51 protein-coding genes and 1 pseudogene (2 of these 52 only partly in view) are annotated in these 55,939 nt (G+C 72.2%); 24 read left to right on the top strand and 28 right to left on the bottom strand.

Annotation, left to right across the window (positions count from 1 at the left end):
• A protein-coding gene (locus tag ACVWWH_RS14365) for an ABC transporter substrate-binding protein (protein WP_457317018.1) crosses the window boundary here: on the top strand, positions 1–1,040 show its 3' portion. It extends 112 nt beyond the left edge of the window; 1,040 of the gene's 1,152 nt are visible here — the last part of the coding sequence; its start codon lies off the left edge, out of view; its stop codon occupies positions 1,038–1,040.
• Between the two features lie 166 nt (positions 1,041–1,206).
• Here the strand turns inward: ACVWWH_RS14365 and ACVWWH_RS14360 are convergent, their stop codons facing one another.
• The 5 genes from ACVWWH_RS14360 to ACVWWH_RS14340 form a co-directional block, all read right to left on the bottom strand.
• A complete protein-coding gene (locus ACVWWH_RS14360; RefSeq protein WP_457317017.1) occupies positions 1,207–2,004 on the bottom strand; it encodes an ABC transporter ATP-binding protein in 798 nt (265 codons plus the stop codon).
• Positions 2,001–3,131 (bottom strand): ABC transporter ATP-binding protein, encoded by a 1,131-nt coding sequence (locus ACVWWH_RS14355; RefSeq protein WP_066496885.1) that lies wholly within the window; start codon positions 3,129–3,131, stop codon positions 2,001–2,003. Before ACVWWH_RS14355 ends, ACVWWH_RS14360 begins: the two co-directional genes overlap by 4 nt.
• On the bottom strand, positions 3,128–4,096 hold the full coding sequence (locus tag ACVWWH_RS14350) for a branched-chain amino acid ABC transporter permease (protein ID WP_457317016.1): 969 nt from the start codon (positions 4,094–4,096) through the stop codon (positions 3,128–3,130). The genes ACVWWH_RS14355 and ACVWWH_RS14350 overlap by 4 nt, the downstream gene beginning before the upstream one ends.
• Positions 4,097–4,106: 10 nt before the next feature.
• On the bottom strand, positions 4,107–5,441 hold the full coding sequence (locus ACVWWH_RS14345; protein WP_457317015.1) for a branched-chain amino acid ABC transporter permease: 1,335 nt from the start codon (positions 5,439–5,441) through the stop codon (positions 4,107–4,109).
• Between the two features lie 308 nt (positions 5,442–5,749).
• On the bottom strand, positions 5,750–6,046 hold the full coding sequence (locus ACVWWH_RS14340) for a GroES family chaperonin (RefSeq protein WP_218030611.1): 297 nt from the start codon (positions 6,044–6,046) through the stop codon (positions 5,750–5,752).
• Positions 6,047–6,212: 166 nt separating this feature from the next.
• Here ACVWWH_RS14340 and ACVWWH_RS14335 point away from each other — a divergent pair, with 166 nt between their 5' ends.
• On the top strand, positions 6,213–7,115 hold the full coding sequence (locus tag ACVWWH_RS14335; protein ID WP_457317014.1) for a Bax inhibitor-1/YccA family protein: 903 nt from the start codon (positions 6,213–6,215) through the stop codon (positions 7,113–7,115).
• Positions 7,116–7,211: 96 nt separating this feature from the next.
• On the opposite strand, the gene galK is transcribed toward ACVWWH_RS14335, so the two are convergent.
• From galK to ACVWWH_RS14320, 3 genes are read right to left on the bottom strand one after another with little or no spacing between them, the layout of a single operon-like run.
• Positions 7,212–8,381 (bottom strand): galactokinase, encoded by a 1,170-nt coding sequence (gene galK, locus ACVWWH_RS14330; protein WP_457317013.1) that lies wholly within the window; start codon positions 8,379–8,381, stop codon positions 7,212–7,214.
• Positions 8,378–9,526, bottom strand: coding sequence for a galactose-1-phosphate uridylyltransferase (gene galT, locus ACVWWH_RS14325; protein ID WP_457317012.1), 1,149 nt, complete (start codon positions 9,524–9,526; stop codon positions 8,378–8,380). Before galT ends, galK begins: the two co-directional genes overlap by 4 nt.
• Entirely contained in the window at positions 9,523–10,320 is a 798-nt protein-coding gene (locus ACVWWH_RS14320) for a DeoR/GlpR family DNA-binding transcription regulator (protein WP_066496893.1), read from the bottom strand. Before ACVWWH_RS14320 ends, galT begins: the two co-directional genes overlap by 4 nt.
• Positions 10,321–10,466: 146 nt before the next feature.
• Between ACVWWH_RS14320 and ACVWWH_RS14315 the strand changes: the two genes are divergently transcribed.
• The 4 genes from ACVWWH_RS14315 to ACVWWH_RS14300 are packed head-to-tail and all read left to right on the top strand — an operon-like array spanning position 10,467 to position 14,572.
• The gene (locus tag ACVWWH_RS14315) at positions 10,467–11,453 is read left to right on the top strand and encodes an aldose 1-epimerase family protein (RefSeq protein ID WP_457317011.1); all 987 of its coding nucleotides are present in this window, start codon (positions 10,467–10,469) and stop codon (positions 11,451–11,453) included.
• 42 nt (positions 11,454–11,495) lie between these two features.
• The gene (locus ACVWWH_RS14310; RefSeq protein ID WP_457317010.1) at positions 11,496–12,665 is read left to right on the top strand and encodes an AI-2E family transporter; all 1,170 of its coding nucleotides are present in this window, start codon (positions 11,496–11,498) and stop codon (positions 12,663–12,665) included.
• A 21-nt stretch (positions 12,666–12,686) separates the two neighbouring features.
• On the top strand, positions 12,687–13,940 hold the full coding sequence (gene ilvA / locus ACVWWH_RS14305; protein WP_066496899.1) for a threonine ammonia-lyase: 1,254 nt from the start codon (positions 12,687–12,689) through the stop codon (positions 13,938–13,940).
• Positions 13,941–13,972: 32 nt separating this feature from the next.
• A complete protein-coding gene (locus ACVWWH_RS14300; RefSeq protein WP_229710710.1) occupies positions 13,973–14,572 on the top strand; it encodes a rhomboid family intramembrane serine protease in 600 nt (199 codons plus the stop codon).
• Positions 14,573–14,659: 87 nt separating this feature from the next.
• On the opposite strand, the gene greA is transcribed toward ACVWWH_RS14300, so the two are convergent.
• Positions 14,660–15,157, bottom strand: coding sequence for a transcription elongation factor GreA (gene greA, locus ACVWWH_RS14295; protein WP_066496901.1), 498 nt, complete (start codon positions 15,155–15,157; stop codon positions 14,660–14,662).
• A gap of 172 nt (positions 15,158–15,329) precedes the next feature.
• Entirely contained in the window at positions 15,330–15,746 is a 417-nt protein-coding gene (locus ACVWWH_RS14290; protein WP_066502124.1) for a DUF4307 domain-containing protein, read from the bottom strand.
• A gap of 18 nt (positions 15,747–15,764) precedes the next feature.
• Between ACVWWH_RS14290 and mca the strand changes: the two genes are divergently transcribed.
• The 3 genes from mca (at position 15,765) to ACVWWH_RS14275 (ending at position 18,534) form a co-directional block, all read left to right on the top strand.
• On the top strand, positions 15,765–16,670 hold the full coding sequence (mca, locus tag ACVWWH_RS14285; protein WP_457317009.1) for a mycothiol conjugate amidase Mca: 906 nt from the start codon (positions 15,765–15,767) through the stop codon (positions 16,668–16,670).
• Between the two features lie 4 nt (positions 16,671–16,674).
• A complete protein-coding gene (locus ACVWWH_RS14280; protein WP_457317008.1) occupies positions 16,675–16,983 on the top strand; it encodes a hypothetical protein in 309 nt (102 codons plus the stop codon).
• A gap of 147 nt (positions 16,984–17,130) precedes the next feature.
• Positions 17,131–18,534, top strand: coding sequence for an MFS transporter (locus ACVWWH_RS14275; protein ID WP_457317007.1), 1,404 nt, complete (start codon positions 17,131–17,133; stop codon positions 18,532–18,534).
• On the opposite strand, the gene ACVWWH_RS14270 is transcribed toward ACVWWH_RS14275, so the two are convergent.
• Complete coding sequence (locus ACVWWH_RS14270) at positions 18,524–20,719, bottom strand: bifunctional polysaccharide deacetylase/glycosyltransferase family 2 protein (RefSeq protein WP_457317006.1); 2,196 nt, start codon at positions 20,717–20,719, stop codon at positions 18,524–18,526. The two genes, ACVWWH_RS14275 and ACVWWH_RS14270, sit on opposite strands and share 11 nt — an antisense overlap.
• The gene (locus ACVWWH_RS14265; protein WP_457317005.1) at positions 20,716–21,240 is read right to left on the bottom strand and encodes a hypothetical protein; all 525 of its coding nucleotides are present in this window, start codon (positions 21,238–21,240) and stop codon (positions 20,716–20,718) included. The genes ACVWWH_RS14270 and ACVWWH_RS14265 overlap by 4 nt, the downstream gene beginning before the upstream one ends.
• Before the next feature lie 104 nt (positions 21,241–21,344).
• Here ACVWWH_RS14265 and ACVWWH_RS14260 point away from each other — a divergent pair, with 104 nt between their 5' ends.
• A complete protein-coding gene (locus tag ACVWWH_RS14260) occupies positions 21,345–23,450 on the top strand; it encodes a thioredoxin domain-containing protein (protein ID WP_457317004.1) in 2,106 nt (701 codons plus the stop codon).
• 70 nt (positions 23,451–23,520) lie between these two features.
• On the opposite strand, the gene trhA is transcribed toward ACVWWH_RS14260, so the two are convergent.
• Positions 23,521–24,204 (bottom strand): PAQR family membrane homeostasis protein TrhA, encoded by a 684-nt coding sequence (gene trhA / locus ACVWWH_RS14255; protein WP_066496910.1) that lies wholly within the window; start codon positions 24,202–24,204, stop codon positions 23,521–23,523.
• Between the two features lie 126 nt (positions 24,205–24,330).
• Here trhA and ACVWWH_RS14250 point away from each other — a divergent pair, with 126 nt between their 5' ends.
• Complete coding sequence (locus ACVWWH_RS14250; RefSeq protein ID WP_457317003.1) at positions 24,331–25,092, top strand: isoprenyl transferase; 762 nt, start codon at positions 24,331–24,333, stop codon at positions 25,090–25,092.
• Here ACVWWH_RS14250 and ACVWWH_RS14245 read toward each other — a convergent pair.
• The 3 genes and pseudogenes from ACVWWH_RS14245 to ACVWWH_RS14235 all read right to left on the bottom strand — a co-directional run bounded on the left by ACVWWH_RS14245 (position 25,089) and on the right by ACVWWH_RS14235 (position 28,430).
• Positions 25,089–25,850, bottom strand: coding sequence for an aspartate/glutamate racemase family protein (locus tag ACVWWH_RS14245; RefSeq protein ID WP_066496912.1), 762 nt, complete (start codon positions 25,848–25,850; stop codon positions 25,089–25,091). The two genes, ACVWWH_RS14250 and ACVWWH_RS14245, sit on opposite strands and share 4 nt — an antisense overlap.
• Positions 25,851–25,943: 93 nt before the next feature.
• Positions 25,944–27,527 (bottom strand): annotated as a pseudogene (locus tag ACVWWH_RS14240) (NCS1 family nucleobase:cation symporter-1).
• A gap of 249 nt (positions 27,528–27,776) precedes the next feature.
• A complete protein-coding gene (locus ACVWWH_RS14235; protein WP_457317002.1) occupies positions 27,777–28,430 on the bottom strand; it encodes a GntR family transcriptional regulator in 654 nt (217 codons plus the stop codon).
• 276 nt (positions 28,431–28,706) lie between these two features.
• Here ACVWWH_RS14235 and ACVWWH_RS14230 point away from each other — a divergent pair, with 276 nt between their 5' ends.
• Complete coding sequence (locus ACVWWH_RS14230) at positions 28,707–30,053, top strand: PhoH family protein (protein ID WP_457317036.1); 1,347 nt, start codon at positions 28,707–28,709, stop codon at positions 30,051–30,053.
• Between the two features lie 52 nt (positions 30,054–30,105).
• Here the strand turns inward: ACVWWH_RS14230 and ACVWWH_RS14225 are convergent, their stop codons facing one another.
• Complete coding sequence (locus tag ACVWWH_RS14225; RefSeq protein WP_457317001.1) at positions 30,106–30,777, bottom strand: GNAT family N-acetyltransferase; 672 nt, start codon at positions 30,775–30,777, stop codon at positions 30,106–30,108.
• Between the two features lie 57 nt (positions 30,778–30,834).
• On the opposite strand from ACVWWH_RS14225, the gene ACVWWH_RS14220 reads away from it, so the two are divergent.
• Positions 30,835–31,347 carry a prepilin peptidase gene (locus ACVWWH_RS14220; protein ID WP_457317000.1) on the top strand — a complete coding sequence of 171 codons (513 nt, stop codon included), beginning with the start codon at positions 30,835–30,837 and terminating at the stop codon, positions 31,345–31,347.
• Positions 31,348–31,354: 7 nt separating this feature from the next.
• Here ACVWWH_RS14220 and ACVWWH_RS14215 read toward each other — a convergent pair whose 3' ends face one another.
• From ACVWWH_RS14215 to ACVWWH_RS14200, 4 genes are all read right to left on the bottom strand, one after another.
• The gene (locus ACVWWH_RS14215; protein WP_066496921.1) at positions 31,355–31,825 is read right to left on the bottom strand and encodes an NUDIX hydrolase; all 471 of its coding nucleotides are present in this window, start codon (positions 31,823–31,825) and stop codon (positions 31,355–31,357) included.
• Between the two features lie 181 nt (positions 31,826–32,006).
• On the bottom strand, positions 32,007–33,440 hold the full coding sequence (locus tag ACVWWH_RS14210; protein WP_084249376.1) for a class II fumarate hydratase: 1,434 nt from the start codon (positions 33,438–33,440) through the stop codon (positions 32,007–32,009).
• Positions 33,441–33,521: 81 nt separating this feature from the next.
• Entirely contained in the window at positions 33,522–34,100 is a 579-nt protein-coding gene (locus tag ACVWWH_RS14205; RefSeq protein WP_457317035.1) for a carbonic anhydrase, read from the bottom strand.
• Between the two features lie 103 nt (positions 34,101–34,203).
• Positions 34,204–34,830, bottom strand: coding sequence for a DUF4245 domain-containing protein (locus ACVWWH_RS14200; protein ID WP_169803055.1), 627 nt, complete (start codon positions 34,828–34,830; stop codon positions 34,204–34,206).
• A 132-nt stretch (positions 34,831–34,962) separates the two neighbouring features.
• On the opposite strand from ACVWWH_RS14200, the gene glpX reads away from it, so the two are divergent.
• A complete protein-coding gene (glpX, locus tag ACVWWH_RS14195; protein ID WP_371326652.1) occupies positions 34,963–36,000 on the top strand; it encodes a class II fructose-bisphosphatase in 1,038 nt (345 codons plus the stop codon).
• Between the two features lie 76 nt (positions 36,001–36,076).
• Positions 36,077–37,165, top strand: coding sequence for a lipid II:glycine glycyltransferase FemX (locus ACVWWH_RS14190; RefSeq protein WP_457316999.1), 1,089 nt, complete (start codon positions 36,077–36,079; stop codon positions 37,163–37,165).
• Between the two features lie 58 nt (positions 37,166–37,223).
• Here the strand turns inward: ACVWWH_RS14190 and manA are convergent, their stop codons facing one another.
• From manA to ACVWWH_RS14170, 4 genes are all read right to left on the bottom strand, one after another.
• Positions 37,224–38,489, bottom strand: coding sequence for a mannose-6-phosphate isomerase, class I (gene manA / locus ACVWWH_RS14185; protein ID WP_066496934.1), 1,266 nt, complete (start codon positions 38,487–38,489; stop codon positions 37,224–37,226).
• A 134-nt stretch (positions 38,490–38,623) separates the two neighbouring features.
• Entirely contained in the window at positions 38,624–40,234 is a 1,611-nt protein-coding gene (locus ACVWWH_RS14180; protein WP_457316998.1) for an LCP family protein, read from the bottom strand.
• A 22-nt stretch (positions 40,235–40,256) separates the two neighbouring features.
• Entirely contained in the window at positions 40,257–40,820 is a 564-nt protein-coding gene (gene purE / locus ACVWWH_RS14175) for a 5-(carboxyamino)imidazole ribonucleotide mutase (RefSeq protein ID WP_457316997.1), read from the bottom strand.
• The gene (locus ACVWWH_RS14170; RefSeq protein WP_084249377.1) at positions 40,817–42,019 is read right to left on the bottom strand and encodes a 5-(carboxyamino)imidazole ribonucleotide synthase; all 1,203 of its coding nucleotides are present in this window, start codon (positions 42,017–42,019) and stop codon (positions 40,817–40,819) included. Before ACVWWH_RS14170 ends, purE begins: the two co-directional genes overlap by 4 nt.
• Before the next feature lie 207 nt (positions 42,020–42,226).
• Between ACVWWH_RS14170 and ACVWWH_RS14165 the strand changes: the two genes are divergently transcribed.
• Positions 42,227–42,820, top strand: coding sequence for a GtrA family protein (locus ACVWWH_RS14165; protein ID WP_066496938.1), 594 nt, complete (start codon positions 42,227–42,229; stop codon positions 42,818–42,820).
• Between the two features lie 11 nt (positions 42,821–42,831).
• On the opposite strand, the gene ACVWWH_RS14160 is transcribed toward ACVWWH_RS14165, so the two are convergent.
• The gene (locus ACVWWH_RS14160) at positions 42,832–43,560 is read right to left on the bottom strand and encodes a TIGR03089 family protein (protein WP_457316996.1); all 729 of its coding nucleotides are present in this window, start codon (positions 43,558–43,560) and stop codon (positions 42,832–42,834) included.
• Between the two features lie 283 nt (positions 43,561–43,843).
• Here ACVWWH_RS14160 and ACVWWH_RS14155 point away from each other — a divergent pair, with 283 nt between their 5' ends.
• The 3 genes from ACVWWH_RS14155 to ACVWWH_RS14145 are packed head-to-tail and all read left to right on the top strand — an operon-like array spanning position 43,844 to position 49,528.
• A complete protein-coding gene (locus tag ACVWWH_RS14155; protein WP_084249379.1) occupies positions 43,844–44,395 on the top strand; it encodes a WhiB family transcriptional regulator in 552 nt (183 codons plus the stop codon).
• Positions 44,341–47,943 carry a glycosyltransferase gene (locus ACVWWH_RS14150; protein WP_457317034.1) on the top strand — a complete coding sequence of 1,201 codons (3,603 nt, stop codon included), beginning with the start codon at positions 44,341–44,343 and terminating at the stop codon, positions 47,941–47,943. Before ACVWWH_RS14155 ends, ACVWWH_RS14150 begins: the two co-directional genes overlap by 55 nt.
• Positions 47,924–49,528 carry a DUF5719 family protein gene (locus ACVWWH_RS14145; RefSeq protein ID WP_457316995.1) on the top strand — a complete coding sequence of 535 codons (1,605 nt, stop codon included), beginning with the start codon at positions 47,924–47,926 and terminating at the stop codon, positions 49,526–49,528. The genes ACVWWH_RS14150 and ACVWWH_RS14145 overlap by 20 nt, the downstream gene beginning before the upstream one ends.
• Positions 49,529–49,547: 19 nt before the next feature.
• Here the strand turns inward: ACVWWH_RS14145 and ACVWWH_RS14140 are convergent, their stop codons facing one another.
• Entirely contained in the window at positions 49,548–50,072 is a 525-nt protein-coding gene (locus ACVWWH_RS14140) for a metallopeptidase family protein (protein WP_066496940.1), read from the bottom strand.
• Positions 50,073–50,192: 120 nt separating this feature from the next.
• Between ACVWWH_RS14140 and ACVWWH_RS14135 the strand changes: the two genes are divergently transcribed.
• The 5 genes from ACVWWH_RS14135 (at position 50,193) to ACVWWH_RS14115 (ending at position 55,144) form a co-directional block, all read left to right on the top strand.
• A complete protein-coding gene (locus ACVWWH_RS14135; RefSeq protein ID WP_457316994.1) occupies positions 50,193–50,633 on the top strand; it encodes a DUF3499 domain-containing protein in 441 nt (146 codons plus the stop codon).
• A gap of 91 nt (positions 50,634–50,724) precedes the next feature.
• On the top strand, positions 50,725–50,919 hold the full coding sequence (locus ACVWWH_RS14130) for a Trm112 family protein (protein ID WP_066496943.1): 195 nt from the start codon (positions 50,725–50,727) through the stop codon (positions 50,917–50,919).
• Positions 50,916–52,409, top strand: coding sequence for an adenosylhomocysteinase (ahcY, locus tag ACVWWH_RS14125; RefSeq protein WP_066496944.1), 1,494 nt, complete (start codon positions 50,916–50,918; stop codon positions 52,407–52,409). The genes ACVWWH_RS14130 and ahcY overlap by 4 nt, the downstream gene beginning before the upstream one ends.
• A gap of 144 nt (positions 52,410–52,553) precedes the next feature.
• Positions 52,554–53,783 carry an Ig-like domain-containing protein gene (locus ACVWWH_RS14120; protein WP_457316993.1) on the top strand — a complete coding sequence of 410 codons (1,230 nt, stop codon included), beginning with the start codon at positions 52,554–52,556 and terminating at the stop codon, positions 53,781–53,783.
• A 128-nt stretch (positions 53,784–53,911) separates the two neighbouring features.
• On the top strand, positions 53,912–55,144 hold the full coding sequence (locus tag ACVWWH_RS14115) for a TIGR01906 family membrane protein (RefSeq protein ID WP_457317033.1): 1,233 nt from the start codon (positions 53,912–53,914) through the stop codon (positions 55,142–55,144).
• Here the strand turns inward: ACVWWH_RS14115 and ACVWWH_RS14110 are convergent.
• Positions 55,132–55,939 carry the final stretch of an AMP-dependent synthetase/ligase gene (locus ACVWWH_RS14110; protein ID WP_457316992.1) on the bottom strand. 1,079 nt of this gene lie beyond the right edge of the window, so the window shows 808 of its 1,887 coding nt (coding positions 1,080–1,887); its start codon lies beyond the right edge, outside the window; the stop codon is at positions 55,132–55,134. The two genes, ACVWWH_RS14115 and ACVWWH_RS14110, sit on opposite strands and share 13 nt — an antisense overlap.

Below are 55,939 nucleotides of genomic sequence, written 5' to 3'. Positions count from 1 at the left end.
CCGTGAAGCAGATCAATGACGCCGGCGGCGTCCTCGGCCACCCGGTCGAGATCACCCACCGCGACTCCGGCGACACGACCACGGACATCGCGACCCAGTCGGTGACGAACCTCCTCGGGCAGGGCGTGTCCGCGATCATCGGCGCGGCGTCCTCGGGCGTGTCCAAGACGGTGATCAACCAGATCACCGGTGCTGGCGTGGTGCAGTTCTCGCCTGCCAACACGTCGCCGGACTTCAGCACCTGGAACGCGCACGGGCTCTACTGGCGCACTGCGCCCTCGGACGTGCTCCAGGGCCGCGTGCTCGGCAACTACATGGCCTCCTGCGGCGCCCAGACGCTCGGCATGATCGTCCTGAACGACGCCTACGGCACCGGCCTGCGGGACAACGTCCAGAAGGCCTTCGAGGCCGCCGGCGGCAAGGTCGTGGACCAGGAGCTGTTCAACGAGGGCGACTCGCAGTTCAGCTCGCAGGTGGACAAGGTCGTGGCGGCCAAGCCGGACGCGATCGCGGTGATCTCCTTCGACCAGGCCAAGCAGATCATCCCGCTGCTGACGGCCAAGGGTGTCAAGCCGACGCAGATGTTCTTCGTCGACGGCAACACCTCGGACTACAGCAAGGACCTCAAGCCGGGCACGCTCAAGGGCGCCCAGGGCACCACCCCGGGGACCTTCGCGAAGGACGACTTCAAGAAGCAGCTCGCCACGGTCGACTCCGGTCTGAAGGACTACAACTACGCCGGTGAGTCCTGGGACGCCGTGAACCTGATCGCACTCGCGGCCGAGGAGGCCAAGAGCACCAAGGGCACGGACATCGCGGCGCACCTCCAGGACGTCTCCGAGGGCGGTCAGAAGTGCTACGACTTCGCCAGCTGCGTGACGCTCCTGCGCCAGGGCAAGGACATCGACTACGACGGCAAGTCCGGCCCGGTCTCCTTCGCCAAGAACGGTGACCCCCAGGAGGCCTACATCGGCATCTACCAGTTCGATGACAACAACAAGCCGCAGCCGGTCCGCGAGGAGTTCGGCAAGCTGAGCTGACCGGCCTCTGACGGTCAGCACGGCTCAGGGCCCCGGTCCCCGCGAGGGTGACCGGGGCCTCTGCACGCCTCGGGGCTGCTCCGACCGGTGGCGCCGCGGTGAGCACAGACGACGGCGCCGCCCCACCCGCGGAGGGTGGGGCGGCGCCGTCGTGAGCGGGTGCCTCCTACGCCTGGCCGGCCACCTTCCCTTCGCCCTCGACGGTGTCGGCGAGGGTGCCGAGGTAGAGCTGGATGACCTTCGGATCCTTGAGCAGCTCGCGGCCGGTGCCCGTGTAGGCGTCGCGGCCCTGGTCCAGGACGTAGCCCCGGTCGCAGATCTGCAGGCACCGCCGGGCGTTCTGCTCGACCATGATGACGGAGACGCCGGCCCGGTTGATCTCGTGCACGCGCAGGAACGTCTCATCCTGCTTGACGGGGGAGAGGCCGGCGGAGGGCTCGTCGAGGAGGAGCACCGCCGGGTCCATCATGAGGGCCCGGCCCATCGCCACCATCTGCCGCTCGCCGCCCGAGAGCGAGCCGGCCCGCTGCGCCCGGCGCTTCCCGAGCTCGGGGAACAGCTCTGTCACGAAGTCCCACCGCTCCTTGAAGGCCTTGGGCCGCTGGAACATGCCCATCTGCATGTTCTCCTCGATCGTGAGCGTCGTGAAGACGTTGTTGTTCTGCGGCACGAACCCCAGGCCGCGGCTCACGAGCTTGTTCGCCTTGAGCCCGGTCAGGTCCTGCCCGCGGACCACGACGGAGCCGGAGTGGACCTTCACGAGGCCGAACATGGCCTTGAGCAGGGTGGACTTCCCTGCGCCGTTCGGGCCGATGATGCCGATCAGCTCGCCCTTGCGGGCCTCGATGCTGCAGCCGTTGAGGATGTTGACCCCGGGCAGGTAGCCGGCCACGAGCTTCGTGACGGTCACGACGGCCTCGCCGGCCGGTGCGGCGCCTGCCGCGGGCGCGCTGTGCTCGCTCACTTCTGCTCCTCCTTGCCGGCGTCCTCAGTGGCCTCGGTGGCGCCGTGGGGCGCCCGACCGGCGGCCTCGTCCGGTGCCTCGGCCTCGTCCAGCCCCTCGCCCGGCGCGGCGCGGTGCTTGGCGGGGTGGCTGACGGTGATGGTCTCGGCCTCGGAGAGGACCGACTCCTCGGAGATGATCCCGGCGTCGGCGGTGCCGACCACCGACTCCTCGTCCGCAGCCAGCTCCTCCTCGAGCTCCTTCAGGCCGCCGGCGGCTCCGAGGTCCACGTCGTGGTGGGCGCCCAGGTAGGCGTCGATCACGGCCTGGTCCTTCATGACGTCGGCGGGTGGGCCCTCGGCCACCACCTTCCCCTCGGCCATGACCACGACCCAGTCGGCGATGTGGCGGACCATGTGCATGTCGTGCTCGACGAACAGCACGGTCATGCCCTCGGCCTTGAGGTTCTTGATGTGGTCGAGGAGGCTCTGGGTCAGGGCCGGGTTGACGCCGGCCATGGGCTCGTCGAGCATGACGAGCTTGGGGTTGACCATGAGCGCCCGGGCCATCTCGAGGAGCTTGCGCTGGCCTCCGGAGAGGGAGGCCGCGTAGTCGTCGCGCTTGGTGTCGAGCTTGAACTTGGCCAGCAGCTCCTCGGCCTTGCCAGTGATGTCCTTCTCGCGGCTGCCCCAGATCCCACGGAACAGGGCGTTGCGGAGCTTCTCGCCCGGCTGCTCCGAGGCGCCGAGACGCATGTTCTCGATGACGGTCAGCTTGCCCATGACCTTGGTGAGCTGGAAGGTGCGCACCATGCCGAGCCTGGCCACCTTGTAGGAGGCCATCCCGGCGAGGTCGCGCCCCTCGAACTGCCACTTGCCCGACTGGGGGGTGTCGAAGCCCGTGAGGAGGTTGAAGAGGGTCGTCTTGCCCGCACCGTTGGGGCCGATCAGGGCGGTGATCTTGTGCCGGGGGATCTCGAGGTGCTCGACGTCGACGGCATTGATGCCGCCGAAGCGGCGGCTCACGTTGTCGGCGACGACGATCGGGTCGCGCTTGCGGCATCCGGGCGCCGCGGGCCCTTCGGCGATGGGGCGGCTGTCCGTCATGTAGTCGACGGTCCCGCCGGAGGTGGTCTGTGCCTCGCTCATGAGAATGCGAGCTCCTTCTTGTTGCCGAACACGCCCTGCGGCCGGAAGATCATCAGCAGCATGAGGGCGACGCCGACGAGGATGTAGCGCAGCTGGCCTGCCTGGGTGGGGCTGAGGAACGGCAGGACGCCGATCTGGATCAGCCCGAAGAGCACGTTCTGGGTCAGGGAGAGCACGACCCAGAAGATCATGGCGCCCACGATCGGCCCGAGCACCGTGGCCATGCCGCCGAGGAGGAGGCACGTCCACAGGAAGAACGTGAACTCGGTCCCGTAGTTCGCCGGCTGCACGACGTCGCGGGGGAGGGTGAAGACGAGGCCCGCGAGCGCGCCGAGGATGCCGCCGATCACGAGGGCCTGCATCTTGTACGAGTAGACGTTCTTGCCGAGCGAGCGCACGGCCATCTCGTCCTCCCGGATGCCCTTGAGGACGCGGCCCCAGGGGCTGCGCATGAGCAGCCAGACGCCGATCCCGAAGATGACCACGAGGCCCCAGCCGAAGACCCGGTAGAAGAAGTCGGGGCTGCTGTACCCGAGGTAGGTGCCCGGGGGGAAGGGGTTCAGCCGCAGGAAGTCCTGCCGGAAGCCGGCCAGGCCGTTGGCGGAGCCGGTGACGTCCGTGAGGGTGTTGGTGGTGACGATGTAGCGGATGATCTCCGCCGCGGCGATCGTCACGATGGCGAGGTAGTCCGCCCGCAGCCGCAGGGTCGGGATGCCGAGGATGAGCGCGAACACGACCGAGGCCACGACGGCCACGATGAGCGCGAGCCAGAACGGGAACTGCAGATGGATGGTGGTCATGGCGAACGCGTAGGCGCCGACCGCGATGAAGCCGGCCTGGCCGAAGTTGAGCAGCCCGGAGTAGCCGAAGTGCACGGCGAGGCCGAGCGCGGCGAGGGCGTAGGCCGCCGTCGTGGGGCTGACGAGCTCGCCGAAAGCCTCGAGAAGAATCTGTCCGAAATCCATGGTGGCCTCCTCAGCCCACTCGCTCACGCCGGCCCAGGATGCCCTGCGGCCGGAACAGGAGGACGAGGATCATGACGACCAGCGCCCCGACGTACTTCAGGTCCGAGGTGAGGCCGAAGACCGTGGTGAGTTCGACGAAGATGCCCACCACGATCGACCCCACGAGCGCGCCGAACACGGTCCCGAGGCCTCCGAGGGTCACCCCCGCGAAGATCATGAGCAGCAGCTGCTGGCCCATGTTGAACGAGACCCCTGGGCGGTAGTACGCCCAGAGGATCCCGCCGAGCGCCGCAAGGAAGCCGCCCGTGACCCACACGAGCCGGATGACGCGGTCCACGTCGATCCCGCTCGCCGCAGCGAGGGCGGGGTTGTCCGCGACCGCGCGCGTCGCCTTCCCGAGCCGGGTCCGCAGGAGCGCGAAGGCGATCAGGAGGATCACGACGATGGAGATCAGCAGGGACCAGAGGTTGTTGGGCGAGATCGAGACCACGCCCAGGTCGATGTCTGTGGACTGCGAGCCCGGAAGCTGCTGGGTCGCGCCCCCGAAGAAGAACAGGATGACGTAGCGGGACGCCAGGGCGAGGCCGATGCTGACGATCATCATGGGGACGAGGCCGGTTCCGCGCCGGCGCAGGGGCTTCCAGAGGAACGCGTCCTGGGCGTAGCCGAAGGCGATCCCCGAGGCGAGGCCGGCGAGGATGGCGAGCCAGAAGGGCACGCCCACGGCGCTCGTCGAGAACACGACGACCGCGCCGAGCGTCACCATCTCGCCGTGGGCGAAGTTGGTCAGGCCTGTCGTGCCGAAGATGAGCGAGAGGCCTACGGCCGAGAGCGCGAGCAGCAGGCCGAAGCTCAGGCCCGCGACGAGGCGGTTGGCGAGGTTCGTGAAGAAGCTCTCCTGGTGCACCTGGATGCCCGCGCCGAACGCGAAGATGGTGCTCGCGTTGGACGTCTGGCTGAACGTCACCGTCCGCGGGTTCTCCTGCCCGTCCGCGAGCTTGACGCCCTGGGGCAGCGTCGACTCGTCGAGCGTGACCTTGTAGCTGCCCTGGGTCGGCACCGAGATGCTCCACGCGCCGGAGGCCGAGGAGGTGGTGCTGCCGGTGAAGCCGTTCCCCTCCGCCGTGATCTTGACGCCTTGGAGAGGCTGGCCGGCATTGCGCAGGAAGCCCGAGATGCTGTTCTGGAACTGGGACTGGCTGGGGCCCGGGCTGGGCGAGGTCGTCGCCTCGGCGGCCGGGGCCACGGTCAGGAGCGCTGCGAGGATGGCGCCGATCAGGGCGCCCGCCGCCGCCAGCACGCGCCGAGCGCGTAACCGGGGGACGGCCGAGGCTGTGCGTCTCACGTAGGGCCTCCGTCTGTACGGGTGCGGCTGGGGGATGCCAGCCGGTGATTGGTGCAGCGGGCACGGATCCTCCCGCCGAGCGCACGGCCCTGCATGTGACGAACCTCACCCGCTGGACGTCATGTTACCCGCGGGCACGGCAGCGATCGGCCGCGGAAGGGGGCCCCAGAGGTCGCGATCCGGTAACAACTATGAAGCTGTGGGCCACCACGCCTTTAGGAGAGCTTGGGATTCAGGCCCGCGTCGGAGATCGCGCTGCGGACTGTCCCCGCGTGCGGGGCTCTGAGGAGAAAGGTGCGGGGCCCTGATCAGAGATAGAGGCCGAGATCCCGCGCAGGCTCGCCGCTCTCGGCCACGGCATGGAGGTCACGCTCGCGCAGCAGCACGTAGTCCTTGGCGCCGACCTCGACCTCGGCGCGGTCCTCGGGATCGAAGAGCACGTGGTCCCCGACGGCAACCTGGCGGACGCTGGGCCCGGCGGCGACGACCTCGGCCCAGGCAAGCCGCTTGCCGAGCATGGCGGTCGCCGGGATGACGATGCCCGACGCCGAGCGCCGCTCGCTCGCCTCCTTGTCCAGCTCCACCAGGATGCGGTCGTGGAGCATGCGCAGGGGGAGACGGGGCTGCGGGGCTGAGGTCACGTCATTCGGCACCGCAACAGTGTAGCCGCGGGAACTTCTGCGGCCTCCCGGGCGTGCTCTCCAGTAGTGACTCCGCAGCACCCGCGGGGCCGCCACGACGCCGCACCAGCAGTATGGACAAGGAGCCGACATGGCATTTGGGGGCAACCCGGTCTTCCGGGGGAAGAACTACAGGGGCGCCATTGCCACCGCCGCGCCCGCACAGGCCGCGCCCCAGGGCCACAGCCCGTACGCCCAGGGCCCGTATGGCCAGAACCCGTACGGGCAGGCGGGGTACCCGCAGCAGCCCATGACACCCGAGCAGCTCGACAAGCTCTACCGCGCCCCGTCCGCGGGGCCGGCCGAGACCGGGCGCATGACGTACGACGACGTGATCGTCCGCACGCTCGCATGCCTCGGTTTCGTCGTGGTCGGGGCCGCGGTCACCCTGGCCGTCCCGGGGAGCGCCGCGCTGGGCCTCATGGTCCTCGGCGCGCTCGGGGGCTTCGTCCTCGCACTCGTCAACTCGTTCAAGCGGGAACCGGTGGCCGGGCTGATCCTGGCCTACGCAGGCCTCGAGGGCCTCTTCCTCGGCGGGATCACCCGCATCATCGACGCGGTGGCGCCCGGGGTGGGGCTGCAGGCGGTCATCGGCACGATCGTCGTCGCCGCCGTGACCCTGGCCCTGTACAAGAGCGGCAAGGTGCGGGCCACTCCGCGCCTGGCGAAGTTCCTCCTGATCGCCCTCGTGAGCTACCTCGCGTTCAGCCTCGTGAACCTCGTCATCATGCTCGTCGACCCGGGCCTCGGTGCGTGGGGCCTGCGCAGCAGCGTGCACATCTTCGGCATCCCGCTCGGCGTGTTCGTGGGACTGTTCGCTGTCGTGCTCGCGGCGATCTCGCTCATCTTCGACTTCAACAGCATCGAGCAGGGCGTCCGTGCCGGGGCTCCCCGCCGGTTCGCCTGGACCGCGGCGTTCGGACTGACCGTGACCCTCGTGTGGCTCTACACCGAGCTGCTCAGGCTCCTGGCGATCCTCAACAGCAACGACTGAGGCGCCCAGAGCTGAGGCGCTGGGAGCACCAGGAGCCCCCGGGACCGACGGTCCCGGGGGCTCCTGCGCTGCTGGGGGCGTGCTGCGCGCATCGGGTCAGAGGACCCGCCGCGCCCCCTCGGCCGGGACCACCGTGAAGAGGTCAGGGGCCGTGAACCCCGCGCGCCGGAACGCGGCGGAGACCGCGTCCCGGACGGCCTCCTCGGCAGCGCGCGGGATCAGCGCGATCGCCGAGCCTCCGAAGCCGCCGCCGGTCATGCGGGCCCCCAGGGCTCCGGCCGAGCGCGCGGCCTCCACGGCCAGGTCGAGCTCGGGGCAGGAGATCTCGAAGTCGTCGCGCATCGAGGCGTGGCTCGCGTCCAGCAGGGGGCCGATCGCCGCCGGTCCCTCGGTCCGGAGCACCTCCACCGTGGCCAGGACCCGCTCGTCCTCGGTCACCACGTGCCGCACGCGTCGGAAGGTCACGGGGTCGAGGAGCCCACGTGCCTCTGCCAGGTCCTCGGAGGAGACGTCCCGCAGCGCCTCGACGCCCAGGACCTCTGCCCCGAGCTCGCACGAGGCCCGGCGCTCGGCGTAGCCGCCGCCGGCATGGGAGTGCGCCACCTTCGTGTCGACCACGAGGACCGCCAGGCCGGCTGCGTCCGCGTCGAACGGGATGAGCTCGACCCCCTGGTCGCGGCAGTCGAGGAACACCGCGTGCCCCGCCGTCCCGCGCAGCGAGGCCGACTGGTCGAGGATTCCCGTGGGCGCGCCGACGAACGCGTTCTCCGCCCGCTGGGTCACGAGCACGAGGTCCTGCGGCGTCAGGTCGGCCCCGGCGAGCTCGGACAGCGCCGTGGCCACCGCGCACTCGATGGCGTGCGAGGAGGACAGGCCCGAGCCCGCCGGGACGGTCGAGTCGAGCGCGAGGTCGAACCCGGGCAGGCGCACGCCGTGCTCGGCGAGGGCCCACGCGACGCCGGCCGGGTACACGCTCCATCCGGGGGCCCCGTCCCGGGAGAGCGCGTCCAGGTCGAGCTCGACGACGCCGCCGCCGTGGGTGGACAGGAGCCTGACGAGCCGGTCCGGTCGCGCCCGCACCGCCACATGGGCGGCGAGGTCGATCGCGAACGGCAGGGCGAACCCCTCGTTGTAGTCGGTGTGCTCCCCGATGAGGTTGACCCTGCCCGGTGCCCGCCACACGCCGTCGGGCTCGCCGCCGAAGGCCTCCGAGAACGCGCGGTGGGCGGGTGCGGCGGCCTGCTGCGGGGAGAGGGGGCTGCTCATGCGGGGGCCTTTCCGGTGGCTGCGCGGACGGCGGGCGCCCCGGAGAGGGCGTCCCGCAGCCGGGCAGCGACCTGCTCGGGGGTGGTGTCGTTGATGAAGGCCCCCATGGCGGCCTCGGACCCGGCCAGGAACTTCAGCTTGTCCGCCGCGCGGCGCGGGGAGGTGAGCTGGAGGTGGAACCGCGACGCCGGCCGGAGTGCGGCCTCCAGCGGTGCCTGGTGCCAGGCGGCGATGTAGGGGGTCGGTGTGGGGTAGAGCGCGTCGAGGCCCCGCAGGAGCGTGAGGTAGGCGTCGGCGAGCTCGTCCTTCTCCTCGCCGGCGAGCGCGGAGAAGTCGGCGACATGACGGTGCGGGACGAGGTGGACCTCGAGCGGCCAGCGCGCGGCGAAGGGCACGTACGCCGTGAAGTGGGCGCCTTCGAGGACCACCCGCTCGCCCGCCGCGCGCTCGCGGTCCAGGAGGGTGCCGAGCAGGGTGGCGCGGCCGCCCGCCTCGTCGTAGAACCGGCGGGCGGCGGCGCCGAGCTGGGCGGCCCGCGGGGTGACGTAGGGGTAGGCGTAGATCTGGCCGTGGGGGTGGTGCAGGGTCACGCCGATCTCCGCCCCCCGGTTCTCGAACGGGAAGACCTGGCGGACGCCGGGCAGCGCGCTCAGGGCCGCGGTCCGGTGGGCCCATGCCTCGACCACGGTGCGGGCCCTCTCGTAGGGCAGCTGGGCGAAGGACCCGGTGTGGCTCGCCGTGAAGGACACGACCTCGCAGCGGCCGACGGCGGGCACCGTGTGCCCCCACGGCAGCGTCGGGGAGACCACCGCGGTGTCCGGTCCGAGCGAGGGGAAGCGGTTCTCGAACACCACCACGTCGTAGTCCGGGTCCGGGATCTCGGAAGCGTTGGACGCGGTGGTGGGGCACAGCGGGCATGCCTCGGCGGGCGGCAGGTGGGTCCGGGACTGCCGGTGGGCCGCGACGGCCACCCAGTCGCCGGAGAGCTCGTCGTAGCGCAGCTCCCCGGGGGCGGCACGGTGCGTGAGGCCGCGCCGGTCGGCCACCGGCGTCCGCGGCGGGGTGCCCGGGTCGTCGAAATACAGCAGCTCGCGGCCGTCGGACAGGCGTGTCGGCGTGATCCTCGGGGCATGGGGTGCAGTCACTGCGCTCCCTTCGTGGGTCGGGCGTCATCGACGGCCGCGACGATGAGGTCGGGGACGTGCTGGCGGAGTTCGTCGAGGGCCGCGGTGGAGAGCCCGTCGTCGGTGATGAGGGTGTCGACCGCGCTCAGGGGAAGGATCTGCGCGAGGCCCACGAGGCCGTACTTGCTGTGGTCCGCGAGGACCACGAGCCGGGCGGCGGCCTCCGCGGCCGCGCGGTTCGCCTCCGCCTCGAGCATGTTCGGGGTGGTCAGGCCGGCACGGGGGTGCAGTCCGTGCACACCCATGAAGCACACCTCGACGTGGAGCTGGCGGAGGGTCGAGGTGGCCAGGGGCCCGACGAGGGCCTCCGACGGCGTCCGTTCCCCGCCGGTGAGGATGGTCCGCACCCCGCCGGCGGCGCCGAGTGCCTCGACCACCTTGATCGAATTGGTCGCGACCGTGAGGTCCGGGATGCCCACGAGCAGGCGCGCGAAGGCGAAGGTCGTGGTGCCTGCGGTGACGAAGATGGTCGCGCCCGGCCGGACGAGCTCGACGGCCTGCTGCGCGATGGCGCTCTTGGCGTCGGGGCGGTGCTCGCTCTTGATCTCGAACCCGAGCTCGGTGAAGCCCACCTCCGTGGGCCGGGCGGCACCGCCGTGTACCCGCCGGGCAAGGCCCTGCTGCTCGAGGTGCTCGATGTCCCGCCGGATCGTCATCTCGGAGACGCCCAGGGCGGCCGCAAGCTCGGTGACCCGGACGGCCTCCCGCCGCTCGAGCTCGGCGATGATGTGTGCATGGCGTTCCGCAGCCAGCATAGGTCCCCCCGCCTCGGCTCCCGTGACCGGGCGCCGACTAACAGAAACAATAGCTTTCTAACAAAAGATAACATTCTGACGCCCGGCTGGGAAGACCCTGCGGGCGACCCGGGCGGAGCGTCCCCGGCGCCGCTAGCGTGGTCCCCATGACACCTTCACCGACCGCCCGCCGTGCCGCCACGGGGCGGCAGCATGAACTCCGGCGCGGGGGCGCCGTCGCCGTCGTCACCGAGCTCGCCGCCGGCCTGCGGTCGTACGCCCGCAACGGTGTGGCCCTCACCGAGACCTACGGCGACGGGCAGATCCCCCCGGGCGCCACCGGCATCACGCTCGCGCCGTGGGCGAACCGGATCGAGGACGGGCGGTGGACCCTCGACGGCAAGGTCCAGCAGCTGGACATCACCGAGCCCAAGTTCGGGCACGCGAGCCACGGGCTCCTGCGCAACACCGGCTACAGCGTCCTCGAGCAGACGGAGTCCGCCGTCGCCCTCGAGGCCGTCGTGTTCCCGCAGCACGGGTACCCGTTCCTCCTCCGCCACCGGGTCGACTACGCGCTCGGGAGCGACGGCGGCCTCAGCGTCACCCAGACCCTCGCCAACGACTCGGCCGCGTCCGCGCCCTACGTGCTCGGCGCCCACCCCTACCTCCGGATCGGCGACGTCCCCACCGAGGAGCTCACGCTCACCGTCTCGGGCCGCACGCGGCTCATCGCGGACCAGCGCCTCATTCCCCGCTCGTCCGAGCCCGTCTCCGGCGGCACCGACCTCCGCGGGGGCCGGCCGGTCTCCTCCCTCGCGCTCGACTCCGGCTACACCGACCTCGCCTTCGAGGACGCGGCGGACGACACCCCGGGAGGCCCCCGGGAGGCCCACGCACCCCGGGTGGCCCGCGCACCCCGGGTGGCCCGCGCAACGCTCGCTGCGGCCGACGGGCGCAGGGTATGGATGTGGCAGGAGCAGACCTGCCCCTACACCCATGTCTTCGTCACCGACACCTTCCCGGGACGGCCCGCAGCGGTGGCGCTCGAGCCGATGAGCGGGGCCGCGAACGCCTTCAACAGCGGCGCCGGGCTGGGCTGGCTGGAGCCCGGCGCGTCCGCCTCCATCCGCTGGGGGATCGGCTCCGAGCTCTAGGGGAGCGCGGGGGCGCCGGGAGGGCTCTGGCAGGATGGGGCCATGGAGCCCACACCCCCAGGACCCCGCCCCGCGCCCGCCCGGCCCACCCGGCCGGTGAGCGACGCAGACCTGCCGTTCGCGCTGCGGGTCGCGGCCGCCTGGTCCTGGCGCACGGCGATCATCCTCGTGGTCGCCTGGGCCATCGCGTGGGCGCTCGCGCAGCTGAGCTTCCTCGTGATCCCCGTCCTCGTCGCGGCGCTCCTCGCCGGGCTGCTCAGCCCGGTCGTCGGCTGGCTCCGGCGCGCCCGCGTCCCCAAGGGCCTCGCGGTCGCGATCACCGAGGTCGGCTTCATTGCGGCCGTCGCGGGCCTGCTGACCCTCGTGGGACGGCAGATCTCGATCGGCTTCGCGCAGCTGTGGGACGAGGCGCTGGCCGGGCTGGCCGAGGTCCAGAAGTGGCTCGCCGAGGGGCCGCTGCAGCTCACCGCCGATCAGCTCGAGGCCTACACCAAGGACGCCCAGCGCCTCCTCCAGACGAATCAGGGCACCCTCGTCAGCGGCGTGCTCAGTGTGGGGTCCTCTGCCGGCCACTTCCTCGCGGGCGCCCTCATCACCCTGTTCGTCCTCGTCTTCTTCCTGCTCGAGGGGGAGCGCATCTGGCGCTTCCTCGTGGGCCTCCTGCCCCGGCAGGCACGCCCGGCCGCCGACGGCGCCGGACGCCGGGGCTGGACCTCGCTCGTGAGCTACGTGCGGGTCCAGGTGCTCGTCGCCGCGGTCGACGCGGTGGGCATCTCAGTGGGCGCGGCGATCCTGGGCGTGCCCCTCGCGCTGCCGCTCGGGATCCTCGTCTTCGTCGCATCCTTCATCCCGGTGGTCGGCGCGCTCGTGAGCGGCGCGGTGGCCGTGCTCCTTGCGCTCGTCGCGAACGGACTCGTCAACGCCGTCATCATGCTCGTCATCGTCGTGGCCGTCCAGCAGATCGAGTCGCACGTGCTCCAGCCCCTCATCATGGGCCGCGCCGTGTCCCTCCATCCCGTGGCGGTGATCCTCGCGGTCGCCGCCGGCTCGTACATCGCCGGCATCCCCGGGGCGCTCTTCGCCGTGCCCACCCTCGCCGTCACGAACTCCGCGGTCCGCTACATCGCGGCCCGAGGGTGGGAGAACTCGTGGGAAACTGGAGATGCGCCGGCCCCCGCGGAAGACGCCGGACCGGTTCCGCCATCTTCGTGAAACCCCCAAGGAGCACTGAGCATGAAGACCCTCCCGACTCTCGCTGTGACGCTCGACGACGTTGTTGCCGCACAGGAGCTGCTCGAGGGCATTATTGCCAAGACCCCGATCGAGCAGTCCAGGGCGCTGGGCCAGCAGATCGGCGGCGAGGTCTTCTTCAAGTGCGAGAACCTCCAGCGCGCGGGCTCGTTCAAGGTCCGCGGCGCCTACGTGCGCATGGCGAGGCTGAGCGAGGAGGAGAAGCGCCGCGGCGTGGTGGCCGCCTCCGCCGGGAACCACGCCCAGGGCGTCGCCTCCGCCGCCAAGCGGCTCGGCATCCGCGCGCGCATCTACATGCCGCTCGGCGTCGCCCTGCCCAAGCTCCAGGCGACCCGCAGCCACGGCGCCGAGGTGGTCCTCCACGGCCACAACGTCGATGAGGCGCTCGCCGAGGCGAAGCGCTTCGCGGACGAGACGGGCGCCGTGTTCGTCCACCCCTTCGACAACGCGGACGTCGTCTCCGGCCAGGGCACGATCGGCCTCGAGATCCTCGAGCAGGTTCCGGACGTGGACACCGTCCTGATGGGCGTCGGCGGCGGCGGCCTGCTCGCCGGCGTCACCGTGGCCCTGAAGGCCAAGGCCGCCGAGCTCGGACGCGAGATCCGGGTGATCGGCGTGCAGGCCGAGAACGCCGCGGCCTATCCGCCCTCGCTCGCCGCGGACGCCGTGGTGCCGCTGCCCAAGGTCGCGACCATGGCAGACGGCATCGCTGTCGGCCTTCCCGGCCAGATCCCGTTCAGCATCATCCGGGAGCTCGTGGACGACGTCGTCACCGTGAGCGAGGACTCGCTGGCCCGTGCGCTGATCTTCCTGCTCGAGCGGGCCAAGCTCGTCGTCGAGCCGGCCGGCGCGGTGGGCGTGGCCGCCCTCATGGACGGCAAGCTCGCCGAGCTGGGCATCGACCCGAAGAAGACGGTCGTGATCCTCTCGGGCGGCAACATCGACCCCATGCTCATGCTCAAGGTCATCCAGCGCGGCCTCTCCGCCGCCGGGCGCTTCCTCACGGTCCGCATGATGCTCGACGACCGGCCCGGCTCGCTCGCCACCATCTCGCGCATCATCGCCGAGAACGATGCGAACGTCACCGGCGTGGACCACACCCGGGTCGGCGGCTCGATCGCGATGGGAGACGTGGCGATCACCATCGACATGGAGACCAAGGGCCACGAGCACTCCGACCAGGTCCTCCGGGCCCTGCGCGCCGAGGGGTTCCAGCCGATCGTCATGCACGTCTGAGGCCACGCGGGCGTGGCGGGAGGGAGCGCGGGGTGGACGCACGCCTCGCGGTGAGGGCACGGGCCGGACTCGCGACCATGACGGCCGTGACCGCCCTCCTCTACGCGATCCAGTGCGTCAACATGGCCACGTTCGGCCTGCTCACCCGCTGGTTCGGCATCCGGCCCCGTGACGTGAGCAGCCTGCCGGACATCGTCACCTCGCCCCTCGTGCACGACCCGACCGGCTGGGGGCACCTCGCGGCCAACACGCTGCCGCTGTTCGTCTTCGGGTTCCTCGCCTTCCTCGCAGGGATCAGGCAGTTCCTCACCGCGGTCGGCCTGTCCTGGCTCGCCTCCGGAACCGGCGTGTGGATGTTCGGCGGGAACCTCCTCGGGGCCCCGTCCATCACCGTCGGGGCCTCCGGGGTGATCTTCGGCCTGTTCGGGTTCCTGCTCGTGCGCGGGTTCTTCAACCGCAGCTGGTGGCAGATCCTCCTCGCCCTCGTGCTCTTCGCCGCGTACGGCAGCGTGCTCCTGGGCATCCTGCCCACCGTGGGCAGGGGCATCTCGTGGCAGGCGCACCTGTTCGGCCTTGCGGGCGGCGTGGCCGCGGCCGTCATCCTTCGGCCCCGGGGCCGGGTGGCGGTCTGAATCGCCCCGGTTCCCGCACGACGACGGCGCCGCCCCCCTCGCGAGGGGAGCGGCGCCGTCGTGCGTGATGGCTGGGGGTGTGGCGGATCAGCCGTTGTACGGCGTGGCCGAGATGATCTCGACCTTGATCTCCTTGCCGTTCGGGGCGGTGTAGGACAGCTTGTCGCCCTGCTTGTGGCCCACGATCGCGGCGCCGAGCGGGGACTTCTCGCTGAACACGTCCATGTCCGTGCCGCCGTCGGCGATCTCGCGCGAGCCGAGGAGGAAGCGCTCCTCCTCGCCCGCGATCTTGGCGACCACGATCATGCCGGGCTCGACGACGCCGTCGTCCGCGGGCTTCTCGCCCACGTGGGCGCTGCGCAGCAGCTCGGTCAGCTGGCGGATGCGGGCTTCGATCTTGCCCTGCTCCTCCTTGGCCGCGTGGTAGCCGCCGTTCTCCTTGAGGTCGCCCTCCTGGCGGGCAGCCTCGATCCTCTCGACGATCTCATGACGGCCGGGCCCCGAGAGGTGGTCCAGCTCGGCCTTGAGACGGTCGTACGCCTCCTGGGTGAGCCAGGCGCCGCCCTGATGGGTCGTGGTGGACATGTCGTCTCCTTGTAGCGTCTTGCCAAAGCAAATACCCCGCGGCGGCTCAGCGAACCCTCTCAAGGAACGATGCCTCGGGAGCGCTGTCTCGACCACCGGCGGGGCAATGGGTATTAGACCAGTCTAGTGATACGGGGTCCCAATCCCAAGCTGGCCTGCGGGGCGTGTCCTCCTAGGCCCCCTTGAGCCAGCAGGAGTCCACGACGCCGGACACCGCCGCCGTCTCGGTCCGCAGCGGGACGCGCTGCAGGCTCGTGGTGGTCCCGGACCGGCCGGCGTCCGGGCCGATGACGACCTCCTTGAAGCCCACCACGGCGTAGGTGTCGGACAGCGCGTGGACGGCGCAGACCGCGGTGGCGGAGGCGTCCTTGCTCACCTGGAAGTCGATCTCCGCGTGCCACGGGTCCGGGGTCGAGAAGCCGATGTCATTCGAGCTCACCCCGGCGCGCACGCTCGAGGTGTAGGTCAGCCAGGCGGCCGCCGCGATGCCCACCACGAGGGCCACGATGATGACGAGCCGTGCCCTCTGCTTCGTGAATCCGCGCCGGGGGGCGCCGTAGCGGGCAGCGAGAGCGGGGGAGTCGGTCACCTGACTATTCTAGGAGACGTGTCAGAGACCCATGCCGCCCTGCGCCTCCTCGCCGTGCACGCCCACCCCGACGACGAATCGAGCAAGGGCGCCCCGATGATGGCGAAGTACCTCGCCGAGGGGCACGAGGTCATGGTCGTCTCGTGCACCGACGGATCCCGGGGGGACATCCAGAACCCGCACATCCTCGATGCCCCGCACCCTCGGCGCGACATGGCCGGCGCCCGGCGCCTGGAGATGGCCGCCGCGCGCGAGATCCTCGGCGTGGACCACCGCTGGCTCGGCTTCATCGACTCGGGCCTGCCCGAGGGCGACCCGCTGCCGCCGCTTCCCTGGGGCTCCTTCGCGACGCTGCCCATCGACCAGGCCTCCGCGCCGCTCGTGCGGCTCATCCGCGAATTCCGCCCCCACGTGGTCGTCGCCTACGACGAGAACGGCGGCTACCCCCACCCGGACCACATCATGGCCCACCGTGTGGCCGTCGAGGCCTTCCGCGCGGCGGGGAAGGACGGCGCCTACCCGGACGCCGGCGAACCCTGGGCACCCTCGAAGCTCTACTACGACGTCTCCTTCAACCCGGACAAGGTCCGTCGCATCCACGACGCGCTCGTCTCCGCCGGGCTCACATCGCCCTACGCAGACTGGATCGCCCGTGCCTCCGAGAACGACGCCGAGGGCCACCGCCCCTGGACCTCGCGGCACCGCGTGACCACCCACGTCGAGTGCGCCGAGTACTTCGAGGTCCGGGACCGTGCGCTCCTCGCCCACGCCACCCAGATCGACCCCGACGGCTGGTTCTTCGCGGTCCCGCTCGAGCTGCGCCAGCGCGAGTGGCCCTGGGAGGACTACGCCCTCATCGAGTCCGCCGTCGGCTTCCCCGAGGAGGGGACGACCGAGGGGGACCTCTTCGCCGGGCTACGATAGAGCGGTGCAGAATCTCCTCGTTGCCCTCACCCAGACACCGGCTCCGTCGCCCGAGAGCTCACTGCGGCCGGGGCTGAGCGAGGACATGATCACCCCCGGAAACTGGGGGTTCGCGGCCACCGCCTTCGTCGTCATCCTCACGATCTTCCTCATCATCGACATGGTGCGCCGCCTCCGTCGGATCCGCTACCGCGCCCAGGTCGAGGAGGCCCGCCGCGCCGACGGCGAACCCGGGGCCGCCGGCGATGAGTCCGGGCAGGAGGGCACTGGCCCCGAGGCGCCCCGGCCCGGCCGTGCCACCGGCCGCCCCTGACGTCTCCCTGAACGTCCATGGCAACGCGTGGCAACGTGTTGCCGGGCCACGTCCCGCGGTTTAGTCTCACTCTGCCCTCGGTATGACCGGGGCCACAGGCCACGGAGTCCCGCGTCCCGGGACTCCGACAGGGAGGGGGAGGCACCGATGGACCAGACAACCATCCGCAGGCTGTCCGATGAGGCGACCCAGCTGCTGATGAACCGGGCAGGGACGGTGTCCAGCCGTCGCGGCGGCTGGATGATGATCGCGACGATCCTCATCGAGGCGTGGGACCTGTATGCCCTCTCCTTCGTGCTCGTCTTCATCAAGACCGAGTACCACCCCACCGCGTTCGAACTCGGCTGGCTGACGGCCGGCGTGCAGGGCGGGGCGCTGATCGGCGCGGTCCTCGGCGGTGTGGTGGCCGACCGTCTGGGGCGCAAGCGAGTCTTCATCCTCACGATGGTCCTGTTCATCGTGCTCGCGATCGCGCAGGGGTTCTCCCAGAACGTCTGGGACCTGATCATCCTGCGCATCCTCATCGGCATCCCGCTCGGGTCCGACATCTCCAACGGCTACGCCTACATCATGGAGTCCATGTCCAAGGGCGCGCGGGACCGCATGGGCAGCCGCTGGCAGGGCATGTTCGGCCTCGGCGAGGTGCTCTCGATCGTGGTCATCACCATCATGTACGTCACCGGGATCGACCACGCCATCCTGTGGCGCGTGGCCCTCGCGATCGGCGCGATCCCCGCCTTCATCCTGCTGCTGGCACGGCTCGACCTGCCCGAGACCCCGCTCTCGCTCATCCACCAGGGCAGGTTCGCCAAGGCCAAGGAAGTCTCGCTGCGCCTCTTCGACGAGCCGCTCGACATGCTCCCGAACGAGGACGCGAAGCTCGAGCGGCCCAAGGTCGGCGACTTCCTGCAGGTCATCTGGGCCGACCGCACCAAGCGGCGCGCCACGATCTTCGCCTGGATCTCCAACGCGTGCCAGGGCGCCGAGTTCACCGCCTTCGGCTTCTACCTCCCCGTCATCCTCGTGACCGCCGGCGTCGGCGTCGCCTCGAACGCCAACATGACGGGAACGAACATCGTCACCGCGGCGATCTACGTCCTGGCCACGATCTCGGGCTTCCTCGCGCCGGTGATGATCCAGCGCACCGGCCACCGCGGGGTGGCCATGTGGGGCTTCGGCCTGGCGTTCATCGGCCTGGCGGTGGGCGCCTTCGCGCTGGGCGCCAAGGTCGAATGGCTGATCGTCCTGGGCGCGGCGGTCCTCATGTGGGGGCACTACTGGGACGCCTCCAACGGCATGACCATCGCCTCGATGGTGGCGCCCGCGCGGTTCAAGGCGACCGCCTCGGGGTTCGGCTACGTGTTCGTGAAGGCCGCCTCGTTCTTCGGCGCCTTCGTGTTCCCGTTCATGACCTCCGCCTGGGGCCCGGTGGGGGCGACCCTGGCCGTCTCCGTCCTGTCCCTCATCGGGTTCCTGGCCGCAAAGTTCATCCTCCCGGAGGTCTACAACTACGTCGAGTCCGAGGAGGTCCGCGCGGCGGTCACCGACTGACCGGCCCCTGCGTCGGAGCCGGCACGTTCAGGCTGCCGTAGCGCTCCATGCGGTGCCACTTCAGGTGCAGGCCGGCGAGCGCCGTGAACACCGACTGGATGACCACGAGGTACATGAGCTGGCGGTACACCACCTGCTGCAGCGGCAGCGTCCACAGGGGGGCCAGCTTCTCGCGGTCCAGGCGGAACGCGTAGGCCGCCATCGCGAGCTGGGCGCCCATGAAGGCCAGCCACAGCACCGCGATCCGCACGGGGTCGAGGAACACCAGCCCGTACAGCGCGAACACGTCCACGATCGGCGCGAAGAGCGGCAGGAGGACCTGCAGCACCAGGAGGTAGCCGAGCCCGCGGCGCCCCAGCTTGCCTGCGGCCCCGCCCTGCAGCACCGCGCCGCGATGCTTCCACATCGCCTGCAGGGTCCCGTAGCACCAGCGGTACCGCTGCTTCCAGAGCGCGCCGAGGGTTGCCGGCGCCTCGGTCCAGGCCCGCGCGCTGTCCTTGTACACGACCCGCCAGCCATCGCGGCACAGCGCCATGGTCAGGTCGGTGTCCTCCGCGAGCGTGTCGCTGCTGACGCCGCCGAGACGCAGGAGCACGTCGCGCCGGAACGCGCCGATCGCGCCCGGCACGGTCGGCATGCACTCGGCGAGGTCGAACAGCCTCCGGTCGAGGTTGAAGCCCACGACGTACTCGATGTGCTGCCACGCGCCGAGGACCCCGCCCCGGTTGGCGACCTTCGTGTTGCCCGAGACCGCGCCGACCCGGGGGTCGGCCAGCGGCTGCACGAGGTCATGGACCGTGCCCGGTTCGAAGACGGTGTCGCCGTCGACCATGACGACGATCTCGTGCGAGGCGGCGCGCAGACCCGTGTTGAGCGCCGAGGGCTTGCCGCCGTTCTCCTGGCGCACCACGATCACTCCGGGGAGCGCGAGGGCTTCGACGATGTCGGCGGTGCCGTCGGTGGAGCCGTCGTCCACGACGATGATCTCCACGGGGTGCTCGGACGCGGCGATGGATCTGACGGCCGCCTCGATCCCCGCCGATTCGTTGTAGGCGGGGACGATCACCGTGACCGGCTCTGTGACCTCGGGCAGCAGCGGGACGTCCCGCCGGCGTCGCCCGCGCCGCGCGAGGCGGTGGTGGCGGGACGCCACCGCCACGACCAGGACGGCCCGCACCAGCGTGACGACGCCGCTTGCGGCGAGCAGCCACGAGATCACGGCCACGACCGTCCCGCTGGCCTGGATCCCGCCCACGAACGCCTCGCCGATGAGCTGCTCGGAGGGCGGCGCGGTCCGCATGGTCGTCAGGCCGAGGGCGTCGCCCACGCTGGTGACGCGGTCGCCCTGCGCGGCAGCCCGGTCGAGGACCTGGTCAAGAGCGGCCACCGTCTGGCTGCGGTCGCCGCCGCCGTCGTGCATGAGGAGGACCTGGCCCTGGCCACCCGTCGGCACGGCGTTCTTCACGATCTGCGGCACGCCGGGCCGTGACCAGTCCTCGCTGTCGAGGGTGCTCAGCACCGTGAGGTAGCCGTCCGACGCGCTCGAGAGCATGGCGGACCATGCCTGGGTCGTGACGGCGTCGTTCTCCGAGCTGTACGGAGGACGCAGGAGCGTGGCGGTCTTGCCCGTGATCCCGGCGACGGCGCGCTGGGCGCCCTGCACCTCGAGCTGGCGCCGCCACTCGGGGATCTGGCCGAGGTCCGCGTGGGTGAGCGTGTGGATTCCGACCTCGTGCCCCTCGGCGATCATGCGGCGGATGAGGTCGGGGTGGTCGATCGCCGCCGTGCCGACCACGAAGAAGGTCGCGTGGACGTGGTGGGCCTTCAGGACGTCTAGGATGCGGGGCGTCCAGGTCGGGTCGGGACCGTCGTCGAAGGTGAGGGCCAGCGTGTGCTCGGGGGGCCGGGCGGTGCGGACGGCGGATGACCTTGCGTCGACGACCGGGCCCCCGTGGAGCACCGAGGCGGGCACGCCGTCGCAGCCCGTCGCGGCGGGCACGGAGTCGTCCCCGATCCCGGCCAGATGCTGGGTGTACCCCTGGACGGCCAGGGCCAGCGCGAGTCCGACCAGGAGCGCGGCGAGCACGATCCAGTGCGTGCGGACCCGGCCCGGCTTCCGGCTCGCCGCGGCGCGGACGCGCGGGGGCTTCCGGCTTCCCCTCACCGGGGTGTGGGTGCCGGTCACGGGTGCGCGGGCGGGGTAGCGCGGCGCGTCTGCCCGGGCGCGGCGGGGTTGCCGGGACCCGACGGCTGTGTGGCCACGGCACTCGGCGCCGGAGCCACGGCTGCAGCGGTCGGAGCCGGGGCAGGCTGCGCTGCCGCCGCAGCGCCGCCCGCGGCGGCCGTGGCCGCGGGGACGGGCGCGATCTGGGCCGCCGGAACGGGGTTGCCGCCGGGAGCAGGCTGGGCGCCGCCGCCCGCCGCCGGAGTGCCGCCCTGGGACGCGGGCGCACTGGGCGACGGCGCCGCGGGAGCCGGGGAGGCCGCCGGCGCCGGGGCGGGCAGGAACGGGGCCGCTGCGTTGGGGCTGCCTCCGAGGAGGGCGAGTCCGACCACGCCCAGGTACGCCACCACGAGGATCAGCGCCACGGCGCCCATGACCCGCATGAGCCGGAGCTTGCGGCCCGTCGAGTCCACGAAGATCGGGCGGGGGACCCTCTGGGTGGACGCGCGGCTGCTGGGGATGCTGCTGGGGGGATTGTCCATCGGTAGGACAGTGTAGGCGGTACCCCACCGGGATGGCATCCCGAGGCCGTCACGCGCCGCCCCCCGGGGTACCGGGCGCCGACGGGGTCGGGCAGACTCGGAGCATGAGCAACCGCCTCGCCGGGCAGGCTTCGGCCTACCTGCGCCAGCACGCCGAGAACCCCGTCCACTGGCAGCCGTTCGGAGACGACGCCTTCGCGGAGGCCGCCCGCCGGAACGTCCCGGTCTTCCTCTCGATCGGCTACGCCGCCTGCCACTGGTGCCACGTGATGGCCCACGAGTCCTTCGAGGACCCGGCCGCGGCCGAGCAGCTCAACGCCGGCTTCGTGTGCGTCAAGGTGGACCGCGAGGAACGCCCCGACGTCGACTCCGTGTACATGGCCGCGTGCCAGGCGATGACCGGCCAGGGCGGGTGGCCCCTGAGCGTCTTCACCCTCCCCGACGGGCGCGCCTTCTACGCCGGGACCTACTTCCCGCCGGCCCCCCGCCCCGGCCAGCCGAGCTTCCGGCAGGTCCTCACCGCGGTCGCGGAGGCCTGGCGGGACCGGCGCGAGGCCGTGGAGCGCCAGGCAGGCGCCCTCGCGGACGCCCTGGGCGGCCTGTTCTCCGACCAGCTGCTCGGCATCGGCGCGGACAGCGGGCACGACGGCGCGGCGCTGGCTTCCGCGGTGGGGGACGCCGTAGCCGCGCTGGCCCGGACGGAGGACCGCTCCCACGGCGGTTTCGGCGCCGCCCCCAAGTTCCCGCCCTCGCCCGTGCTCGAGTTCCTCGTCCGGCACGCCGCAGGCACCGCCCCCACCGCCGAGGACGCCCGGGGACTCGCGGGCCGCACGCTCGCAGCGATGTGCCGCTCGGCGCTCTTCGACGTGCTCGGGGGCGGGTTCGCGCGCTACTCCGTGACCGCGGACTGGTCGCTGCCGCACTACGAGAAGATGCTCTACGACAACGCCCAGCTCCTGCGGGTCCTGGCCCACTGGGTGCGGCTGGGCGGCTCGGACGAGTTCCCCGCGGACGAGGCGCGGGAGGCCGCCTCGCTCACCGCCGACTGGATGGTGCGCGAGCTCGGTCTGCCCGACGGCGGCTTCGCGTCCTCCCTCGACGCCGACTCCGAGCGGAACGGCCACCGCGTCGAGGGCGGCTACTACGTCTGGACGCGTCGGGAGCTCACCGACGCGGTGGAGGACCCGGACGACGGCGGCCGGCTGGCTTCCCTCTTCGGCCTGCCCCTCGGCGAGCACGCCTCCGCGGCCGCACCGCTGCACGTGGGCCGGGCCCTCACCGCGGAGGAGCACGCCCGCCTCGCACGCCACCGGGACGCCCTGCACGCGGCCCGCACGCTCCGCACGCCGCCCGACCGGGACGAGAAGGTGGTCGCAGGCTGGAACGGCCTCGCGGTCGCGGCGCTCGCGGACGCGGCGTGGGCGCTGGGCCGCCCTGGGCTGATCGGGCCGGCGCGCGCGGCGGCCACGCTCCTCCAGGGCACGCACTGGGACGGCGCGCGGCTCCTGCGCGTCTCGCACGGGGGGACGGCGGGAGGGATCGAGGGGCTCCTCGCCGACTATGCGGGCTGCGCCGAGGGCGCCCTCGCGCTGTACGCGGCGACCGGGGAGGAGCAGTGGTACGCGTGGGCCGAGGACCTCCTCGCCGTGGCCGAGGACCGCTTCATCGCCGACGGCCTCCTCTCCGACGCCGCCGCCACCGGCCCTGCTGCGCAGAGCGCGGCCGGCGTCCGGGCGGCGCTCGCGGGGGCCCGGAGCCTCGATCCCCACGATGCCGAGGCGCCCAGCGGCGCCTCGCTTCTGGCCGGGGCCATGCTCTCCCACGCCGCCTACAGCGGCTCGGCCGGGCACCGTGCTGTCGCGGAGTCGATCGTGGGCGGCCTGCCGCGTCTGATGGCGCAGGGGCCGCGCTCGGCGGGATGGCTCCTGGCCGTGGCCGAGGCCCTGCTCGCCGGCCCTGCCGAGGTGGCGATCGTCGGCGGTGCGGGGGAGGAACGCGGTCGTCTGCAGGCCGAGGCTCTCGCCTCGCCCGCTCCCGGAACCGTGGTGGCGGTGGGCGAGCCCGGCGTCCCGTCCCGGGTGCCGCTCCTGGCCGACCGGCCCGCGGCGCCCGACGGCGGCCCCCTCGCCTACGTCTGCCTGGACTTCGCGTGCCGGCTGCCGGTGGGCACGCCGTGCGGGCTCCACCAGGAGCTGGCGGCACCGCGCTGAGGCCCCCGGAGCGCGGGCGCCCGCAGTACGGGCCCCCGGAGCATGGGCGCCCGCAGGACGGGGCGCTGGGCTACCCGCCGGTGATGATCGGGGCCCCCGTCACGGCCAGCACGATCGCGACGTAGTGGACCGCGAACGCGGCGACCGTGAACGCGTGGAAGAACTCGTGGAAGCCGAAGTGGTGGTAGGAGAAGTTCGGGCGGCGGATCCCGTAGAAGACCGCGCCGGCGATGTAGAGCGCGCCGCCGATGCAGATGAGGATCGCCGCCGGGACGCTCGCGGCGAAGAACTCGGGCAGGAACAGCAGTGCCGCGCAGCCGAGCGCCACGTAGATGGGCACGTACAGCCAGCGCGGGGCGCCGACCCACAGGGTGCGGAACGCGACGCCGGCCAGGGCGCCCGCCCAGATGAGGGTCAGCAGCAACACTGCCGTGGGCCGGGGGAGGAGGACCCAGGAGAGCGGTGTGTAGGTGCCCGCGATCACGAGCATGATGTTCGTGTGGTCGAGCCGCTTGAGCAGCGCCTTGGTCCGCGGTGCCCAGTTGCCGAGGTGGTAGACGGCGCTCACCGAGAAGAGGAGCAGCCCGGTGACGGCGTAGACCGCGGAGGCGATCTTGCGGTCGGCGCCGGGGGCGAGGGCCACCAGGACGATCCCCGCGGCGAGGGCGAGCGGGGCCGTCGCGGCGTGGATCCAGCCGCGCCACGAGGGCTTGAGGGACAGGAGCTCTGCGCGGACGTCCGCGGGGTGCTGCATGGGGCCGAGTCTAACTTACGGTCCAGTAGGTTACCGGCCGGTAGCATCACATTCTGCTGCGGTAGCCTAGAGGGGCAGCAGCGTGGGCGCCCGGGACCGGGCACGGATTCGACGGGCGGGAGGGCCATGGAACTGCCCGGCTTCCTCTACGGCTTCTACGAGCGCCACCTCCAGCGCTCGCTGAGCCCGGACAGTGTTCCCGGCCACATCGGCGTCATGGTGGACGGCAACCGGCGCTGGGCCCGCCAGTTCAATGCCCCCACGAGCCAGGGGCACCGCGCCGGCGCGGACAAGATCCACGAGTTCCTCGTCTGGTGCCGCGAGCTCGGCGTGCGCGTCGTGACCCTCTACATGCTCTCGACCGACAACCTCAACCGCTCGAGCGACGAGCTCGCCGAGCTGACGGAGATCATCGCCGACACCCTCGACCGGCTCGACGAGGACCCCTCCGTGTCCGTGCATGCCATGGGCGCCCCCGAGATCCTCCCCGACCACCTCGCAGAGCGCCTCGCGCGCCTCACCGCGAAGCCCAGCCCCTCCGAGCCGCTGCACGTCAACGTCGCGGTGGGCTACGGCGGCCGGCGGGAGATCGTCGACGCGGTGCGCGACCTGCTGCGCGACGCCCTCGCCCGGGGCGAGGACATCGCCGAGCTGGCGGAGCGCCTCGACGTCGACGACATCTCCCGCTTCCTCTACACCGCGGGCCAGCCGGACCCCGACCTCGTGATCCGCACCTCGGGCGAGCAGCGGCTCTCGGGCTTCCTCATGTGGCAGAGCGCCTACAGCGAGTTCTACTTCTGCGAGGCCCTCTGGCCGGCCTTCCGCAAGGTCGACTTCCTGCGGGCCCTGCGCGACTACGCGGGGCGGCAGCGCCGCTTCGGCGCCTAGCCGGGGATTCCCACACCGGGCGCCTGGGCCGGGGCGTGGACCGGGATCGGCCAGCCGAGGACGGCCTTCGGCCGAGGCCTCGCGAACGTGCGGACCTTCGACGTCGTGAGCCCGAGCCGGACGAGGGACTCCGCAGCCGCGATGGCGGCAGCAACGCCGTCGACCACGGGAACGCCGCAGCGCTCGCGGATCCGCCCTTCGAGCTCGGCCATCCCGCCGCACCCGAGCACGATCACCTCGGCCTTGTCCTCCCGGACCGCCCACTCGGCCTCGGCGACGATCGCTTCGATGGCCCGCTCCGGATCCTCCTCGAGCTCGAGCACCGCCATGCCCGAGGCGCGGACGGACGCGCAGCGGGCGTCGAGGCCGGCGAGCTTGAGCCGGTCCTCGATGAGGGGCACGGCCCGGTCGAGGGTCGTGACGACGGAGTACTTGTGGCCGAGGTACATCGCCGTGGCCGCGGCGGCCTCCGTGATGTCGACGACCGGGACGTCCAGGAGCTCCTGCAGCCCCTCCCGCCCGTGCTCGCCGTACCCGGCCTGGATGACGGCGTCGAACTCGCCCTCGTACCGCGTCACGGCATCCATCACCGCGACGGCCGCGAGGTAGCTCTCGAAGTTCCCCTCGCAGGACTCCGCGCCGAAGCGCGGCGTGACGCCGATGATCTCGGTGCCCGGCAGCGCGGCGCGGCGTGCTTGGGCCGCGATGGCGTCGGTCATGGACTGGGTGGTGTTGACGTTGGCGACCAGGATGCGCATGGGGTGTCCTTCGGTGGGGTTTCCTGCTGGTGGGGCGCGGGACGGACGACGACGGCGGGTGGGGCTCGCCGTCGTCGTCCGTCCCGAGGGGCTTCAGGCTGCTGCCGGCTCGGGCTGGGCGTCGGCCTTGATCTGCGGCCGGACCCGCTCGAAGGCAGCGAAGGCGACGAAGCCGATGCCGCAGCCGATGAACCACGAGTAGTCGGAGATCCACTGGGCCTGGCCGATGACGGTCGGGATGATGACCGAGGCGATCGACGGGACGCCGGCCGCGACCGTGGCCCACACGGCGTTCGGGTTGAAGCCGTTGACGAACCAGTAGCGGCCCTTCGGGCTCATGGTGTACATCTCCTCGACCCACACCCGCTGGCGGCTGACCACGAAGTAGCCGGCGATGAGGATGCCGAACAGGGGGCCGATCAGGGCGCCGAGGATGCCGAGGGAGTACTGGATGGCCGTGGCGTTCGAGTACCAGTTCCACGGGGTGAGGACCACGGAGCCGACGGCGGCGATCATGCCGCCCGTGCGCCAGGAGATCTTCTGCGGGTTGACGTGGGAGAAGTCGAACGCGGGGGAGATGAAGTTGGCCACGATGTTGATGCCGACGGTCGCGATGACGAACGTCAGGCCGCCGAGGATGGTGGCGAACGGCGCGTCGATCCGGCTGACCGTCTCGATCGGGTCCGTGATGAGCGTGCCGAAGACCGGCACCGTGGCGGACGCGGTGATGACGGTGAGGAGCGAGAAGAAGAGGAAGTTGATCGGCAGGCCGAGCATGTTGCCCTTCTTCACGGACTTGAACGACTTGGCGTAGCGGGAGAAGTCGCCGAAGTTCAGCATTGGGCCGGAGAAGTAGCTCACCACGAGGGCGATGGCCGAGAGCATGACGGGGATGGAGGCGCCGAAGTCGAGGGGCTTGCCTGCAGAGAGGTTCAGGGAGACGTGGTCCCAGCCGGCGTTGGCCACGAGGTAGACGGCCAGGAGGATCATCACCACGTAGACGGCCGGACCGGCCCAGTCGACGAAGCGCTTGATGGCCTCCATGCCGCGTCAGAACACGAGGCCCTGGGCGACCCAGAGGACGGCGTAGGCGACGTAACCGAGCGGCGAGAGACCGAGGAAGCCGTGCGCGTTGACGGCCAGCGGGGCGAGCTGCGGCCAGAACTTGAGCATGACGATGACGAGCGACTGCGACGCGAGGTACGTCTGGACGCCGTACCAGGCGATGGCGATCAGGCCGCGGATGACCGCCGGGATGTTCGCGCCGCGGACGCCGAAGATCGAGCGGTTGATGACGGGGTACGGCACGCCCGTGGCCTGACTCGGCTTGGCGACGAGGTTGCAGAAGAACTGGACGATGAGGATGCCGACCACGAGGGAGATGAGCACCTGCCACGAGGCCAGGCCGAGGGCGAAGAGGCTGCCCGCGGTGACGTAGCCGCCGACGCTGTGCACGTCGGACATCCAGAAGGCGAAGATGTTGTAGGAGCCCCACCTCTGGTGCGTGAGCGGGTCGAGGTCCTTGTTCGACAGCCGCGGGTCGCGGCCGGGGAACGGGGCCGACTCTGTCACCGTCGGCAGCACCAGCGGGTGCTCTGCGGCGACGTCGGCTGCGACGTCATTGATGGTCGTCACGGTCGTCAGCGACGGGACGACGGCGTCCTGATTGCTGTTCATGGTGTTCTTTCGGATCAGTGGTGGCGGCGGAGCCGCAGGATCCGCTGGCCCTTTGCGCTGGAAGGCTCAGCTGGTGGACGTTGTGCCGGCGGTCGAGGAGGCCGTGTTGTGTGACCTACCTCTCATCCCCTGCGCTCCACAATAGCTCTGGTATACCAAAGTTGGCAAGAGGGCATTTGAAAGGGCGCCGGGAGGGCATTCCTCGCCGAGAGCGGCCTCCATGGAATACCAAGACCCGTGGGAGGGGTGTCAGGAGCCCGAGGGCCGGGGCGCACCCAGGCCCACGTGCGTGCGCAGGAGGACCGCGTACGCGGCGGCGTCCCCGCGGTCGAGGAACGTGATCAGGCGACGATGGTCGGAGAGGAACCGGGGCAGGTTGCCCTCGCCCTGGCGGACGATCGCGTGCGCGAGCCGCTCGAGCCGCGGGCTGATCTGCCCATAGAACGCGCCGGTGAGCGCGTTGCCGGAGGCGGCAGCGACGGCGGCGTGGAACGCATGGTCCGCACGGGCGAACGCGAGCGGGTCCCGCGCGTCGACCGCGCGCTGCTGGTCCTCGAGGAGTCGGGCAAGCTCCTGCGTGCCCGCGGCGTCCCTCCGCGGCCCGTCGGCGACGGCCCGCACGGACTCGGACTCCAGCATGACCCGGGCCTCGAGGAGCTGGCGGATCGCGGCGTCGTCCTCCCCAGTCACCACGGCGCCCTTCTTCGGGCACAGCCGCAGCAGCCCCTCGGAGGAAAGCCGCAGGAAGGCCTCCCGGACCGGCGTGCGGCCCATCCCCAGCACTGCGGACTGCTCGCCCTCGGTGATGAGCGCTCCCGGCGCGAGCGCTCCGGAGACGATGGCGTCGGCGAGGGCTGCGTGGGCGCGCTCGGCGGCCGCATGGGGCTGCTCGGTCCCGGCCACGCCTCCAGCCTACGCGTGCATCTCTTGATGGATGCATCAGCCCGGCGGTCGCGGAGCGGGATTTGCCGGACACTCCCCGCGCGTTCATCCGCAGGACATGTGGTGCGGCGTACATTGGCGCCATCGGAGGCATCCGCCTCCGGTACGGGGAGGCCGAATGTGGGCGCTGCACTGCAGCAGTCCAGGGAGGCCGGTTCCGGCCTCGCGGCCGAGCCGGACGGAACTGGAGAACGCCGGGGAGACCCGGGGGCTGGAGTCGACGTGACGACCACTGGAATGCTGCCCGAAGAGACCACCGCCGCAGACGCCCCCGCAGGGGACACGCGGAGGACCTACGTCCTGGACACGTCCGTGCTGCTGTCGGATCCGCGGGCGCTCCTGCGCTTCGCCGAGCACGAGGTGGTGATCCCCGTCGTCGTGATCACCGAGCTCGAGGGCAAGCGCCACGACCCCGAACTGGGCTACTTCGCCCGCAAGGCCCTGCGCCTGCTGGACGACCTGCGCATCCGGCACGGCAGCCTCAGCCGCCCCGTCCCGCTCGCGGCGGACGGCGCGGCCGAGGGCGGGACCCTCACCGTGGAGCTCAACCACATCTCCGCCGACGTGCTCCCCGCAGGCTTCCGCAGCGGCGAGAACGACTCCCGCATCCTCGCCGTGGCCAAGAACCTCGCCAACGAGGGCCGCTCCGTGACGCTCGTGTCCAAGGACCTCCCGATGCGGGTCAAGGCCTCGGCGATGGGCCTCGACGCCGACGAGTACCGCAATGAGCAGATCGTCGACTCCGGCTGGACCGGGGTGGCCGAGGTCGACGCCGACGAGGAGCAGATCGGCGCGCTCTACGGGCACGAGCCGGTCTTCATCCCCGAGGCCGCCGAGATGCCGGTCAACACCGGCCTCGTGGTGCTCTCCCACCGGGGCTCCGCCCTCGGACGGGTGGGCGCCGACAAGCAGGTGCGGCTCGTGCGCGGCGACCGCGAGGTCTTCGGTCTCCACGGGCGCTCGGCCGAGCAGCGCCTCGCGATCGACCTGCTCATGGACCCCGGCGTGGGCATCGTCTCGCTCGGCGGCAAGGCCGGCACCGGCAAGTCCGCGCTCGCCCTGTGCGCGGGCCTCGAGGCCGTCATGGAGCGAGGCGAGCACAAGAAGGTGGTCGTGTTCCGCCCGCTCTTCGCCGTCGGCGGCCAGGAGCTCGGCTACCTGCCCGGCACCGAGGCCGAGAAGATGAACCCTTGGGGCCAGGCCGTCTTCGACACCCTCGGCGCGCTCGTGGGCAAGGAGGTCCTCGACCACGTCATGGACGCCGGCCTGATCGAGGTGCTCCCGCTCACCCACATCCGCGGCCGCTCGCTGCACGACTCGTTCGTGATCGTGGACGAGGCCCAGTCCCTCGAGAAGAACGTGCTCCTGACCGTGATGAGCCGCATCGGGCAGAACTCGAAGATCGTGCTCACGCACGACGTCGCCCAGCGGGACAACCTCCGCGTGGGGCGGCACGACGGGATCGCCGCCGTGGTCGAGACCCTCAAGGGGCACCCCCTGTTCGGCCACGTGACCCTCACCCGCTCGGAGCGCTCGCCCATCGCCGCGCTCGTCACCGAGCTGCTCGAGGGGGCCGAGATCTAGCCTCAGCGCACGGCCCGGCCGGCAGCAGCCGGCGACCGGCCGCCGTCGTCCTTCAGCCCCGCTCCGGGATGCCGAGGACGGCGGCGGCCGGTCCATGCCCGTGCACCTCCAGGCGCCAGCCGGGGCGGCGGAAGGCCGCCTTCGCGAGGCGGAACCGGAGTTCGCGTTCGACGACGCCGGGGGCGCCTTCGCAGCGCGCCTCGCCGTTGGGCTCGTACCCGAGGGAGCGGCTCACCCCGATCGAGGGCGCATTCCAGTCGTAGGCGCCCGTCTGCGCGGCCTCCGCGCCGAGGCAGTCGAACGCCCACAGCAGCACGGCCGCGCGCATCTCGGTCCCGAGCCCGAGGCCGCGGGCCGAGCGGCGCAGCCACGAGCCGGTGGCGACCGTGCGCAGGGCGGCGAAGTCCGTGGCCCCGACGTCCTGGGACCCCAGGAACTCGCCCTCCCGCGACCAGACGCCGAACATGACCGTCCAGGCCGCGGGGTGGGAGCGCAGGCGCGACTCCCAGATCCAGCGGGCGCTGTTGGCCGCGATGTCGGGCGACTCGTCCCACGCGTTCGACAGCGCCGAGCGGCCTGACGGGGCCAGGGCAGGATCGGTGAGGCCGCCGCGGGCAGCCTCGACGTAGTGCGGGATGTCCTCGTCGCGGAGAGGGCGGAGCTCGAGCCGAGGGGTGAGCAGGCGGAGACGGAGTATGGGCCAGACGTCCTCGAGCGTCATCATCCCGCCACGCTAGCCCACGTGCGGCGGAGGGGGCGCCCGCGGCGCTAGGGTCCACCTGTGACCCACCGACTTCCCGAGCTGTGGCAGGACAGCCCCGTCGCGTTCTGGCTCGTCATCGCGTGCCTGGGCTACTACCTCTGGATGGCCGCGCGGCTGGCCGTGATCGACATCCGCAGCCACCTGCTCCCGAACCGGATCGTGCTGCCGAGCTACTGGGCCGCGGTCCCGCTGACCGTCGCCGCCGTGGTCGCGGCCGGGGGAGCCGACGTCGGGGCGGCCCTGCGCGTGCTCGGCGGCGGCGCCGCGCTGTGGCTCGTGTACTTCGTGCTGCGGGTCGTCTACCCGGCCGGCATGGGGTTCGGTGACGTCAAGCTCGCCGGGGTCCTCGGCCTGTACCTGGGCTTCCTGAGCTGGGAGCACCTGTTCTGGGGCACCGCGGCGGCGTTCCTGCTCGGCGGCCTGTACGGCCTCGGCCTCATCGTGACGCGCAGGGGCACCGCGAAGTCCGCGATCCCGTTCGGACCGTTCATGCTCGCGGGCACCGCGATCGCGCTCGTGCTGCCCGCCTGAGCCGCCCTCAGCCGACGAAGTGCGCGCGGCGCTCCGGGTCGAGGGCCCAGCCGATGGCGCGGGCGTGCAGCGGCGGGATGTCTGGGAGGCCGTCGCGGGAGAACCAGCCGACCTCGAGGTTCTCATCGTCGTTCACCCGCGCCTCGCCGCCGGTGTACGCGCACGCCATCACGACGTCGAGGTACTGGGCGTGGTCCCCATTGGGGTAGACCACCGGGGCCGTGATGCCGACGCCGGCGAGGTGGGTGACCGCCACGTGGACGCCGGTCTCCTCCAGCACCTCGCGCACCGCCGTCGCGGCGGGCTCCTCGCCGGGCTCGACGATGCCCGCGGGAACTGTCCAGCGCCCATTGTCGGCGCGCCGGACGAGGAGGAGGCGGCCGGCGTCGTCCGTCACGACGGCCTTGACCCCCGGCAGCCAGAGGGGATGGTCCCCGACCAGGTCACGCAGGGCGAGGATGAAGTCAGGCGTGGGCACGGGTCCCAGACTACCCGGGCGGCCGGAGCGTCCCGCCGCCGGCGGGCCCCCCGCGCCCCCCCCCAGACATTCTGAAGGTCACCTCCTGGGGGTCGATGTCAGGACAAAGACCCACAGGAGGTGACCTTCAGGAGGTGGCTCTCAGGAGGTGACCTTCAGGAGGTGACTCCCAGAGTGGGGGCTACTTGTTGGGGCCCGTCATCGTCGTGACGTCGAGCGCCGCGTCGAGCTGCTCCTCGGTGAGCTCGCCCCGCTCGACATAGCCGAGCGCCACGGTCGCCTCGCGGATCGTCAGGCCCTCCTTGACGGCCTTCTTGGCGATCGCCGCGGCGTTCTCGTAGCCGATGAACTTGTTCAGCGGCGTGACGATCGAGGGCGAGGCCTCGGCGAGGAAGCGCGCGCGCTCGACGTTCGCCTGGATGCCGTCCACCATCTTGTCCGCCATGACGCGGGCCGTGTTCGCCAGCAGGCGGATCGACTCGAGCAGGTTCGCGGCCATGACCGGGATGCCGACGTTGAGCTCGAACGCGCCGTTGGTCGAGGACAGGGCGATCGTGGTGTCGTTGCCGATCACCTGGGCGGCGACCATGATCGCGGCCTCGCAGATCACGGGGTTGACCTTGCCCGGCATGATCGACGAGCCCGGCTGGAGGTCGGGGATCGCGATCTCGCCGAGGCCGGTGTTCGGGCCCGAGCCCATCCAGCGCAGGTCGTTGGCGATCTTCATGATCGAGTAGGCGATGTTGCGCAGCTGGCCCGAGGCCTCGATGAGGCCGTCGCGGTTCGCCTGGGCCTCGAAGTGGTTGCGCGCCTCGGTGATCGGCAGCGCCGTGTCCGCCGCGAGGAGCTCGATCACGCGCTGCGGGAAGCCGGCGGGCGTGTTGATGCCGGTGCCGACGGCGGTCCCGCCGAGGGGCACCTCGGCGACGCGGGGGAGGGAGGCCTCGATGCGCTCGATCCCGTAGCGGACCTGGGCCTCGTAGCCGCCGAACTCCTGGCCGAGCGTCACGGGGGTGGCGTCCATGAGGTGCGTGCGGCCGGACTTCACGACGTCCTTGAACTCCGCGGCCTTGCGGCTCAGCGAGGCGGCGAGGTGCGTGAGCGCGGGGACGAGGTCGTTGAGGAGGGCGTTGGTCGCCGCGACGTGCACCGAGGTGGGGAAGACGTCATTGGAGGACTGGGAGGCGTTGACGTGGTCGTTCGGGTGGACGACCTTGTCGCTGCCCGCCTCCTTGAGCGCGCGCGTGGCGAGCTCGGCGATCACCTCGTTCATGTTCATGTTGCTCGAGGTGCCAGATCCGGTCTGGAACACGTCGATCGGGAAGTGCGCGTCGAACTCGCCCGCGGCAACGCGGTCGGCGGCGCCGGCGATCGCGTCGGCGAGGTCGGCATCGATGACGCCGAGGTCCTCGTTGGCGCGCGCGGCGGCCTTCTTCACGCGCGCGAGGGCCTCGATGTGCTTGCGCTCGAGCGTCTTGCCCGAGATGGGGAAGTTCTCGACGGCGCGCTGCGTCTGGGCGCGGTAGAGGGCCGAGGCGGGAACGCGCACCTCGCCCATCGTGTCGTGCTCGATCCGGTATTCCGTGGCAGGGGCCTGCACTGCAGAGTCAGTCATGGCTCCCAGATTAGACCCGGTCGCAGGGCACCCCCGAACCGGGAGCGCCCTGCGACGGACATGGTCCGTGGGGGAGCGGACCTAGACGTTCCCGAAGCCGGAGACGAGCTCGGCCTTGCCCTCCGCCAGGTGGTAGCAGACGCCGAGCACGGCGGTGCGGCCCTCCTCGATGGCGGTGGCGATGGTCTGGGACGTGTCGAGGAGCCGCTTGCCGGTCTGGCGGACGTGCTCGACGACGGTGTTGTCGACGTCGGTGATCCCGTTGCGCTGGGCCGTGAGGACGGACGGCATGATGCGCTCGACGAGGTCGCGGACGAACCCGCCGGGCATCGTGCCGGTCTCGTACGCCTGGACGCTGGCCGTGACGGCGCCGCAGGAGTCGTGGCCGAGGACCACGATGAGCGGGACGTTGAGCGGGTCGACCGCGTACTCGAGCGAGCCGAGGATCGTCTCGTCGATGACGTGGCCCGCGGAGCGGACGACGAACGCGTCCCCGAGGCCGAGATCGAAGATGATCTCCGCCGCGAGCCGCGAGTCCGAGCAGCCGAAGATCACGCAGATGGGATTCTGCGACGCGACGAGCTCATGGCGTCGGGCCGAGTCCTGGTTGGGGTGGATGCTCGCGCCATCCACGAAGCGCTGGTTTCCGTCGCGCAGCATCTGCCACGCCTGGGCGGGAGAGAGAGTCTGGGTCACGGGCCCTACTCTACGCCCGGCGCCCTGCCCGTCCCGGGCGGCGGCGCCGCGGGGGAGCCCGGCCGGGCTAGGAACGGGCCGACGCGGCGACGGCGCCGGCCACGGCGTCGAACTCGCCGAACGCCGCCGAGCCGCTGACGATCACCGTGGTGCCGGCGATGGTCGCGACATAGCTCTTCTCGGTGCCCGGCTTGTCGTACAGGGTCCAGGCGACCCCACCGACGTCCCGCGTCCCGGTGGTCGGCGCCTTGTGCACCTGGTCGGCGAGCCACGTCGGGTTCGCGGAGGCCGTCTGCTCGACCGAGACGAACTGCTGGCCGGGGGTGAGGTAGCCGAGGTCCCAGTGCGAGACGCCGTCCGAGGTGCCGGAGACCCAGCGGGCGTAGTTGGGGGAATAGCCCGCGGGCAGCTGGGGGACGACCGGGCTGAAGCCGGCCACCGGCTTGGCGTTCGCCGCGACGGCCGCGACGTCGACGGCCGGACGGTAGGTGTCCGTCTTCTGCCCGGCGCTCAGCAGCACCACCGGGACGATCGCCAGCAGGCTCACCAGGAGCGCCATGATCATCCCGATCACCGAGGCGTTGGCGCGCTTGGCCGCCGCCGGGGTCAGGACGGGCTTGACGGCGGGCGCGTCCTCGGGGCCGGCGGTGGCCTGGGCGTCGTGCGTCTCGGGGGCATGATCGGTGCTGCTCACCCCTCCATGGTCCCGCATGCGGCGCGGTGCTCGCGAATGCCAATGCGTCGGCGGTGGTCGACATCCTTTCGGGGCCGTGGGGCCCGGACGACTAGGATGAAGGAACACGCCCGCTCGAAGAAGAGGTCCTCAGTGTCCACTGCGTCCCAAGACACCCAGTACTCGACCCTTTCCAGCTCGCTCCACGTGGGAGCCGACGAGCCGGACCGCAACCTCGCGCTCGAGCTCGTCCGGGTGACCGAGGCCGCTGCGATCGCCGGTGGCCACTGGGTCGGCTTCGGCGACAAGAACAAGGCCGACGGGGCGGCCGTCGACGCGATGCGCTCGTTCCTCGAGACCGTGCACTTCAACGGCGTCGTCGTCATCGGCGAGGGCGAGAAGGACGAGGCGCCGATGCTGTTCAACGGCGAGCGCGTCGGCGACGGCACGGGCCCCGAGGTGGACGTCGCCGTCGACCCGATCGACGGCACGCGCCTGACCGCCCTCGGCATCAACAACGCCCTCGCGGTCCTCGCCGTGGCCGAGCGCGGCACGATGTTCGATCCCTCGGCGGTCTTCTACATGGAGAAGCTCGTCACGGGCCCGGAGGCCGCGGACCTCGTGGACCTGCGCCTGCCGGTCAAGCAGAACCTGCACCTCATCGCCAAGGCCAAGGGCGTCAAGGTCAACCAGATCAACGTGTGCGTCCTCGACCGCGACCGCCACAAGCCCCTCGTCGAGGAGATCCGCGCCGCCGGCGCCCGGACCAAGTTCATCATGGACGGCGACGTGGCCGGTGCGATCGCCGCGGCCCGGGAGGGCACCGGGGTGGACGCGCTCATGGGCATCGGCGGCACGCCCGAGGGCATCGTCGCGGCCTGCGCCATCAAGGCCCTCGGCGGTGTGATCCAGGGCCGCCTCTGGCCCACGAGCGACGAGGAGAAGCAGAAGGCGCTCGACGCCGGGCACGACCTCGACCGCGTCCTCACCACGGGCGACCTCGTCACGAGCGACAACTGCTACTTCGCCGCCACGGGCATCACCGACGGCGACCTCCTCCGCGGCGTGCGCTACCGCAAGGACCGCGTCAAGACGCAGTCGATCGTGATGCGCTCCAAGTCGGGGACCGTGCGCTTCGTCGACGCCGAGCACCACGCCAGCAAGTGGGAGAACTGGGCTCGCCGGGCCTGAGCCGCGGCTAGACTGGGGCGCGGCCGCGCCCCAGTCGGCGCGTCGCCAGCACCCTGACGCCCGACCCAGGAGGATCATGAGCCCCGAGAGCCAGCAGGCCGCCCGCGAGCTGACCGTCAGTCCCTGCAGGGACCGCGCCACGTGGGACGCACTGGTGAACGGCCACGGAGGGCACCCCCTCCAGCTGTGGGGCTGGGGCGAGGTCAAGGCGGCCCACCACTGGCGCACAGAGCGGCTCCTCGTGCGGGACGGCGAGACCGTGGTGGGCGGCGCCCAGGTGCTGTACCGGTCCCTGCCGTGGCCGCTGAAGTCCCTCGCGTACCTCTCCCGCGGCCCCGTCTGCGCGCCCGAGGACGCCGGGCGCGTGCTGGCCGCCGTCGCCTCGGCAGTCCGGGCGGCGCACGGCTCCGTGGCCCTCGTCGCCGAACCGGACTGGGACGCCGGCTCGGCGGGGGAGCGCGAGCTGGAGGCGGCCGGCTTCCGCCGCACGGAGGGCACCATCCTCATTCCGCGCACCCTCATCCTCGACCTCGGGCGCAGCGAGGACGAGCTCATGGCGGACATGTCCCGCACCACGCGCGCCAACGTGCGCAAGAACCTCCGCGGCGACCTGGAGTTCCGCAAGGTCGCGACCGAGGAGGAGCTCGGGCAGGTGCTCGCGATCTACCGCGAGACCGCGGAGCGCGCCGGATTCGGCATCCACGAGGACGGCTACTACCGGGACATCTGGCGCTTCCTCGGCGACGACTCGCCGATCGTGGCCGCGTTCGACGGCGACCGCGTGGTCGCCTTCGTGTGGATCGCGCGCAGCGCGCGCACAGCCTTCGAGCTCTACGGCGGCGTCAACGCGGCCGGGCAGAAGGCCCGCGCGAACTACGGCGTCAAGTGGGCGGCCTTCATGGCGATGAAGGAGGACGGCTGCGCCCGCTACGACCTCAACGGCCTGCTCAACGACGGCATCTCCGACTTCAAGAAGCAGTTCGCCCAGCACGAGAACCTGCTCGCCGGGACGTGGGAGCTGCCGCTCTCGCCGTTCTACCCCGTGTACGCGACGGGCATGCCGCTCGCCCGCAGGACGCTCGCGCAGGGCCGCCGTGCGGCGAAGACCGCCGTGCGGCGGGTCAGGGGCGCCGCGGGCCGGGCCCGCCAGCTCGCCCGGCGCTGACGCTCGTCCGCGCCGCCGGCGGCCTGGCCGCCGCCGGCGCGGCCCGTCGTCGTGCGCCCTACGCCAGGCCCGAGGCCGGGCCCAGCCCTGTCGTCACGGCGAAGGCGAGGACACCGTCCGACCCTGCGTGCGCGAGGGCCGGCGATTCGGCGTCCGGGATGAAGGCGCTGTCGCCGCGGGAGAGCACCAGATCGCCCTTCGGCGTGTCCAGGGTGAGTGAGCCCCGCACCACGAGCACGACCGCCGCGCCGGTCTGGGCCACCGGCACGGGCTCGGGTGCTGCCCCCGCGCCCGGCGTGCCGGGCACCTCGATGCGCTGGAGCTGGAATTCCTCGAACGGCGGCCGGTAGAGCTCCTGCCCGAGCGCGGACTCCTGCGCGGCGAGCCGGGGGACCCCCGGGGCCTCGAACACGACGGTGCGCAGCAGCTCGGGGATGTCGACGTGCTTGGGCGTCAGGCCGCCGCGCAGCACATTGTCCGAGGCCGCCATGACCTCGATGCCCAGGCCCCGCAGGTACGCGTGCACGTTGCCCGCCGGCAGGTAGAGCGCCTCGCCGGGCGCCAGGCTCACGCGGTTGAGCATGAGCGACAGGAGCACCCCCGGGTCGGAGGGGTAGGCCGCCGCGAGGTCCGCGACGGTGGCCAGGGCGGCGTCGTCCCGGGCTGCGGGCCCGGCGGCGGCGATGGCCGCGGCGGCCGCGTCGACGCACGCGCGCACGTCCGGACCGCCGTTGATGAGCCGGGCGAAGGCTGCGCTGAGCGCCTCGGCCTCGTCCGGGGTCCGCAGGAGCTCGGCGACCTGCTCCGTCACCTCGGCGGCCTCGGACCCCGCGAGCAGCGCCGTCAGCCGCTCGAACAGCGCGGCGGACTCGCCCGGAGCGCGGAAGCCGGTGAGCGCGTCGAACGGGGTGAGGGCGAACACCATCTCGGGCTTGTGGTTGTCGTCCTTGTAGTTCCGGTGCGGGGCGGTGCGGGCGACGCCGGCCGCCTCCTCGTCGGCGAAGCCCGCCTTCGCCGCCTCGAGCTTCGGGTGGACCTGCAGGGACAGGGGGGAGTCCGCCGCGAGGACCTTCAGCAGGAATGGCAGGCGGGGGCCGAACGCCTCGATGCTCTTCGGGCCCAGGGTGCCGACCGGATCGGCATCGATGAGCTCCGCGAGGCTCGAGCCGTCGGGGTCGTCCAGCGGCTGCGACGGCGCGTCGGGGTGCGCCCCGATCCAGAGCTCGGCCTCCGGCCGTCCGCTCGGCTCACGGCCCAGCAACTCGGCGATCGCCGTCCTCGAGCCCCAGGCGTAGTCGCGGACGGTGTTGCTCAGCAGGTGCATGGGGTCCTCACAAGGGCGGGCGGGTGGGTCTTGAGGGCAAGCGGGTGGGTCTTGAGGGCAAGCGGGTGGGTCTTGAGGGCGGGCGGGTGCAGGGGGACGCCGGGTCCTGAAGCTGGATCACGGCGGCGCGACCGTCACAGCGGCGTGCACTCCCCGTTGCCGGACATGATGGCGTCGAGCAGGTCGTTCCTGCCCGCGTTGAACAGGTCGTTGAGGTGCTGGGGAGTGACCTTGACCCCATCCGGGCCCACGTCGTTGTACTGGTTGGCCGGCGCGCCTGCGGGGGCGTACTGGCCGGCCGGGATCGCACCCGGGACGGCGAGTCCCGCGCCCCCGCCGAGCACCGACGTCGTGCCTCCCAGCGCCTTCGGCGACGGCGAGGCAGATCCGCTCGCCTGCTTGAGGGTGTCCTGGACCTTCGCGTGGATGGCGTTGAAGTCCGGGTAGGTCGGGAAGGAGGCGTCGAAGTCCGGCGGCCCGATCACGAGCCGGGTGGTGGGCTGGCCCTTGCCCTTGAGGGCGAGGTCGACGAAGCTGCCGAGCTGCTCCGAGGAGATGTTGGACTCGACGACCTTGGTCCCCGCCCCCGCGATGTCCTGGAACTTGCTCAGGAGGGTCGCGGGGTTGAGCTGGTTGATCATGGCCTGCTCGATGCACTGCTGCCGGGCGACCCGGTCGTAGTCGCTCGCGAACTCGCGGCTGCGCCCGTACCAGAGGGCGTGGAAGCCGTCGAGCTTCTGTTCCCCGGGGGCGATCCAGCCGACGGGCAGCGCATGGGTCCCGGTGTTGTCGAGCGAGGCACCGCTCATCGGCACCCAGCCGCCGGCCTTGATGCGGATTCCGCCCATCGCGTCGATGAGCTGCTGGAAGCCCGCCATGTCCACCACCACGTAGGCCTGGACCTTGATGCCGAGCGTTCCGGAGGCCGCCTCGAGCGTTGCCTGCGCGCCGGGATCGTCCACGCCCGGGTAGAGGTCCTTGTACTTCTGGTTGACCTCGGTGTTGATGGCGTTGATGAGGCAGTCGTTGCCGCAGTTGTAGCCGTCCGGGTAGATCTTGTGCATCGGCGAATCGGCGGGGAACTGCGCGTTCTGGAGGTTCCGCGGGATCGAGATGAGGGCGGTGCGGCCGGTGTTCGCGTCCACGCTGATGATCGAGAGGCTGTCGGGGCGGCGGCCCACGCGGTCTGCGCCGGCGTCGCCCCCCATCACCATGAAGTTGTAGCGGCCGTCCACGGGGCTGATGGCCGGGCCGCCGAAGATCGTCCCGATCGCGCCCCGGCCCACGCCGATGAGGTAGGCCCCGTAGGCGAGGCTGCCGCTGGAGAGCACCATGGCCACGACGAGGGCCAGGATCACGGCCGGGCGCATCCGCTGGGCCAGGAGCGGGACGCGGATGAGCCGCAGTGTGTTCAGGAACAGGCCTGCCCAGCAGACGGCCAGCACGAGCAGGACCACGATGAGGACCAGCGAGAGCACCGGGTGCGTGACCAGGGTCAGGATCGCCCCGCGGTTGATGAGGCCGACGACGAGGAGGACGAGCACGAGCGCCCACACCGTCGCGGTGACCGCCAGGGCGCGGCGCGCGAGGCGCCGGCTCCCCGCGATCAGCTGGGCAGTGCCCGGGACCAGGAGGGTCAGGACCAGGAGCGTGAAGGCCCGCCGCGTCCGCACCCCGGGCGAGGCGCCCTCGGGGTGGCGGATCGGATCGGTCTGGTGGCTTCGCGCGGGGATGTGCAGGGCCATGGTCCTCCTGTCGGTGCGCGGGTCAGGCGCCGGGCCGGTCGGCGTCGTCCGCGAAGACCCGCGCGGCCTTCTCGCGCAGCGCCTCGCCCTTGCGGGCGGCGGCGGCGTTGAGCCCGACGGCGAACTCCGCGAGCCGCTCTGCGAGCTGCTGCCCGAGCTCGTCCTGGGCCGAGGCGAGCATGCGCACGGCGAGCAGCCCGGCGTTGCGCGCGCCGCCGATCGAGACGGTCGCGACGGGGACGCCCGCCGGCATCTGCACGATCGAGAGGAGGGAGTCCATCCCGTCGAGGGTCTTCAGCGGCACGGGCACGCCGATCACGGGCAGCGTCGTCACCGAGGCGAGCATCCCGGGGAGGTGGGCCGCGCCCCCGGCCCCTGCGATGATCACCTTCAGGCCACGCCCGCGGGCGGACTTGCCGTAGGCGATCATCTCCTCGGGCATCCGGTGGGCCGAGACGACGTCCGCCTCGAAGGGGACTCCGAACTCGGCGAGCGCGTCCGCGGCGGCCTCCATGACGGGCCAGTCCGAGTCGGAGCCCATGACGAGCCCGACGAGGGGCTGCTGGGGCGATGCCGGGGTGCTCATGCATTCTCCTGGGGGTCGGAGGGCGTCCCGTCCGCCCGCGTGCCGGGGGCACCGTCGCGGACGATGGCGGCGACGCGGGAGGCCCGTTCGCGCAGGGCGGCCGGATCGGATCCGGGTCCGCCGACGAGGTTGACGTGGCCGATCTTCCGGCCGGGCCGGACGGACTTGCCGTAGGCGTGGACCTTGGCGGCCGGGTCCGCGGCGAGCGCGGCCGGGAAGGCGCTGTAGAGGTCCTCGTTGGCCCCGCCGAGGTAGTTCTTCATGATGGCCCAGTCGCCGAGCACGTCCGTGGCCCCGAGCGGAAGGTCGAGGACGGCGCGCAGGTGCTGCTCGAACTGGCTCGTCACCGAGCCGTCCTGGGTCCAGTGGCCGGTGTTGTGCGGCCGCATGGCGAGCTCGTTGACGAGGAAGCCGGGGCCACGGCCGGGCGTCTCGAACAGCTCAGCGGCCATGACGCCGGTCACCCCGAGGCTCTCGGCCACCGTGAGCGCCGCCTGCTGGGCCGCGCGGGCGACGGCGGGGTCCAGCTCGGGCGCCGGGGCGATCACCTCGTCGCACACGCCGTTGACCTGGATCGTGTGCACGACGGGCCAGGCCCGGGACTCTCCGCTGGGGGTGCGGGCGACGAGGGCGGACAGCTCGCGGGAGAAGCCGACCATCTCCTCGGCCAGCAGCGGCGACATGGTGCCGAACCAGTCGTCGCACTCCTCGGCCTCGGCGGCGGAGCGGAGCACGCGCACGCCCTTGCCGTCGTACCCGCCGCGGGGCGTCTTGAGCACCACGGGCCAGCCGAGCTCGTCGCCGAACGCGACGAGCTCGCTGATGTGGTGCACGGCCCGCCAGCGCGGATTCGGCAGGCCGAGCGCGTCGATGGCCTCGCGCATGCGCAGCTTGTCCTGGGCATGGACGAGCGCCTCGGGGCCCGGCTGGACGTTGACGCCCTCTGCCATGAGCGCCAGGAGGTGCTCGGTGGGGACGTGCTCGTGGTCGAACGTCAGGACGTCGACCTCGCGGGCGAACGCCCGCAGGTCCTCGAGGCTGCGGTAGTCGCCGACGGGCGCGAACGGGACGGCGGGGACGGCGGAGACGTCCTCAGCCTCCGCGAGGACGCGCAGTTCGAGGCCGAGGGCGGTTGCTGCAGGGGCCATCATGCGCGCCAGCTGGCCGCCTCCGACCACTCCGATCACAGGAAAACTCACTCGCCCAGAGTACAGAATGCTGGCCCGGGGACGGCGGACGCGGGCCCGGGAGAGCGTGCTCACAGCGGGTATCCAGCCTCCGCGTCGGAGGGCGGCGGTAGAATGGCCTGTGCGCTCTCCCCGTCCCGGCCCCTCGGGCCGAGGCGGGACGCCGGATGCCTTGCGTCCTGAGGCGATGCGCCGTCCCGATGCCGTCCGTGGAGGATCATGATCTCGACAATCTCCGACCGCCTGCGTGGTCTCGTCTCGCTCTTCTGGCGCGAGGTCGCGAAGTTCGGCACGGTCGGCGGTGTGGCCTTCGTCATCGACAACGGCCTGACCTACCTGTTCATGCACACGATCATGTCCGACTCGGAGGCCAAGGCACGCTTCGTGGGCGCGACGGTGGCCACGATCTTCTCGTGGGTGGCCAACCGCTACTGGACCTTCCGGCACCGCAAGCAGGCCAACATTGCCCGCGAGTTCGTCATGTTCGCGGTCATCAACGGCCTCGGCATCGGCATCTCGACCGGATTCACGGCCATCGCCAAGTACTGGATGGACATCCAGGACAAGAACGTGCTGTTCCTCGCCGGCGTGGTCGGCATCGTGGTCGCCACGGTGGTGAGGTTCTTCGCCTACCGCTTCTGGGTCTTCAACCAGGAGCTCGACACCGAGCCCGGGTACGAGGGCGACCACGAGATCTTCGAGCACGAGCACGGGCACGGCCACGAGCACGGGCACCCCTCCGCGGCCGGTGCCGGCGAGCCGGGCCGGACGGCCGCGGGCCCCGGCGACCTGGGCGCTGCCGGGGACCGCTGAGGAAGGGCCGCTCAGGCCCCGGTGACCTTCTCGGTCTGGCGGATGCGCTCGAGGGCGCGTCCGTCCTCTGCTTCCTCGGTCTGCGCATGGACCAGCACCGCGGACCCGTCCGCGGCCCAGGCTCCGAGGAGCCGCGACAGCGAGGCCCGCAGGCCTTCCCGCGCCGGGACCAGGACGCGCGCGCCGGCGGCTGCCGGGGCGGCGAACCCGGAGGAGAGCTCCGCCTGCGAGAACGACTCGCTCCCTGACTCGTAGGCAGCATCGTCCTCGGCCGGCGCATCGAACGGCTCGTAGGAGTCGGCGAACTGGCGCACGGCGGCCGCGTAGTCGTAGGCGCCGGCCGGCAGCTGGCCCGGGTACCCCATCTCGAGCGCGCCGAGCGCGACGGCCACGAGCGCGCCGCCGGAGGGCGCGGCGTCGTCCGCCGCAAAGTCCGGGCCCACGAAGGTGACGTCGACCGGGATGCCCGGGTCGTCGACGACCACGGCGCCCACCTGCCACGCGGCGAGCGCGATCACGGCCGACTTCCAATGGGCCGGCAGGGCGATCCGCACCCGGGTGCCGATCTCGGCGTCGAGCTCCTCGGTCAGGAAGTTCGACGTCTTCGCGACCCAGTTCTCCAGCACGCGGCCGGAGAGTTCGATGCGCTCGCCGTCCGGCCCGTACCAGGTCAGGCGGGGGGAGGAGGCATGCTGGCCGCCGCGCAGCCGCTGCAGCAGGTGGGGGATCGTGGATGGCATGCGCCCATTGGACCACAGCGCCCTGCGCCTCGGCCGCGGAGGTGGGGCGGGCCCCGCGCGCCGCGCGTGTCGCACAGACGGGCCACGGAATCGTCTGGCTACAATCCGCCGCCACCGCTTGACTCAGACCGTCTTACACGCATGTAATTAGCACTGGACAGTAACTGCGCCGGCGGCACCGATGAACCGATCATCGCATGGCCGAGGGGGGACCGGCACCGGGATTCTTCCTGGCGCTGGTCTGAAGCGGCTCGCCGCGCAGAACGACCCGAGGAGGAGCACCGTGGGACAGGCGGAGCGTATCCAGTATGAGTCGGCCGTAGCTGCACAGGCATCGGCCAGGTACCGGTCGCGGGGGATTCCCGCGGATTGGTACGTCGATCCAGCAGACCCGGACGCGCAGGAGCGGTACGAGGCCCGCTCCGTGGAGACCCTCGAGGATGCCGCGACGGCGTTCCTCGCGGCCCATGAGGTGGAGGACCCCGACGACGACGTCGAGGACGAGCCGGCGGACGAGGCCATCGAGCGCGCGCTCGCCCTCCTCGCGAATCCCCGGGAGCACTCGCCCAAGGCCGTGCTCATCGACCTCGTCCAGCCGGGCGAGCCCGAGGAGGGCGAGCTCGCGTGGCAGGCCGAGGCGCTGTGCGCCCAGACCGACCCCGAGGCCTTCTTCCCGGAGAAGGGCGGCTCGACCCGCGATGCCAAGAAGGTCTGCGGATCCTGCACGGTGAGGGCCCAGTGCCTCGAGTACGCCCTCGCCAATGACGAGCGCTTCGGCATCTGGGGCGGCCTCTCCGAGCGCGAGCGCCGCCGGCTCCGGAAGCGGGCGGTCTGACCCTGGAGGCTCTACGCGTCACCGCTGTCGTCGTTGCGCACGACGGCGGCCCCTACCTTCCTGCGACCCTCGCCGGCCTCGCGGGCCAGACCCGCCCGGTCGACGCCGCGATCGGCATCGACACCGGGTCCCGCGACCACTCCGCTGAACTCCTGTACGAGGCCCTCGGCGCCGAGAACGTCACGGCCGTGCGCACTCCTGGAGGGTTCGGCGGCGCCGTGGCCCGCGGCCTGGGGGGCCTCGCCGCGGGGTCGCCGGCTGCCGCCGGGGCCGCCGCGGAGTGGCTCTGGCTGCTGCACGACGACGCGGCCCCGGCGCCGGACGCGCTCGCCGCGCTGCTCGCGGCAGTGGAGGCCGCCCCGAGCGTGGCCGTGGCCGGCTGCAAGCAGCTCGATGCGGACGCGCCCGGCTGCCTCGTCGACGTCGGCCTGTCCGTCAGCCGCTGGGGCGAGCGGCTGACCCTCATCGACGTGGACGAGCAGGACCAGGGCCAGTACGACGCGCGAAGCGACGTCTTCGCCGTGAACTCGGCCGGGATGCTCGTGCGCCGGGACGTCTGGGAGTCCCTGCGCGGCTTCGATCCGGCCCTGCCGGCCACCGGCGACGACGTCGACTTCTGCTGGCGCGCGCGCCTCGCCGGGCACCGCGTCGTCGTGGTCCCCGGGGCCCGCATGATGCATTCCGCCCGGCCGGGCGCCGCCGGCACGCCCTTCGCGGCCCGCCGGGCCGAGGTCTACTCCCGGCTCAAGCACGCACCGCTGTGGCAGCTGCCCCTCCACGCCGCGGGCGCGCTCTTGGGCGGCCTCTGGCAGTTCCTGCTGGCCATCGTCCTCAAGGAGCCCGGTCTGGGCGCCGCGAGACTCGGCGCCACCCTCGCGGCCCTGGGCATGCCTGCCAGGCTGGCCCGCGGGCGACGGGCCGCGCGCAGGAGCCGCACCGTCTCGCGCTCCGTGCTCCGCCCGCTCATCAGCCCGCGCCGCGACATCTGGGCCCACCGCCGCGCACTGCTCGAATCCGCGGCCGCCGAGCCGGAGAGCGTGGTGGGCGACGGCTCGGGGATGGCAGAGGGCTCCAGCGAGCCGACCGGCGACTCCCAGGACGACTTCGCGGCCTTGGCGGTCGCCTCCCGCGGCTGGGTCGGGACCGGCGCCCTCGTGGTCGCCGCGGGCGCCCTGCTGGCCGCGTTCGCGGCGTTCGCCCCGCTGCTCGGAGCCGAAGCCGCCGTCGGCGGCGCGCTCGTGCCGGTCTCCACGACCCTCTCCGCCGTCTTCGCCCACGCCACGAGCTGGTGGGCCGGGATCGGCCCGGGCCAGGCGGGGCACGGCGACCCCTTCGACCTCGTGCTCTGGATCCTCGGACTCCTCGCCGCCGGCGATCCGAACCGCGGCGTCACCGCCGCCCTCGTGGCGGCCGCCCCCGTCGCCGGCCTCGGCGCGTGGGCCCTCGCCGCCAACCTCACCGCCCACCGCGCGCCCCGTTGGCTCGCCGCCCTCGTGTGGGCCGCCGCGCCCTCCCTCCTGACCGCGCTCGCGCAGGGCCGGCTCGGCGCCGCCGTGGCCCACGCCGCCCTGCCGTGGGCCGTCCTCGGCATGGTCCGCGCGGTCGGCGGAGCCCGGATCCGGGGCACGGTCGGGCCCCGCCACGAGCCGCGCAACGGCACCGGCGGCGTTCCGTCCTGGACCGCGGCAGCCGCCGGCGGCCTCGCGCTCGCCGCGGCGACAGCCGGTGCGCCCTCGCTCGTCCCACTGGCCGCCGCGGTAGTCCTGCTCGCTTCCCTCGCGCTGCGCGGGCGCGCGAGAAGCCTGTGGATCGTGCTCGTGCCCACCGCCGCGCTCTTCGCCCCGCTGTGGGTGTCCGCGCCGTCGAACCTGCGTGCGTGGATCGCCGACCCCGGCGTCCCGCTCGCCGGGGCCCCCGCAGCACCGTGGCAGCTCGTCCTCGGGCAGCCCGTGGCGTTCGACGCCGGGGCCGCGCTCACCGGCGTGCCCGCGCTCCCCGCGGGCGTGCCGTGGTCCCTCCTCGGGGCGCTGCTCGTCGGTGCGCCGGTGCTGGCCGCAGCCGTGGCCGGAGCAGTCCTCCTCACCGGGCGCCGGGGCGTCGCTGCCCGACTGCTGTTTGCGGTGGGCGTCCTCGGGCTGGCCTATGCGTGGGCGGTGTCCCGCACCCCCACCGCGGTCGCCGGGGACTCGCTCGCGGCACCCTTCGCCGGACCGAGCCTCGGGGCCGCATCGATGGCGTTCATCACCGTCGGCGTCCTCGCCCTGGACCGCCTCCTCGAGCGCCGCAGGAGCGCCGCCCTCCGGCCGCAGCCCGAGGGCTCCACGGCGTCGAGCGCGCCGCGCCGGGCCGTCGCGGCCGCGATCGTGCTCGCCTACGTGCTCGTCGCCGTCGGCCCCGCCGGGGCCCTGGCCCAATGGGCCGCCACCGCGCTGGGGCACGCCCCCTCGTCCGGGGGACTCGGTGCCGAGGCGCTCGTCGGCCCCGGACTGTCCCGGGTCCTTCCCGCGACCGCCGCCGATCTGGGACAGGGGACGCAGCAGACCCGCACACTCGTCCTCCACGGCACCGACGCCGGCGGCTTCACGGCGAACCTCATGCGCGGAGCCGGCACCACTCTGGATTCGCTCTCAGCGGTCGCCGCGTCCAGCCGCGTCCAGGGCGCGTGGGGCTCGGAGCGCATCGCCGACGACGATGCCGCGCTCACCGCACTCCGCCACGCGGTCGCCACGGTGGGCGGCGGCGCAGCCGTGGACCCGCGCAGCGACCTCGAGCAGCTCGGGATCGGCTTCGTGGTGCTCGCGGACGACGGGGCCACGGATGAGGTCACGGCGGGCCGCATCGATGCCGTGCCCTTCCTCGTCGCCGTGGGCCGCACGGACGCCGGCTGGCTCTGGCGCGTCACCCCGCGCACGGCGGGCAACGACGGCGCCTTTGCCATCGACCAGCGCGCGCGCATCGTTGCCGCGTCCGGGGCCACCCTCGCGGTAGTCCCCTCCGGCCCCGAGACGGTCTCCGCCGACATCCCGGCCGGACCCCAGGGACGCAAGCTCGTGCTCGCCGAGCGCAGCGACCCGCACTGGTCGGCCTCGCTCGACGGCACCCCGCTGGCGGCCTCGGCCCAGGGCTGGGCCCAGGCGTTCGACCTTCCGGCCCGGGGCGGCCATCTCGACCTCGCCTACCGGGATCCCGCCGCATGGCCGCTGGGGGCCGCCGCCGTCGCCGCCTTCGCGCTGACGCTTCTACTGGCCATCCCGGCCCGGGTCCGGCGCACGGGCCGCCGCGGCGCCGGGTCCGCCCTCCTCGTCCGCGAGTCGCTCGGACGCCATCCGCAGCGTGCGGCAGGGCGCCCTGCCGCTGGCCGCCGCCGCGGCGAGGACGGCGCCGCCGCCCCTGCCCCCGTCCACGACGGCGAGGACGCGCCGCTCGACGACGGACCGGACGACTGGCCGATCGACGAACCGGAGGCGCAGCCCACGGAGGCGGCCCGCGCCGAGGACCGCGAACCTGCGAGCAGTGAGGAAGCAGCGCATGACGACGCCCGCCTCTGACCGGACCCCGACGACCCGGCCGGGCCGCCGGATGCGCGCCGTGGGGGCCGCCGTCGCCGGCACCATCCTCGCCGGCCTTGCCGGCGGGCTCACGGTCGCGGCGTCCGCCGTGCCCGCTCCCGCATCCCTCAACGCGGGGAACGCGCCCTCGGTCGACGTGCCCACGGCAGACGCGGTGCGCGCCTGCCCGGGACCCGCCCGGCTGCTGTCCGGCACCCCGGTGCAGGGAGACCCCCAGTTCAGTCCGGCAAGCCGGACCGCCCGGACCCAGGTGAGCGGCATCGTCCTGTCCGACACGCAGGGCACGCTCCCGGACACTGCGCTGGGGCCGCAGGGCGGTCCGGCGCTGAAGTCCATCCCGGGCCAGAAGGTGCCCGCGGGAACCGTGGCACAGCCGCGCGCTGCGGCGATCGCGGGGCAGGGTGTGGATGCGCTGACCCTGCTCACGGCCAAGCCCCTCGCCGGCACCCCCGCCTCGACGGGAGCCCTCACCCGGTTCGACGCAGGGGACGGCGACCTGCGCGGCCTCGCCACCGCCACCTGCACCGCCCCGACGAACGACCAATGGCTCCTCGGGGCGGAGACGACCGTGGGGCGGACCTCCATCCTGACTCTCGCCAATCCCAGCTCGAGCCCGGCCACGGTGGACCTCGAATTCTTCGGGGACAAGCCGCTGACCCAGGCACCGCCCTCGAGCCGGGGCCTCCAGGTCAAGCCCGGCAGCTCCGCCTCGTACGTGCTGAGCGGCTACATGCCGGGCCAGGCCAACGTCTCGGTGCACGTGCGCAGCACCGGCGCCCCCGTCGCCGCGTCCATCCAGCAGTCCACGCTGCGCGGCCTCACCCCCGGCGGCGTCGAGCTCATCACGCCCGCCGCGGCGCCGGCACCGCGGCAGACGGTGACGGGCATCGAACTGCAGGACCCGGCCCGGTCGAAGGACCTCACAGCGAGGAGCGGGTACGAGGACGCCGGTGCCGCCGTGCAGATCACCGTCCCCGGCGCCGCGGACGCCGTCGTGCAGCTCCGCGTATACGGCCGCAACGGTGCCGTGCAGCTGCCCGGCGGCGGAGTCGTGACGGCCAAGGCGGGAACCGTCACGGAGGTCCCCCTCGCGGGGCTCCCCGCCGGGACCTACAGCGTGTCCGCGACCGCGGACGTCTCCTTCACGGCCTCTGCGCGCGTGCCGCGCGGCCTCTCGGCCGACGAGCCCCTCGACACGGCCGTGGCCTCGGCGTCCCAGCGGATCGGCGACAGCCACGTCGTCGCGGTCGGGCAGGGCAGCGGGTCCCGGCAGATCGTGTTCGGCGTCCCGGACGGGCGCGCCCAGATCCGGGCTGTCCCCGTCACCGAGGACGGGGCGTTCCACAGCGCCGTCTCGCTCGACGTCGCCGGTGGGACGACCGCGGTCCTCGACGCGCCCGACAAGGTGGACGGCTCGGCGCTCACCGGATACGTGCTCTCGGCCTCGGGCGACCCGGCCTACGGCTCGCTCCTCTTCAAGGGCGACGGCAACGCCATCTCGGCGGCCACGATCGTTCCCGCGGCCGCGGGGGCGCGCTCGCTGCCCGTGACCGTCGGCTACTAGGGAACCGGGGCCCGGGCCCTCAGTAGCCGCGGTAGTAGGGGTCGAGGGTCTCGGGGGCGACGCCGAGCATGAGGGCGGTGTACTCCACCACGATGTCGTGCACGAGGTCCTGCAGCTCTGCCGGGGAGGAGGCGCCGGTCTCCACGACGCGGCGGTAGACCGTGATGCGGGGTGCGCGGCCCGGCGCGCCGGGGGTGTACTGCCCCTGCGGGGGGCGGCCCCCGTCCCGGAGCAGCTGCTCGAGCCCGGGCGGGATCTCCTCGACGGCATACTCGACGCCGTCCAGCTTCGAGGAGTTGAGTTCCTGGAGGCGGTCCGCGGCATCGAAGACCCAGTCCTCGAAGCGCTCCGCGCGGGTTCGGCTCGCAGGGAGCACGGACGGCAGGATCTCGCCGCGCAGGCCGCGCCCATGGCGGTTCCTCCGACGCTGGCGGAAGCCGCGCCGTCGTTCCGCCGAGGGCTCTCCCTCCGGCGGCACTGGCCGGATGCTGAGGGTGGGCCCGCCCGGGTCCGACGGGCCCCCGGAGAACGAACGATCCTGCATACATCGACTCTAGTCGCCCCGTTCGCGCCATGGCGAGTCGTCGGCGGCCACGCGGCGCGGGGCCCGGCATGCGGGGTCAATCCCCGGGTCGCGGCGGTCCCGGGAGTAGGGTTCTGTGCCGTGGGTCCACTACGCCATTGTTCTCGATCTGCCTGCCGCCAGGCGGCGGTGGCAACGCTCACGTACGTGTACGCCGATTCCACCGCGGTCCTCGGCCCGCTCGCCACCTTCGCCGAGCCGCACAGCTACGACCTCTGCGCGACCCACGCCGAACGGCTCACCGTTCCCCGGGGATGGGACGTGCTCCGTCTGGCCCTGCCGGCCGCGCCGCCCCGCAGCCCCGATGACATCCTCGCCCTCGCCGACGCGGTCCGGGAGGGGGAGGCCCCAGGCGACGACGGGAACGATTCCTCCTCCGGCCGGGCGGGCGCACACCGGGCGGACTCCGAGCACGCCGGGGACCGGGGAGCCGGGGACCGGCCGTCCCGCGCGCCCCTCGACGTCCCGCCGGGGGCGGACATCCCGCGGCGGCACCTGAGGCTCCTGCGCGAGCCGTACTGACGCGAGCCGCACCGCCGCGGGCCCTACTGACGTGCGCCGCACCGCCGCGGTCCGCCGCAGTCACGCTGCCGGACTCGGTAGGCTAGAGGGCATGCCGAAACTCAGCCCCTCGCTGCTGGACATCCTCCGGTGCCCCGTGACGGGTTCCGCACTCGTCCAGGACGGCGACAGCCTCGTGGCCGCCGCGCCGGGCCCCGACGGGACGACGCCGCGCTACGCGATCGAGGACGGCATCCCCGTCCTCCTCGCGCCCACCACCACCTCCGCGAACCAGGAGCACGCATGACCCCCGACTTCAAGGTGAAGGACCTGTCCCTCCACGAGGCAGGACGCCACCAGATCCGCCTCGCCGAGCACGAGATGCCCGGCCTGATGGCGCTGCGGGAGGAGTTCGGCGAGTCGCAGCCGCTCAAGGGGGCGCGCATCGCCGGGTCGCTGCACATGACGGTCCAGACCGCCGTCCTCATCGAGACCCTCGTGGCGCTGGGCGCCGAGGTCCGCTGGGCCTCCTGCAACATCTTCTCGACCCAGGACGAGGCGGCGGCCGCCGTCGTCGTCGGCCCCGGGACCCCGGAGGACCCGCAGGGCGTGTCGGTGTTCGCCTGGAAGGGCGAGTCGCTCGAGGAGTACTGGTGGACCGCAGAGCAGATCCTCACCTGGCCCGGCGCGGACGCGAACCCCGAACTCGGCCCGAACCTGATCCTCGACGACGGCGGTGACGCGACGCTGCTCGTCCACAAGGGCGTCGAGTTCGAGGCAGCCGGGGCAGTGCCCGAGGCGACGGAGGAGGACCCCGAGGAGTACCGCATCATCCTCGAGGTGCTGCGCGCCGGTCAGGCCCGCGACCCCCAGAAGTGGACCCGGATCGCGGCCGGCATCAAGGGCGTGAGCGAGGAGACCACCACCGGCGTCCACCGGCTCTACCAGCTGGCCGAGCAGGGTGCCCTGCTCTTCCCTGCGATCAACGTCAACGACGCGGTGACGAAGAGCAAGTTCGACAACCGGTACGGCATCCGGCACTCCCTCCCCGACGGCCTCAACCGCGCTACCGACGTGCTGATCGGCGGCAAGGTCGCCGTGGTCTGCGGGTACGGCGACGTGGGCAAGGGGGCCGCGGAGGCCCTCCGCGGCCAGGGCGCGCGCGTGATCGTGACCGAGATCGACCCGATCTGCGCGCTGCAGGCGGCGATGGACGGCTACCAGGTGGCCAGGCTCGAGTCGGTCCTGGACCAGGGAGACATCTTCATCACGACCACCGGCGGCAAGGACATCATCCTCGCCGAGCACATGGAGGCGATGAAGGACAAGGCCATCGTGGGCAACGTGGGCCACTTCGACAACGAGATCGACATGGCCGGCCTCGCCCGGATCCCGGGGATCCGCAAGGTCGAGATCAAGCCGCAGGTGCACGAGTGGGTGTTCCCCGCCTCGAGCGGCCTCAACGGCGCCACGGCGGAACACTCGGTGATCGTGCTCTCCGAGGGGCGCCTGCTCAACCTCGGCAATGCCACGGGCCACCCATCCTTCGTGATGAGCAACTCGTTCGCCAACCAGACGATCGCCCAGATCGAGCTCTGGACGAAGCGCGATCAGGGCGACGGCCAGCGTGAGTACGAGAACCGGGTCTACGTCCTGCCCAAGGTCCTCGATGAGAAGGTCGCGCGGCTCCACCTCGCGGCGCTGGGTGTCGAGCTCACCGAGCTGACCAAGGAGCAGGCCGAATACCTCGGCCTCGATGTCGCCGGCCCGTACAAGGCGGACCACTACCGCTACTGACGCCCCGCGCGCCGGTGCCCGTCCCGGGCTGTGCCGGCCGCCCCGATCGTGTCCCGACCGTAGCCGGGGTGTGACCGGGGCGGCCGTCTGCTGCCGGTAGGCTTGGCCGAGGGGATGTACGGCAGAAAGTGGGGGACCCCAACCATGTCTGAGCGGAAGCGGCTTGCCAGGGGCGCGAAGATCGCGATTCTGGCGGCCGTCCTCGTGTTGGCGGGGATCGGCGGTGTCTTCGCCGCGGTCGGCCCGCTCCAGGCGGCTCCCATCACGTCCGAGCAGGCCTCGCCCGTGCGGAGCCAGCCCGGCTCCGCCTTCCCGGTGGTGAAGCAGGCGACGGCTGCGACGGTGCCCGCGCAGGGCGCCAAGGAGGTCAACCCCGCGGCGCCCGTGACGGTGACCGTGGCCAACGGCACCCTGGACAACGTCAGCCTCCGCTCTGCCTCCGGAGACGACGTCGACGGCGCCCTGAGCTCCTCGCGGGCAGGCTGGACCTCGAAGGGCCAGCTCGCCTTCGACACCACCTACACGCTCAGCTACACCACGATCGACGCCGCGGGGCGCACCGAGTCGGCGACGACGACGTTCGCCACCGTTGCCACCAAGAACGAGGCCGACGCCGCGATGTACCCCCTCGACGGGATGAGCGTCGGGGTCGCCCAGCCGATCCAGCTGACCTTCAGCGAGCCGGTGAAGAACAAGAAGGCCGTCGAGAAGGCCATCACGATCACCTCGACCTCCGGCCAGCCCGGCGCCTTCCACTGGTACAGCGACACCATGGTCCGCTACCGCCCCGAGACGTTCTGGGCGGCCCACAGCACCATCACCATCAAGATGGACCTCTTCGGCGTGGACCTCGGCAACGGCCAGATCGGCAACTTCTCCAAGACGAACACGGTCCACATCGGCGACAAGCGCACGGCCGTCGCCGATGCGACGGCCCACACGTTCACGGCCTACATCAACGACAAGCCCGTGCACACGTGGCCGGCCACGCTCGGCGACACCCGCTTCCCGTCCGCCCGCGGCTACCTCGTGCTCATGGAGAAGCAGCGCAAGGCGCACTTCGTTGCCGCCTCGATCGGGCTCAAGCCCGGCGACCCGGCCAACTACGGCGAGCTCGATGTCGAGTACGCGACGCGGCTGACCCCGAGCGGTGAGTTCATCCACCAGGCGACCGACACCGCCCTGCCGTACCTCGGCCAGATCAATGTCTCGCACGGGTGCATCGGCCTGGGCCCCGACGGCGCCTCCTGGGTCTTCAACAACATGACCACGGGTGATGTCGTGCAGATCATCAACACCCAGGGCGACTACGCGAACTTCGACGACGGCTTCGGGGACTGGAACATCCCCTGGGCCCAGTACGCGAACAGCTGAGACGCCCCGCGGCGATAACGCTTCGGCCACACGTGGGTGCCGCTACGGGGGAGCGGCCGCACACACCGGTACGGTGGAGTGAGAACCATGCAGACTCCAGGCCCGCGGGCCTCTACTGGACGGTGACAGTGTTGACCGACAAGAGTTCCGGATCCGAGCCGGGGGCCGACTTCGACGAGTCCGGCGACAGCGACGAGCCGGCCTTCGGCTGGATGAGGCCCGCCGGCGCGGGGCGCCGCACATCAGAGCCAGCCACCGGGCAGCACGCTGCCGCACCGGAGGCCAGCCCCGCCGCCAGCGAGCCCCAGGCCGCTGCGGCGGCGGGACCCGAGGCTGCCCCTGCTGCGTCCGGAGCGACCCAGGCGGACACCGTCGCGGTCCCCGCGCAGAGCCGCGCAGAAGCGAAGCGGTCCCGCGAGCGGGCCTCCGGCGACGAGGCCTCCCGTGACGCGCCCTCCCGCGACCGCGGGGCCAGCGGCGAGGGCACCGGCGCGCGCGGGGCCTCCGTGCACCGCGAGCCGTCCCCGACGAGCGCGATCAACGTGCGCCCACCCGAGGACGAGGTCCAGCGGCGGCGGAACGAGCGGGATGCGGCCGCGCGGTCCAGGCCCGTCGGCCGGCGCATCGTGCAGGTGCTCATGGCGATCTTCCTCCCCTTCCTGCTGCTCATCGCAGCGGTGCGCGTCGTGGCCACGCCCCTGTTCCTGTGGATCGAGTACTACCGTCCCGGGTTCCCGGGTGACGGCTACGGCTTCACGACGGATGACCGGCTCACCTACGGCTCCTACGCGGTCGACTACCTCGCGAACCTCGCGGGCCCCCGGTACCTCGGCGACCTCGTGCTGCCCTCGGGCGACCACCTCTTCACCGCCGGTGAGGTGAGCCATATGGCGGACGTCAAGACCGTGGTCCTCTCCGCCTACGGCGCCGGGATCGTGCTGCTGCTGTTCTTCGTCTTCGCCGCCATCGGGCTCCGGAAGACGAAGGGCGCGTTCGGGCGCGGACTCTTCGCGGGCTCGTTCGTGACCATGGCGATCATCATCGCCCTCGCCGTGCTCGCGGCGCTCGGGTGGGAGACGTTCTTCACCGACTTCCACCGGATCTTCTTCGCCAACGGCACCTGGACCTTCAGGCTCGAGGACTCGCTCATCCGGCTCTTCCCCGGCCAGTTCTGGGTGGACTCTGCGCTCGTCGTCGGCGTCCTGGTGCTGCTCGCGGCGAGCCTGCTGCTGATCTTCTGCTGGCCGACGCCCAAGCGGCGGGCGGCCCGCGGTGCGGCGGGGGAGCCGGAGGCCGGGCAGGCCTCCGGCGCCCACACCGACACCCACACCGACGCGGACGCCGAGGTTCAGGCGGAGTAGAGGTCCTCGAGCTCCTGCGGGAACGACTCGACGAGGCGCTGCCGCCGGAGCTTGAGGGACGGGGTCAGGTCTCCGTCCTCGAGCGTGAGCTCCCTCGGCAGGACCACGAAGCGGCGGATCGACTCCGCGCGGGACACGGCCGCGTTCGCCGCGTCGACCGCCTGCTGGAGCTCCGCCAGGACCTCCGGATCGGCCGCCGCTTCGGCGATGCTCAGCGTGCGCCCCCGGCGGCGTGCCCAGGAACCCAGCTGGTCGCCGTCGAGCGCCAGGAGGGCGGCCACGAAGGGGCGGCCTTCGCCCACCACGACCGCGTGGGCGACGAGCTCGGACTCGCGCAGCGCCTCCTCGAGCGGGCCGGGGGCCACGTTCTTCCCGCCGGCCGTCACGAGCACGTCCTTGAGCCGTCCGGTGATGGTGAGGAAGCCCTCGGCATCGAGGGAGCCGAGGTCGCCGGTGGCGAAGAACCCGTCCTCCCGGAAGGCCGACGCCGCGCCCTCGCCGCCGGGGGCAGCGGCACCGCCCCCGCGGTAGCCGCGGATGACGCCGATGCCCTTCACGAGCACCTCGCCGGTGGGGTCGATGCGCACGGTGGTGCCGGGGACGGGGCGCCCCACGGTGCCGATCCGCGTCGCCTGCGGCGTGTTCACGGTGCAGGGCGCGGTCGTCTCGGTGAGGCCGTAGCCCTCGAGGACCGTCAGGCCCGCGCCGCGGAAGAAGTGCGCGAGGGCCGGGCTCAGGGCGCTCCCGCCGGAGACGATCGTGGAGACCCTGCCCCCGAAGGCGGCTCGGAGCCGG

The organism is Sinomonas sp. RB5 (assembly GCF_054063535.1).
This window is presented reverse-complemented; position numbering and strand designations above follow the sequence as displayed.

What these genes read in the sequence shown, in the direction of transcription:
- ACVWWH_RS14355 (WP_066496885.1), bottom strand. Translation starts at nt 3,131, where the DNA reads ATGAGCGAGGCACAGACCACCTCCGGCGGGACCGTCGACTACATGACG.
- ACVWWH_RS14350 (WP_457317016.1), bottom strand. Translation starts at nt 4,096, where the DNA reads ATGGATTTCGGACAGATTCTTCTCGAGGCTTTCGGCGAGCTCGTCAGC.
- ACVWWH_RS14340 (WP_218030611.1), bottom strand. Translation starts at nt 6,046, where the DNA reads ATGCTCCACGACCGCATCCTGGTGGAGCTGGACAAGGAGGCGAGCGAG.
- ACVWWH_RS14335 (WP_457317014.1), top strand. Translation starts at nt 6,213, where the DNA reads ATGGCATTTGGGGGCAACCCGGTCTTCCGGGGGAAGAACTACAGGGGC.
- galK (WP_457317013.1), bottom strand. Translation starts at nt 8,381, where the DNA reads ATGAGCAGCCCCCTCTCCCCGCAGCAGGCCGCCGCACCCGCCCACCGC.
- ACVWWH_RS14320 (WP_066496893.1), bottom strand. Translation starts at nt 10,320, where the DNA reads ATGCTGGCTGCGGAACGCCATGCACACATCATCGCCGAGCTCGAGCGG.
- ACVWWH_RS14315 (WP_457317011.1), top strand. Translation starts at nt 10,467, where the DNA reads ATGACACCTTCACCGACCGCCCGCCGTGCCGCCACGGGGCGGCAGCAT.
- ACVWWH_RS14310 (WP_457317010.1), top strand. Translation starts at nt 11,496, where the DNA reads ATGGAGCCCACACCCCCAGGACCCCGCCCCGCGCCCGCCCGGCCCACC.
- ilvA (WP_066496899.1), top strand. Translation starts at nt 12,687, where the DNA reads ATGAAGACCCTCCCGACTCTCGCTGTGACGCTCGACGACGTTGTTGCC.
- greA (WP_066496901.1), bottom strand. Translation starts at nt 15,157, where the DNA reads ATGTCCACCACGACCCATCAGGGCGGCGCCTGGCTCACCCAGGAGGCG.
- ACVWWH_RS14275 (WP_457317007.1), top strand. Translation starts at nt 17,131, where the DNA reads ATGGACCAGACAACCATCCGCAGGCTGTCCGATGAGGCGACCCAGCTG.
- ACVWWH_RS14265 (WP_457317005.1), bottom strand. Translation starts at nt 21,240, where the DNA reads ATGGACAATCCCCCCAGCAGCATCCCCAGCAGCCGCGCGTCCACCCAG.
- ACVWWH_RS14260 (WP_457317004.1), top strand. Translation starts at nt 21,345, where the DNA reads ATGAGCAACCGCCTCGCCGGGCAGGCTTCGGCCTACCTGCGCCAGCAC.
- trhA (WP_066496910.1), bottom strand. Translation starts at nt 24,204, where the DNA reads ATGCAGCACCCCGCGGACGTCCGCGCAGAGCTCCTGTCCCTCAAGCCC.
- ACVWWH_RS14250 (WP_457317003.1), top strand. Translation starts at nt 24,331, where the DNA reads ATGGAACTGCCCGGCTTCCTCTACGGCTTCTACGAGCGCCACCTCCAG.
- ACVWWH_RS14245 (WP_066496912.1), bottom strand. Translation starts at nt 25,850, where the DNA reads ATGCGCATCCTGGTCGCCAACGTCAACACCACCCAGTCCATGACCGAC.
- ACVWWH_RS14230 (WP_457317036.1), top strand. Translation starts at nt 28,707, where the DNA reads ATGCTGCCCGAAGAGACCACCGCCGCAGACGCCCCCGCAGGGGACACG.
- ACVWWH_RS14225 (WP_457317001.1), bottom strand. Translation starts at nt 30,777, where the DNA reads ATGATGACGCTCGAGGACGTCTGGCCCATACTCCGTCTCCGCCTGCTC.
- ACVWWH_RS14210 (WP_084249376.1), bottom strand. Translation starts at nt 33,440, where the DNA reads ATGACTGACTCTGCAGTGCAGGCCCCTGCCACGGAATACCGGATCGAG.
- ACVWWH_RS14205 (WP_457317035.1), bottom strand. Translation starts at nt 34,100, where the DNA reads ATGCTGCGCGACGGAAACCAGCGCTTCGTGGATGGCGCGAGCATCCAC.
- ACVWWH_RS14190 (WP_457316999.1), top strand. Translation starts at nt 36,077, where the DNA reads ATGAGCCCCGAGAGCCAGCAGGCCGCCCGCGAGCTGACCGTCAGTCCC.
- manA (WP_066496934.1), bottom strand. Translation starts at nt 38,489, where the DNA reads ATGCACCTGCTGAGCAACACCGTCCGCGACTACGCCTGGGGCTCGAGG.
- ACVWWH_RS14180 (WP_457316998.1), bottom strand. Translation starts at nt 40,234, where the DNA reads ATGGCCCTGCACATCCCCGCGCGAAGCCACCAGACCGATCCGATCCGC.
- purE (WP_457316997.1), bottom strand. Translation starts at nt 40,820, where the DNA reads ATGAGCACCCCGGCATCGCCCCAGCAGCCCCTCGTCGGGCTCGTCATG.
- ACVWWH_RS14165 (WP_066496938.1), top strand. Translation starts at nt 42,227, where the DNA reads ATGATCTCGACAATCTCCGACCGCCTGCGTGGTCTCGTCTCGCTCTTC.
- ACVWWH_RS14160 (WP_457316996.1), bottom strand. Translation starts at nt 43,560, where the DNA reads ATGCCATCCACGATCCCCCACCTGCTGCAGCGGCTGCGCGGCGGCCAG.
- ACVWWH_RS14145 (WP_457316995.1), top strand. Translation starts at nt 47,924, where the DNA reads ATGACGACGCCCGCCTCTGACCGGACCCCGACGACCCGGCCGGGCCGC.
- ACVWWH_RS14140 (WP_066496940.1), bottom strand. Translation starts at nt 50,072, where the DNA reads ATGCAGGATCGTTCGTTCTCCGGGGGCCCGTCGGACCCGGGCGGGCCC.
- ACVWWH_RS14130 (WP_066496943.1), top strand. Translation starts at nt 50,725, where the DNA reads ATGCCGAAACTCAGCCCCTCGCTGCTGGACATCCTCCGGTGCCCCGTG.
- ahcY (WP_066496944.1), top strand. Translation starts at nt 50,916, where the DNA reads ATGACCCCCGACTTCAAGGTGAAGGACCTGTCCCTCCACGAGGCAGGA.
- ACVWWH_RS14120 (WP_457316993.1), top strand. Translation starts at nt 52,554, where the DNA reads ATGTCTGAGCGGAAGCGGCTTGCCAGGGGCGCGAAGATCGCGATTCTG.